Origin of the sequence: Flavobacterium branchiarum, assembly GCF_030409845.1 — a bacterium.
GTDB lineage: Bacteria > Bacteroidota > Bacteroidia > Flavobacteriales > Flavobacteriaceae > Flavobacterium > Flavobacterium branchiarum.
This window is the reverse complement of the sequence record NZ_JAUFQQ010000005.1, coordinates 576714-634384: the sequence shown is the minus strand read 5'-3', so window position 1 is coordinate 634384 and position 57671 is coordinate 576714. Positions and strand designations below refer to the sequence as shown.

The window sequence follows — 57671 nt, the reverse complement described above, 5'->3', positions numbered from 1 at the left end:
GGTCAATTCTCAGATATAATTTTTTGTTAATAGTAATGAGGAAACTTGTATTATGTGATTGAATTGTTATTTTTGTTGGTTATAAGATAATTAAGCAATGTTTGTTAGATTTGTAAAGATTTTATTTTCTGAACATTTAAAATATATATTGAAATAAGCGGTTTACTATATTTGTGACCGGATAATGCTAAAAATAAATAAAGCTACTTTACATTAAATTAAATTTTTAAATAATGCTATTAAAAAAATTACGAATAAAAACAATCAATTGTCAATTTATATTAACAGTGAGTTTTTTGCTTCTTTTCAATTCGCTAACTAGAGCGCAAGAAATTATTAAAGATGTTGTTGCAGTAAAACCAGTTGAAGTTAAAAGTAATCAAAAACCAAAAATTGATGGTATTATCGCTACAGTTGGTGATTATATTATTTTAGATTCAGATATCGACAAAAGTTATTTAGAAATTAGTAGTCAAGGAGGATCAGTAAAAGATATTTCTAGATGTCAAATGCTAGGAAAACTTTTAGAAGATAAGTTATACGCACATCAGGCTATTCAAGATAGTATTATTGTAAGTGATGCTGAGATAAAAGGTATCATGGAAGATAAATTAGGTATCATGTTGCAACAAGTAGGTGATATTAATAAAGTTGTACAGTACTACAAGAAGAATTCGATTGAGGAATTTAAGACTTATTTTTCTGAAATCTTAAAAGAGCAAAAGTTAGCTTCAGAGATGCAGAAAAAAATTATTGATGGAGTAGAGATTACGCCAGAGGAGGTTCGTAATTTCTTTAAAAAGATACCTAAGGATGATTTGCCAACTTTTGGAGCAGAAATGGAAGTAGCACAAATTGTTGTAGAGCCTAAAGTTTCTAAAGAAGATAAGCAAAAAGTAATTGATAGACTAAATAGCATCAAAAAGGATGTAGAAGAAGGAGCTAGTTTTGCAACTAAAGCAGTTTTGTATTCTCAAGACCCAGGTTCTAGTTCAAGTGGTGGTTATTATAAAATGAATAGAAAAACTGCTTTCGTAAAAGAATTTAAGGATGTAGCTTTTAGTCTTCAAGAAGGTGAAGTTTCAGCTCCTTTTGAAACGATTTATGGTTTTCATATCATAAAAGTTGATAAAATAAAAGGGCAAGAAGTGGAGTTGCGACATATCTTAATTGCTCCAGTAGTTTCTGAAGACGCTTTAAAAGAAGCAAAAGAAAGAATTACTGCAATTAGAGAAAAAATAGTAGCTAAGAAAGTTACTTTTGCAGAAGCTGCAAGAGCAGATTCAGATGAAAAAGAAACACGTGCAAATGGTGGTGCCTTAATTAACCCAAATACACAAGATACGCGTTTTGAATTAACAAAAATGGATCCTACTTTATACACTCAGGTTTCTAACCTAAAAGATGATGAAGTTTCGCAACCAATTTTGAATACAGATGATAAAGGTAAAAAAACATACAAGATCATTACTGTAACAAATAGAATTGAAGAGCACGTTGCTGATTATGGTAAGGATTATATCAAGATTAAAGACTTAGCTTTAAAAGAAAAACAGATCAATGCTATTGCGAAATGGTTTGATGAAAAAATTAAAGAAACTTATATTAAAATAATTGGTGAGTACAGAGATTGTTCTTTTACTAATAATTGGTTGAAAAAATAATTTTTATAAAATAAATAAAAAGAGTTAGTTTTATGGATTCATAAAGCTAGCTCTTTTTAATTTTAAATACATTCATAAGATGTCTGATGTAACAGTAATTCATAACTTAGTAAAAAAACGTAATGAATTAAAAACTGAAATCGCAAAAATAATTGTAGGTCAGGATGATGTTGTAGATCAAATTTTGATTTGCATTTTTTCTGGTGGACATGCTCTTTTAATAGGGGTGCCAGGATTGGCAAAAACATTATTGATTAATACACTTTCGCAGGCTTTAGGGCTTGACTTTAAGAGAATTCAATTTACTCCAGATTTGATGCCATCTGATATATTAGGAAGTGAAATTCTTGATGAAAACAGGCGATTCAAGTTTATTAAAGGACCTGTTTTTTCGAATATTATTTTGGCTGATGAGATTAATAGAACGCCACCTAAAACCCAAGCTGCTTTGTTAGAAGCTATGCAAGAACGTTCGGTAACTATTGCAGGAGAGAATCATAAATTAGATTTACCCTATTTCGTATTAGCTACACAAAACCCGATTGAGCAAGAAGGAACGTATCCTTTGCCAGAAGCTCAATTAGATCGTTTTATGTTTGCTATAAAATTAGAGTATCCTAGTTTTGAAGAAGAAGTGCAAGTTGTTAAGCGTACTACTTCAGATAATACAAGCGTGATTAATCCATTATTTACAGCTCAGGAAATTATTGATTTTCAGCACTTAATTCGTAGGATTCCTGTTGCAGATAATGTTATAGAATATGCCGTAACTTTGGTTAGTAAAACTCGTCCAGATAATAGTTTGACAAATGATTTTGTTAGAAATTATTTAGATTGGGGAGCGGGGCCAAGAGCATCACAAAATTTAATTCTGGCAGCCAAAGCACATGCGGCTTTTAATGGTAAATTTTCTCCAGATATAGAAGATGTAAAAGCGGTAGCAACTGGAATTTTGAGACATCGAATTATTAAAAATTATAAGGCCGATGCCGAAGGAATTACAGAAGAAATTATAATTCAAAAACTAATATAACGTTATAAAATAGTTTATTTAGAAAGGTTCTTTGCTTAAAACATAGCATAGAACCTTTTTTTTGTAATAACGAATTTCGACTTTGTCAAAGAAAGGATTTTATATTATTAATAATTTAATATTTTGACGTAAAATTGAAATTTTGCTAAATTTTAGCAAAGTAAATCGTTATTTATAAATAATAATTTTTGAAAAGGCTACTTCTGTTATATTTTTTTTAATTGTCATCTTTAATTTTTAAATTTGCATACAAAAAAATAAAAGACTTATATATATTATGAATACTTATAACGATTACATTAAAGAGATCGAAGAACGCAAAGGTCAAGGTCTTCATCCAAAGCCTATCGATGGTGCTGAATTATTAAGCGAAATCATTGCTCAAATAAAAGATTTAGATAGCCCATTTCGAGAAGATTCTCTTAAGTTTTTTATTTACAACACACTGCCTGGAACTACCAGTGCTGCTGGTGAGAAAGCAAAGTTTTTAAAGGAAATTATTCTTGGCGAATCAGTATTAAAAGAGATTACACCAGCTTTTGCTTTTGAGTTATTGTCACACATGAAAGGTGGTCCTTCGATTGAGGTATTACTTGATTTAGCATTAGGAAATGATGTTGCTATCGCTAAAGAAGCGGCAAAGGTTCTTAAAACTCAGGTTTTCCTTTATGATGCTGATACGGATCGTTTGGTTGAAGCATTTAAAAATGGAAATGAAATAGTTAAAGATATTCTTGAAAGTTACGTTCAGGCAGAGTTTTTTACAAAACTGCCAGAAGTAGCCGATGAAGTTAAGATAGTTACTTATATTGCTGGTGAGGGAGATATTTCAACCGATTTACTTTCTCCAGGTAATCAGGCGCACTCACGTTCAGACCGTGAGCTTCATGGAAAATGTATGATTACTCCTGAAGCACAAGAGGAAATCAGAGCACTTCAAGCGGCTCATCCAGATAAAAGTGTGATGTTGATTGCTGAAAAAGGAACTATGGGAGTTGGGTCTTCAAGAATGTCAGGTGTAAACAACGTGGCTCTTTGGACTGGTAAGCAAGCAAGCCCATATATTCCTTTTGTTAATCTTGCTCCAATTGTAGGAGGAACAAACGGTATTTCTCCAATCTTCTTAACAACAGTTGATGTTACTGGAGGGATTGGTTTAGATCTTAAAAACTGGGTAAAAAAATTAGATGAAAACGGAAATCCAGTTCGTAATGAAAATGGAGATCCAGTTTTAGAAGAAGCGTACTCTGTTGCTACAGGTACTGTTCTTACAATAAACGTTAAGGAGAAGAAACTTTATAAAGAAGATCAAGAGTTAATTGATATTTCTAAGGCATTCACTCCTCAAAAAATGGAATTCATTAAAGCAGGTGGGTCGTATGCTATTGTATTCGGTAAAAAACTTCAAACATTTGCGGCTAAAACTCTAGGTGTTGCTATTCCAGCTGTTTACGCTCCATCAAAAGAAATTTCTAATGATGGTCAAGGACTGACTGCAGTAGAAAAAATATTCAACAGAAATGCTGTTGGAAATACACCGAACAAAGTATTACACGCTGGATCAGATGTTCGTGTAGAAGTTAATATCGTAGGTTCACAGGATACGACTGGTCTTATGACTGCTCAGGAATTAGAATCTATGGCGGCTACAGTAATTTCACCAATAGTTGATGGTGCTTACCAATCAGGTTGTCATACAGCTTCTGTATGGGATAAAAAAGCGCAGGCAAATATTCCAAAATTGATGAAATTCATGAACGATTTTGGTTTGATCACGGCACGTGACCCGAAAGGAGTTTATCATGCAATGACAGATGTAATTCATAAAGTACTTAATGATATTACTATAGACGAGTGGGCAATCATCATTGGTGGTGATTCACATACAAGAATGTCAAAAGGTGTTGCTTTTGGTGCTGACTCAGGAACAGTTGCTCTTGCTCTTGCTACAGGTGAGGCTTCAATGCCAATTCCAGAATCAGTAAAAGTGACATTCAAAGGAGATATGAAAAACTATATGGATTTCCGTGATGTGGTTCATGCTACACAAGCTCAGATGCTTCATAAATTTGGAGGAGAGAATGTGTTCCAAGGTAGAATCATCGAAGTTCATTTAGGGACTCTTAATGCTGATCAAGCTTTCACATTTACTGACTGGACTGCAGAGATGAAAGCGAAAGCTTCTATCTGTATTTCTGAAGATGCTACTTTAATTGAATCATTGGAAATTGCTAAAGGCAGAATCCAAATCATGATTGATAAAGGTATGGATAACGAAAATCAAGTTCTTCAAGGTTTGATTGATAAAGCAAATAAAAGAATAGCAGAAGTTATATCTGGAGAGAAACCAGCTTTAATTCCAGATGCTAATGCTAAGTATTATGCTGAAGTTGTTGTTGATCTTGATCTGATTGCAGAGCCAATGATTGCAGATCCAGATGTAAATAATATTGATGTTTCTAAGCGTTATACTCACGATACAATTAGACCGCTATCTTTTTACGGAGGAGATAAAAAAGTAGATCTTGGATTTATTGGATCTTGTATGGTGCATAAAGGCGACATGAAAATCCTTGCTCAAATGCTTAAGAATATCGAAGTACAATATGGTAAAGTTGAATTTAAAGCTCCTCTTGTAGTAGCTCCTCCAACATATAATATTGTAGATGAACTTAAAGCTGAAGGGGATTGGGAAGTTTTACAGAAATATTCAGGTTTTGAATTTAATGATAGTGCTCCAAAAGGTGCTGCTCGTACTGAATACGAAAAGATGTTATATTTAGAGCGTCCAGGATGTAATCTTTGTATGGGTAACCAAGAAAAAGCTGCAAAAGGAGATACTGTAATGGCAACTTCTACGCGTCTTTTTCAAGGAAGAGTTGTAGAAGATACCGAAGGTAAAAAAGGAGAATCTCTTCTTTCATCAACTCCGGTTGTTGTTCTGTCAACAATTTTAGGTAGAACACCGACAATTGAAGAATATAAAATTGCAGTAGAAGGAATCAATCTAACTAAGTTTGCACCTTCTCATAAGTTATTAGTGAAATAATCATATTATTACCTAATTATAATTTTAGAGCCCGAGTTATAAACTCGGGCTTTTTCTTTTATAGCTATCCAATTTTTTGTAACTTGGGGTGTTCAAAATTGAATAAAAAATAAAACAAGTATATTATGGCATTTGATATTGAAATGATTAAAAAAGTGTATGACAACATGCCAAGTCGTGTTGATAAAGCACGCGAAATTGTTGGTCGTCCACTTACTTTAACTGAGAAAATTTTGTACAATCACCTTTGGGATGGAATGCCGACTAAGGCTTTTGGAAGAGGGATTGATTATGTTGATTTTGCACCAGATCGTGTCGCATGTCAAGATGCAACGGCACAAATGGCATTATTGCAATTTATGCATGCAGGTAAATCAAAAGTAGCAGTTCCTACAACAGTACATTGTGATCACTTAATTCAGGCTAAAGTTGATGCAGTAACCGATTTGGCTAGAGCAAAAACACAAAGCAATGAAGTATTCGATTTTCTTTCATCAGTTTCTAATAAATACGGAATTGGTTTCTGGAAACCAGGAGCAGGAATTATTCACCAAGTAGTACTTGAGAATTATGCTTTTCCAGGCGGAATGATGATTGGAACAGATTCTCATACTGTAAATGCAGGAGGATTAGGGATGGTCGCTATTGGTGTTGGTGGAGCAGATGCAGTAGATGTTATGTCAGGAATGGCATGGGAATTAAAATTTCCTAAATTAATTGGAGTAAAATTGACTGGTAAGTTATCAGGATGGACAGCTCCTAAAGATGTTATCCTTAAAGTTGCTGGAATTCTTACTGTAAAAGGGGGAACAGGTGCAATTGTTGAATATTTTGGAGAAGGTGCTACTTCTATGTCATGTACAGGAAAAGGTACAATTTGTAATATGGGAGCAGAAATTGGAGCAACAACTTCAACTTTTGGATATGACGCTTCAATGAGTCGTTACCTACGTTCTACAAACAGAGCCGATGTTGCTGATGCTGCAGACAAAATAGCTCCATACTTAACAGGAGATCCTGAAGTATACGCAAATCCAGAAAAATATTTTGATCAAGTTATCGAAATTAACTTATCAGAATTAGAGCCACACTTAAACGGACCATTTACACCTGATTTAGCTACACCAATTTCTAAAATGAAAGAAGAGGCTATTAAAAATAACTGGCCGTTACAAATTCAAGTTGGTTTAATAGGTTCATGTACAAACTCTTCATACGAAGATATTGCTCGTGCAGCATCTTTGGCGAAGCAAGTTGCCGATAAAAAGTTAAAAGTTAAATCTGAGTTTACAATCACTCCGGGTTCAGAGGTAGTTCGTTCTACTATCGAAAGAGATGGGTTTATCGATACATTCCATAAAATTGGCGCAACAGTTTTTGCAAATGCATGCGGACCATGTATTGGTATGTGGGACAGAGAAGGAGCAGAGAAAGAAGAAAGAAATACAATCGTTCACTCTTTCAATCGTAACTTTTCAAAACGTGCCGATGGAAACCCGAATACATTAGCATTTGTAGGTTCTCCAGAGTTGGTGACTGCTATGGCAATTGCAGGAGATTTAAGCTTTAATCCATTAACAGATACTTTAATCAATGAAGATGGAGAAGAAGTAATGTTAGATGCTCCTACGGGGGATGAGTTGCCTGCAAAAGGATTTTATGCTGAAGATCCAGGTTTTCAAGCTCCAGCCGAAGATGGTTCAAATGTTCAAGTATCAGTGAGTCCAACTTCAGATCGTTTGCAGTTGCTAGCTCCGTTTGATGCCTGGGATGGTAAAAACATCATAGGAGCAAAATTACTCATCAAAGCATTCGGAAAATGTACAACAGATCATATTTCTATGGCTGGACCATGGTTACGTTTCCGTGGACACTTAGATAATATCTCTAATAATATGTTGATTGGTGCAGTAAACGCATTCAATCAAAAAACAAATTCAGTTAAAAATCAATTAACTGGAGCTTACGATGCAGTTCCTGCAGTTGCGCGTGCATACAAAGCGGCTGGAGTTCCATCTATTGTTGTGGGAGACCATAACTATGGAGAAGGTTCTTCACGTGAGCATGCGGCAATGGAGCCACGTTTCTTAGGAGTTAAAGCGGTATTAGTGAAATCTTTCGCTCGTATTCACGAAACAAACCTTAAGAAACAAGGACTTTTAGGACTGACATTTGCTAACGAAGCAGATTATGATAAAATCCAAGAAGACGATACAATCAATTTTATTGATTTAGTAGATTTTGCTCCAGGGAAACCATTGACGCTAGAATTTGTTCATGCAAATGGAACTAAGGATATAATCTTAGCAAATCACACCTATAATGAAGGACAAATTGGCTGGTTTGTAGCCGGTTCAGCATTAAACTTAATTGCTGCTGGAAAAGCATAATTAAAAGTTTAAATTATATTGTAAAACTCTCAAGGCAACTTGAGAGTTTTTTTATTAGGAGCTATTTCCAGCTATTCATTACAATCTTTATTGTTTTAAAGAAAAACAATAAAGGATTTTCATTGCTATCTGGGCTAGAGAGTTAGGTAATGGGATACTGTTTTTTTTAAACTATAAGAATTTGCTTCTATTGGGTTTAGTGATTTCAAATTCATCTAGATCAATGCTATAAACACTAGCCGATGGAGATCTAGAATAATCATTTTCAGTAAAGCCTCCAAGTAAATATAATTTGTTGTTAGAGTAATGTATTTTAGAAGCTTTTAATGGTAAGGAAATTAAAAATTCCTTTAACTGCTTGGTTAGGATATTGTATGTGAATATTTTTTCGTTTTCAAGGATATAAAGCATGTTATCATTGTAAGCTATTGCGGGTTTGCTTATTCCATAAAATAATACACCTTCAATTTGCCATTTTTCGGTAGTTAAATCAAAAGATTCAATTTCTGATAGAGGCAGTTTGTTAAAACCACCAACCAAATAAATTTTACTTCCTATTAAAAGTCCTTGTGTTTCTTTTGCGATAAGCATATCGGGTAAATCATACCAATAACCAGAACTGATATTATAAGAATGTGATTTTTTAGAATATTCTTTTGTTCCGTTTTCGCTCATTTTTATAGATCCTCCCATAACAATTATATTGTCATTATAGGAAATAGAGGCAAAATCGGCAGCTTGATGAGGATTAGTATTATCTGTCGTTATCGTTTCTTTGTTAAGATCAAAAACTTCAATTGTATTGTCCAAATACTCAAATTTACCATTGACAGAAGAGTTTTTTCCTCCTATAACATAGATTTTATTATCATAATAGTTGAGATTGTGATAGGCTCTTTTTTTGAATTTTATTTTAGATTGTTCCCAGCTATCTGTTTCTATATTGTAGATTAATAAAGTGTTTTTGTATAATTTTAAATTAGTTTGTCTTTTAAGCTCTTGGATATAATCATTTATAGTGAAGTCTGGTTTTGTGTATTTTAATTTTTTAAACGCATCTGATTCAAAGGAAGCGTCACCACCAATTAGGTATATTTTGTTGTCTTTTAAAATCGAACCAAAAGAAGAAATAGGGTATTTTAAAGGAGTTAATTTTGTATAAGCTATTTTTGACTGCCTCTTGCCTTTAGAAATAGTTACTCCATTTAAGATCTCTATTTCAGGGTCAAGTAAAATAGAGAAGTTGTTTTTTACTAATTCGGCAAAAGGAACTTTCTTAGCGATATAGCCTATGTGTGATATGTATAAAGTGTCAGTTTCTTGAGCTTTGCGTGGCATAACGAGTTTGAACTCCCCTTTTTCATTAGTAAGGCCTCTAGTGTTTGATTGCTTTAGGAATATATTTACACCTTCAATTGGTGCGTTATTTACTTTATAGGTTACGATTCCTTTTATATTTTGAGCGAATAGTAGGGCAGGCAATAGGATTAGAACGAAAATTAATTTTCTCAAAGAGTTATTATTTTAATTGATTTTACTCTATAAAAGTAAGAATTTATTCCTTTAAAAAAGAATTAAATTAATATAGAACGATTATTTTTTATGCGGAATTTGTTAATTTGAATATAAAGAGTTGTTAAAAATTAGCAATTTTTAGTTTAAAAAATTAAATTAGCTTTTTAAGTAATTTAGATAGTTGTAATTTGATATTTTGGTAAATCAAATTAGGATCTGTGAACGTAATTTGAGTAGCATGAAAAGTTTTGGACTAGTATTAGCGTTGTTTTTTTTTAGTTTTGGTGTTTTTTCACAAGAAAAATATATCAAGCACAAAATTACTAAAGGAGAGAATGTTAGTGTAATAGCAAAAAAATATAATGTTAAAGTAAAAGAAATTCTTGATTTAAATCCTAAAGCAAGTCAGTTATTGAAACTAAATTCAATCTTGCTAATTCCAAATTCACAGAAAACAATAGCTAATAAAGCAAAAAAGACCAAAGAAGTAATTGCAAGTAACGCAACAAATACTCTTCAAGAAACTACCACACATGAAATTCTAGCAAAAGAAACATTATATGGAATTTCAAAACAATACCAACTTACAGTTGAAGAACTTAAAAAAGCCAATCCTAAATTAGAAAGCGAAGGACTTAAAATTGGACAGCAAATTATAATTCCAGGAAATGCTAAGCCTGTTATTAAAACCAGTTCTCAAGAAGGAATAGCCTCAGTTGAGAATGTTGCAATTACGACAACTCAGCCAGAGATACTTGAAAAAACAATAGGAACTGAAATCGTACGGGAGGTTTTACCTAAAGAAACTAAATATGCAATTGCTAAACAATACGGACTTACAGTTGCTGAATTGGAAAAACAAAATCCATTTATAAAAAAGAGATTACCAGTAGGGTCTGTTTTAAAAATACATCCTTCAGGAACTTACGTTGAGAATAATGTACAAGAAGAAGCTAAAACTTCAATTGATAATACTGCTACTGCAGTAGTAGCAACAGTTGTAAAAGACACTGCTACAACAACAGGTATAAAATTCACTCATGGCTCAGACTTATTAAACCAGTTGGTTTTAAATGCAACCGAAAATGTAGGAGTTCGTTACCGCTCAGGTGGTACAACTAGATCAGGTTTTGATTGTTCAGGTTTAATGGTAACAACATTTGGTAGTTTTGATATTAAGTTACCTAGAAGTTCAATTGAACAATCTCGTATTGGGGTTAAAATAGCTTCAGAAGAAGCAAAAAAAGGAGATCTAATCTTCTTTAAAACAAACGGAAGACGACAGATAAATCATGTTGGTATGGTAATAGAAGCCAACGATGGAGAAATCAAATTCATTCATTCTTCAGTACACCGTGGTGTTATAGTGTCTTCTACAAAAGAGGCATATTACGAAAGAAACTTTACTCAAGTTAATCGCGTTTTAGAATAAAATAGCTTTTAAAGATATTCTCTAAATTACTTCCTTTAAAAAATCTACTTTTTTAATTTTTCTAAATTTTCTTTAACTCGAAAATTTACAATCTTGACTATTAAATCCAAAGGCATTGGTTTGTTTATTGGAAACTGAATTGAACCTTTCCCTGCTTTATAAGCAACTAACTCTTTTTGAAAAGCTTCATTTCCAGAAGGCATTGCATAAAAGCCAATATGATTCTTGAAAGTTGCAAAGTGTACTAAATTTCCATTAAGAGTAAAAGTAGGAATAGCATAACTTATTTTTTCTTCAGCATCAGGAGCTGCCTTTTTTATTGTTTGACGGACTTGCTCTAATATTTCCTGGATTTCAGTTGGGAAACTAGCTATATATTCATCAATGGTTTTAGGTTTAGAGATCATCATAGTTACTGGTTTTTAAATATAAGAAATCAAAAATGCAATCAAATAATTACAGTTGGCTAAGTATGTATTGAAAAGTATCATTTTGGATATTTTCTTTCAATGCTTTTTTATTGCCATCTTTAGGAAAGCTATATGCATTTCATTAGATTTAGTTTTCAAATTGTTATTCACGTAGTATTCATTTTTCTTTAAAGTTACTGAAGAAATCATTTAGGAGAAAGCAATAATTGTAGATGTAGTCGTAACTCTAAGTGATAAGTTATGACTGATCATGTATGCTATTATTTTTATAGATTGAAAAATAGAAGTTTTATTTGTGTTTATGGCCATACTGTGATTACAATAAGGCTCATATTTTTTTTGCTCAGAAATAGAGAATAAGCCAACTGTAGGTGTTTGTACAGCACTAGCTAAATGCATGATACCACAATCAGCTCCAATAAAAACTTCTGTATTTGCTATCAATGCTCCAATTTCCCGAATATCCTTACTGTAAAAATGAGGTGCTTTAAAATTGATTTGAGAGACATTCTCAATAGGTAAGATTTCAATAATATTGTAATCAGGGTATTTTGTTTTTAGTCTTTTATAAAATTTACTCCACCAAGATTTCGAATGACATTTATCGCCAGTAGCATAGGTGTAAATGCAAATTGTCTTTTTGTTATTGTCGATCAAGTTTTCTAATGTTTTTTTGCCCTCAGTAATTTCAGAATTACTTAATTTGAGGTTCAATGCCGAAATAGGAGTATTGCTTGGAGTAATACCGATTTCATTTAAAAAGCTTCTAAAATTATATACAGGGTACTTTGCAATATGTTCGTAATCATTGTATTTCAATTGTATATCTTCCGTAGTAGGGTCTCCAAAGAATTTGAATTTTGAATTTGAAAATTTTACTGATAACCTTCCTGATGAAGAGTTTTTATCAACATTAATTGCAATATCATAATGTTGTTTTCGAAGTGATATACAGACTTTAACATATTGAAGTAAGCTGTTGAAAGGCTTTTTAGGTAGTTGGATTATTTTATCGACATTGTCATAGTTTTCGAATAAAATAGGGGCTAAGCTTCCCTTTACGAATAAATCTATTTTGCATCCAGGAAATGTATTTATGACTTCTTCTAATAGAGGCGTAATTAATAATAAGTTTCCTAATCGAGCATTAGGTCTGGAAATTAAGACTCTTTTAATATCAGACTTAATGATTGAATTACTTTTTTTACTTGGTTTCGAATAACCAATATTTTTGGTTAAACGATGCATTAAATTGCGCCTTACTATGTTTATGCTTTTTAAGAATTTCATAGTGTAAATGGTATTTGTTAGACTTATTTTAATTAAAAACGAACAACTTATAATTCAAAAAGCAACGGGAACAGAAGACTGAATTAGAGAGAATTATTTTTAAATACTATTATAAAAGGACTCAACGAATTGTCTTTAAGGATGACTTTTTGTAAAGTTAATTTATTCATTTACAGTGTTTTTATATAATTTTTGATTTTTTTTATATGATTAAACGAAATTCTTTTTTTTAAAATAATTATCCGTTAAGCCTTGGTTACCTTATGATTAGGTTTTTAGTGCTTTGATTAAAATGGAGGAAGTAGTAATTTATTAAAATTTACAATTTGTGTATAATGCAAAGCAAAACAAACCTTTGTACTGTTTGAGTTTATGAACAAAACTGATATTCAGAGTTGCGATATAATCTAAAAATCAAGAGTCTAAAACTAAAATTTCCAAAAAAAGTATATCTTTAACCAACCAAAAAACCAAAATTGATGCAAGAAAACAAACCAGAAGATTTTAAAAGAGAGCTCGGATTATTAGATGGAACTATGCTTGTAGTGGGATCCATGATAGGTTCAGGAATATTTATTGTGAGTGCAGATATTACTCGGCAAGTGGGTTCTGCTGGTTGGCTAACTTTGATATGGCTAATTTCGGGATTAATTACAGTTATTGCAGCGGTGAGTTATGGAGAGCTTAGCGCTATGTTTCCTAAAGCTGGTGGCCAGTATGTTTACTTAAAAGAAGCTTATAATAAACTAATAGCTTTTCTGTATGGATGGAGTTTTTTTGCTGTTATCCAAACAGGTACAATTGCTGCTGTTGGAGTTGCTTTTGCAAAATTTGCAGCTTATCTCTATGAACCTTTTAGCGATGAGAATATTCTTTTTGAGATAGGCGCTTTTCGTTTAAATGCAGCTCAATTAGTTTCTATTGTCACGATTGTTTTTTTAACTTATATTAATAGCCGTGGTGTTAAGGACGGTAAAATTTTGCAGACTGTTTTAACAATTATCAAAATTTTATCTCTTTTAGGATTGATAGTTTTCGGATTAACATTAGGAGCTAAAGCTTCTGTTTGGGATGCTAATTGGGCAGATGCTTGGTCTGCACGTGCTTTTGATGCTGGTACTACTTCTTGGTTTCCTATTGGTGGTACAGCCTTAATTACTGGTATTTCGGCAGCTATGGTTGGATCTTTGTTCTCTAGTGATGCTTGGAATGGAGTAACTTTTATTGCGGGCGAAATTAAAAACCCAAAACGTAATGTAGGGCTTAGTTTGTTTTTAGGAACCTTTATTGTTGCTATTATCTATGTTCTTACCAATTTAATGTATCTGGCAGTTATTCCTTTGAACGAGATTGCAACAGCAAAGTCTGATAGGGTAGCAGTTGTAGCTTCTCAATATATTTTTGGAAATATAGGAACATTAATCATTGCAATTATGATTATGATCTCAACTTTTGCGTGTAACAATGGTTTAATCATGGCTGGCGCAAGAGTTTATTATACAATGGCTAAAGATGGTTTGTTTTTGAAGAAAGCAGCATTATTAAATGAAGCTAGTGTTCCTGCTTGGGCTTTATGGGTACAATGTGCCTGGGCTTCGGCTTTGTGTTTGACAGGGAAGTATGGGGACTTACTTGATTTTGTAATTATTATAGTTTTAATATTTTATATCCTGACGATATACGGAATCTTTATTTTACGCAAGAAAATGCCAAATGCAGAGAGACCATACAAAGCCTTTGGATATCCGTTTTTGCCTATCCTTTATATAGTAGTAGCTTCGGCTATTTGTATTTGTTTGTTGCTTACTAAATTTTCTACTTGCGGTTGGGGAGTTTTAATTATGTTGACAGGGATTCCTGTATATTATTTAACTAAGCCAAAAGAATAGATAAGTTTGTTTTAAATGAAATAGGCGAACTGGATGGATTATTTCGCAAAGATTCACAAAGAGATTCCGCAAAGGTTTTAAAACTGAAAACTGTGACTAAAAACTGTGACTATTTTTAAGCTGTATTGGTAGTTGTTTCGCAAAGATTCACAAAGAGATTCCGCAAAGGTTTTAAAACTGAAAACTGTGACTAAAAACTGCGACTGTTTTTAAGTTGTATTGGTAGTTGTTTCGCAAAGATTCACAAAGTGAATACGCAAAGTTTTTGAAACTGAAAACTGCGACTGAAAACTGCGACTGAAAGCTGGAGCTTGAAACTTGAAACTTGAAACAAAAAATCACCATCAATAAAAACAGAAAACCCGTCATATGACGGGTTTTCTAGTGTAGTAAGCACTTGTTATAATGTTGGGAAACTATACGTTTTCTAACACTAATTCTTCATTATAAGGAAGGTTCCAAGCTTCAGCAACTCCTTTGTAAAGAATTTTTCCGTTAGCAATATTTAATCCTTTTCTTAATTCTTCATTTTCGTTACATGCTTTTTGCCATCCTTTATTCGCTAATTGTAAAGCGTAAGGAAGAGTAGCATTAGTTAAAGCAAGTGTAGATGTGTAAGGTACAGCACCAGGCATATTAGCCACACAGTAATGTACGATATCATCAATAATAAAAGTTGGGTTTTCGTGAGTTGTAGGAGTACAAGTTTCAATACATCCACCTTGGTCAACAGCAACGTCTACAACAACAGTTCCTGGGCGCATTAATTTAAGCATATCACGAGTAACCAAGTTTGGTGCTTTTGCTCCTGGAATTAAAACAGCTCCAACTACTAAATCAGCATCAGCAATAGCTTTAGTGATGTTATAGTGATTAGACATTTGAGTGTTTACATTAGCAGGCATAATATCGTCTAATTGGCGTAGACGTGGTAAGCTAACATCCATAATAGTAACTTGAGCTCCTAAACCAGCAGCCATTTTTGCAGCTTGAGTACCTACAATTCCACCACCAAGTACTAATACTTTAGCAGGAGGAACTCCAGGAACACCACCTAAAAGGATTCCTCTTCCTTTTAATGGTTTCTCAAGATATTTAGCTCCTTGTTGGATAGACATACGTCCAGCAACTTCAGACATTGGAACTAATAATGGTAAACTACGATCTGTTTTCTCAACAGTTTCATAAGCTAAACATACAGCTCCTTTTTCGATCATAGCGTGTGTTAACGGCTCAGATGAAGCAAAGTGGAAGTATGTAAATAATAATTGATCTTTTTTGATTAAGTCATATTCAGAAGCAATAGGCTCTTTTACTTTAATGATCATTTCAGCTATAGCGTATACCTCTTCGATAGTTGCTAAAACCTGAGCTCCAGCTACAGTGTACTCCTCATCACTAAATCCACTTCCTAAACCTGCAGTTGCTTGAACGTAAACAACATGACCATGTTTTTTCATTTCAGAAACCCCAGCTGGTGTAACAGCTACACGGTTTTCGTTATTTTTGATTTCCTTTGGAACACCTATTATCATTTTCTAAGTTTTTTTTGTTTTTGTTAATTTTGTTTTACAAAGCTACATATAGAGAATATATTATTGATATTATGGTTATAATTAAGAAAATATTGTTTTTATTTAATATTTTTACAAAAAAATATTCTTTTTATGGACCTTTTAACTAGCGTAAAAAGAAAAAATGACTGATTATCAATAATTATTAGAAACACTTTTCACTATGCTTTTAGATGAAACTGACAAAAAAATCTTACGCCTTTTACAAGAAGATGCGCACCATACCCTAAAGGATATAGCGAATAAGATAAATTTATCGCTTACGCCTGTTCATGATCGGGTTAAACGTCTTGAGAGAGAGGGAGTTATTGAGAAATATGTGTCCATTTTGAGTAAGAAAAAATTAGGAAATAATCTCACAGTTTATTGTCAGGTAACCCTAACAAAACAGACATATGATACCTCAGAAGGGTTTAATCAGTCTATTTTGAATTTACCAGAAGTAGTAGAATGTAATTATGTTTCTGGAAATTTTGATTATATGCTTAAGGTTATCATTCCTGACATGGAATCATATCATCATTTTCATCAAAAGAAATTATCGGTTTTACCCGAAGTTTCTCTTATCAACACTGTCTTTGTAATATCAGAAGTAAAAAGTACAACAGTATTACCAATACTCTAAATCAAAAAAAAACCATCAAGGAAACTTGATGGTTTTAATAGTAAATTGGTTTTGGTTGGTTGTATGCTAGTAATAAGTAAAACGTCTCACTTTGGCGATGTATTTGGCTAATCGAATCACTTGATGGCTATAGCCATATTCATTATCATACCATATATATAATACAATGCTTTTTCCATCTTTAGAAACTATTGTAGCGTTACTGTCATAGATAGATGGTGCCGAAGTGCCAATTATATCCGAAGAAACTAACTCCGTATTCAAAGAGTATTTTATTTGCTCAACCAGTTCCCCTTCAAGCGCATATTTTTTCATTATTTTATTAATTCCAGCAATCGAAGTTGCTTTCTTTACATCAAGATTTAATACAACAAGAGAGCCATTAGGAACAGGAACGCGGATTGCATTTGATGTTAATTTACCTTCAAGCGAAGGCAATGCTTTTGCAACAGCACTTCCAGCACCAGTTTCGGTAATAACCATATTTAAAGCAGCAGCTCTACCACGGCGGTGTTTTTTGTGCATATTATCAACCAGATTCTGGTCATTTGTATAGGCATGAATGGTTTCGAGATGTCCTTTGGTAACTCCAAGTGTATCTTCTATTGCTTTTAAAATAGGAGTAATAGCATTTGTAGTACATGATGCCGCCGAGAAAATATCATTTTCATCAGGATTATATTCATTATGGTTTACACCATGTACAATATTTGGTATTCCCTTACCAGGGGCAGTAAGTAAAACTTTGTCAACACCTTTAGAAACTAAATGCCTGCTTAATGCTTCTTGCGTAGTAAAAGCCCCAGTGTTGTCAATTACCAAAGCATTGTTGATACCATATAGTGTATAATCTATTTCTTCAGGAGAATTTGCTGAAATAACGTGTACAGTGGTTCCGTTAATTATTAAAGCATTATTCTTAGGGTCGGCAGTTACAGATCCTTGGAAATCTCCATGAATAGAATCGTATCTCAATAAAGAAGCTCTTTTTTCAAGATTAGCAAGTTCACTTTTGTCGCGAATAACAATAGCTCTTAATCGCAATTGATTCCCTTTTCCAGTTTTCGACATTAATTCTCTAGCCAATAAGCGACCAATTCTACCAAAACCATAAAGAACAACATCTTTAGGCTGAATTTCTTCAGTTGATTTAGCATCTTTAAGTTTTTCAATTACAAAATGACGAGCGTCAGGATATTTTTCATCCTCCAAGCGATATTCATAAGTCAACTTTCCGATATCTATTTTGGCAGGTGGTAATTTTAGAGATAAAACAACTCTTGCAATTTCTACAGAGTCAAAAACAGTAATTGGTTTACCTACAAATTCTCCTGCATATTGATGCAAGTTGATAATGTCGCTTACATTTTTGTCTAGTAATTGATTTTTAAACAAAACCATTTCGATGGATTTGTCATACCATAAATCGCTTATGATTTTAATCAATTCTACTCCGGCTTTTCGTCTGTCGACTTGAAATGATACTTCTTTTTGGTACAAAGATTTTTTGCTCATAGTTGAAAATTTCTAAAAATAAAATAGCTTGTTTTTTTAAATTTGGCGCAAAAGTACCTATTTCAATCGATTTCGTAAGCTATTTTGTGATTTATTTTTGAAATAAAAAAGCCATCTTGATTTTACAAGATGGCTTACGTTTTTGGAAATAATGAGAATTAGATGATAACTCGAATAACCTCTCCATTTTTATTTATCATTTCAATTCGGACACTTTGGCTTTCGTCTTTTTTATTCAAAAGTTTCGAAACCGTTTCAATATCCGTTGCTTTTATGTTATCAATACTTAAAATAATGTTGCCTCTTAATTCATCATTATATTGTTGTAAATTTTCATTTGTAAGGGCTTTAATTTTTACCCCGTAATTGATTCGGAATTTTTTTTTATCATTGGCATCGATATTTTCTAATTCGATTCCTTTGAATTCAGTACTAAAAAATTCGTTTTTACTTAAAACTACTGGAACTACTTTATTTTTTCCGTCACGAATAAAAGTTACTTGAACTTTATCATTTGGTCTTTTTGTATTGATGTATCCAGAAAGATCTGCAAAAGTTGAGATGTCATGATTGTCAAGTTTAACAATGATATCTCCTTTTTGAAGACCAGATTTCTCGGCACCAGAATTCTTATTCACTTTGCTAACGTAGAAACCCTCAGTTTGAGCAATACCTAGTTCTTTTGATGCAGCATTGTTAAGTTCTCCTCCTTCTACACCAAGAATACCTCTTTGAACATTACCAAATTGCATAAAATCTTCGATGATTTTTTTAGTAATATTAGACGGAACTGCAAATGAATATCCTACATAAGAACCTGTTGTAGACGAAATCATAGTGTTGATTCCTACCAATTCTCCTTTTGTATTCACTAACGCACCTCCACTATTACCTGGGTTTACAGCAGCATCAGTCTGAATAAATGATTGAATACCGTTTGTGCCTAAATTTCTAGCTTTTGCCGAAATAATTCCAGCAGTTACTGTCGAATTTAGGTTGTATGGATTACCAACTGCTAATACCCATTCACCAACTTTTACCGTATCAGAATCTGCGAATATAGTATAAGGTAATTTTCCGTCAGGATTGATTTTTAATAAAGCAATATCCATTTTAGAATCGGTTCCTATTAGTTTAGCAGGATACGATTTTTTATTATTTAAAGTAATTTCAATTTCAGTTGCTCCTTTTATAACGTGATTGTTAGTCACGATATAACCATCTTGAGAAATAATTACCCCAGAACCAGTACCTACTTGCTCTTGTAATTGTTGCCCACCATAACCATAAAAATATTCCAACATAGGATTAGTTACTGTTCTACGAGCTACGTTTTTTACGTGTACCACAGTATGAATAGTTTTCTCTGCGGCGGCTGTAAAATCAACTGTTTCGATTGGTAGTCCTAATCCAACTTGTTTAGAGTAAGAATCAGGTGCAACAGTTACAATTGAGTTTTTATCGCCAAAAAGTGAACCATTGTTATCAAATAATAATTTGTAAGCACCAAGTGTTGTAGCTCCACTTAGTAAAGACACTAAAAATAAGTTTGAAAATCGTTTCATAGTTGATTAGTATTTAAGTTATCTATTATAAAATTATGTCAAAAAAAAACTGAAGTAAAGTGGTTTAACTGTCTTTAACAATGATTAACATTTCATTAATAGTTCGTACTTTTGTAGTTAATAATTCAAGAATAATTCAACAATAATGCAAGTAGAATTTTATAAATATCAGGGAACTGGAAATGATTTTGTAATGATTGACAATCGTTCAGCGTTTTTTCCTACTAAAGATACGAAATTAATTGAACAAATGTGCGACCGAAGATTCGGAATTGGTGCAGATGGACTTATTTTGTTAGAAAATGATTCTGAAACCGATTTCAGAATGGTGTATTATAACGCTGATGGGAATCAAAGTTCGATGTGTGGTAACGGTGGAAGATGTTTGGTCGCATTTGCTAAAAAACTGCATGTAATCGAAAATGAGACTACTTTTATAGCTACAGATGGTTTACATCATGCTACAATAGCACCAGATTCTATTGTTTCATTGCAAATGATTGATGTTGATACTGTAAATAAATTCGAGGATCATACGTTCTTAAATACAGGTTCTCCGCATCATGTGCAATTAGTAGACGATTTGGAGCATTATAATGTAAAAGAAAATGGAGCTGCTATTCGTTACGGAGATTTGTATGGTAAAGCAGGGAGTAATATCAATTTTGTAAAAAAAATTGATGATAAAACATTTTCATTACGAACTTACGAAAGAGGGGTAGAAGATGAAACTCTTGCTTGTGGCACTGGAGCTACTGCAGTGGCTATAGCAATGAATGCAATAGGTGAAACGAATGAAACTGACATCAACTTAAATGTTGAAGGAGGTAAACTAGTGGTTTCTTTTGAGAAAATGGGTGAACATTTTACCAACGTTTTTCTTAAAGGACCAGCTGAATTTGTATTTAAAGGAACAATTGAAATATAGACATTGTGATTTAAATTATTAGCCTAGCAATATTTAAGGTTAACTAAAAATATCAAATGATAACATTAAAAGGAAAATCTATTTACATACGCGCATTAGAACCAAATGATTTGGAGTTTATCTATGCTGTTGAAAATGATCTTAGAATTTGGGAAGTAAGCAATACTCAAACCCCTTACAGCCGTTTTTTGATAAAACAATATCTAGAAAATGCACATCAGGATATATATGAAGCCAAGCAGTTGAGGTTGGCAATTTGTCAAGATCAAGATTTTCCTGCTGTAGGTTTGGTTGATTTATTTGATTTTGATCCTAAAAATAATAGGGCAGGTATTGGGATTGTAATTCAAGACAATGAAAAGAGGAATCAAAATATTGGTTCAGAGGCTTTAGAGCTATTAATTAAGTATTCTTTTTACCATCTTAATTTACATCAATTATATGCAAATATTGGTGTTAAAAACGAAGCAAGTAATGCTCTTTTTACTAAATTTGGCTTTGAAAAAATTGGAACAAAAAAAGATTGGCTTTTAGTTAATGGTATTTACCAAGACGAAGCAATGTTTCAGTTAATTAATAAGAAGTTATAATTTTAGAAATACTAGCAAATAATGCAACCCCATATGAATATAAAGAAGGTTATAACGATAAGTGCCGTAATTGTAATTTCGGTTTTGATGGTTTATGGATTCATGTTGATAAACCAGATTTTTAGTGCTAATACTAAATTCTCAGAAAAAGAAGTATATGTTCACGTTCCCACAGGATCTAATTATGAAGATGTCAAAAAGCTATTAGAACCTTATGTAAAGGATTTAAGTAATTTTGAAATGGTAGCCAACAAAAGAAACTATCCTGAAAATGTGAAACCAGGACGTTTTTTATTGACTAAGGATATGAACAACATGGATTTGGTTAGAGCTATGCGTTCTAACGTTCCAGTTAAATTGGCGTTTAATAATCAAGAAAGGTTAGAGGATTTTGCAGGCCGTATTGCTTCTCAAATTGAAGCAGATAGCTTGTCTTTGTTAACTGCTTTTAAAGACCCAGAGTTTTTGAAAGAAAATGGTTTTAATGAAGAAAATGTTTTTGCAATGTTTATCCCGAATACTTATGAAGTGTATTGGAATACTTCGGCACTGAAGTTTCGTGATAAAATGATTAAAGAATATCATAATTTTTGGACAGATGAGCGAATTGCAAAAGCCAAAGCACAGGGATTAACTCCTGTTGAAGCTACTATTCTAGCTTCAATTGTACATAAAGAATCAGTGAAAAAGGACGAGAGACCTAGAATTGCAGGAGTTTATTTAAACAGATTGCGTTTAGAAATGCCATTACAAGCAGATCCAACGGTTATTTATGCAATTAAAAAGAAAGCGGACGATTTTGACCAAGTGATAAAAAGAGTTTTCTATAAAGACTTAACAATGTCTTCTCCATATAATACATATATGAACACAGGACTTCCTCCTGGACCTATTGCAATGCCTGATATTACTGCATTAGAAGCAGTCTTGAATCCAGAGAAAAACGATTATATCTATTTTTGTGCAAGTGTAGACCGTTTTGGCTATCATGAATTTGCTTCTACTTTAGCACAACACAATGTAAATGCAAAAAAATATTCAGAATGGATTAATAGCCAAGGAGTGGTAAGATAGTTTTAAGGTTTAAAATATCAGTTTTATCTAAACAGCGTTTTAGATAAAATTTAAAAATAGTAAAGATGCTGAAGTTCTAAAACTTCAGCTTTTTTTTTGTGAATTATTGAAACGGGAAATTGTTTTTTTTGAGTTGGTTAGATTTAGTTTGAAAAAGGAGTCCGGTTTTGATAACATATGTAATTTTTTTATTTAAAATATTGTAGAAAATGGCATTAATTGGAGTGTTATGTATGCAATTATTGTTTGTTGGTTTAGCCGTCTCTCGACGCTTTTCTTACAAAAAATGAAGAAAAAATACTTTTTACGAAAACGTTTTTAGGGGCTTTTCGGCGTATTAACAATAAAAAATAATTTTTGGAACGTTCTTCTAACTAGGGGGTTAAGGGCGATATTTTGTGATTTTAGAAAAGTTTAACTAGTTGATTTATAGCTTTATAAATTTTGTTGTATCTTTGCAGGCAGAAATTTTTGAATGGGACAGCGTTCAAAAGAAAAACAATCTATGATAAAGAAATGGTATTTTTACACAACGTTAATAGTTATAATTGCATTTTTAAGCACGGGATTTAAGCCCTTTAAGTTAGACGCCAAGCCTTGGTTTCTTACAGAAAATACAGATGGAGCCGAATACTTATTACCATCTAAAGAAAAGAAAGATTATCCTGTTTCAGACAGTATTCCTTTCACCGGAAACCACCTAATCGGTTTCAAAGAAGCAATCGCTTTAAAAGAATCTCAAGGCAAATACAGAAAAGTAAATACACTTGGTTACATGGGGAAATATCAATTTGGAACCCAAGCCTTACGTGCAATTGGAGTTCGAAATAGTGAAGCATTCCTAAAAAATCCTGCTTTACAGGAAAAAGCATTCCTTGCTTTATTGTCAAAAAATAAATGGATTTTAAGAAAAGAGATCGAAAAATATGAAGGAAAGCTAATAAGCGGAATTTATATTACCGAATCTGGGATATTAGCAGCAGCCCATTTAGGAGGTGCTGGTTCTGTTAAAAGCTTTTTTAAGCATAATGGGCAAAAATATTTCAGAGATGCTTACGGAACGTCTATAAGAAGTTATATGAAAGCTTTTGGAGGTTATAATGTGTCTTCGATCGAAGCAGATAATGATGCTACAGTACACTCAATGTAATTTATTAGAATAAATAACGATTAGTCTAAACTAATTTATTAGAAAAATCCCTTGCAAAAATAGTTTTGCAAGGGATTTTTATTTTAAAGTATTCAGGAAAACGTCGTATCGGTTGAATACTAAGCTTTTATAGAGATAATCAAAGAAGTCAGGTAACGATTTGGTAACGGTGCTTATTGCTTTATTTTTCAACGTGTTTCCGTTAGCTCAAAGCAAATATACAAAATTTTAATTTTTCGTTATCAATATATTTATGCAGTTTCTACTCTTCATATATACTTTGAATATTTCTAACAGTTGATTTTAAATCATCAATCAAGCTTTGAGGTTTAAGTACTTCAAGGTTTTCTCCAAAGGATAAAAGTTCCATAAAGAAATCGTGTGTAATGAATAGTTTGAGCTGTATTCTTAATTCATGTTCATTGTCTATCAAAATTTGTTGAGAATCGTGTAACGGTAATGATTTGATATATTTCCCTTGGAATGCATTGAAAGAAAGAATTACATCTTCTGGCTGATGACCGTTCGGACTGATAATACCAAAGCAGTATCTATAATGTTCATTTACATCAAAATCCTTTGGGAAGTTGAATTTCTTATTCAAAATTTCTAAATCTGTTAAACGGTCAAGGGCAAAACTCTTTATCTTATCATCACCTAAAACTTTTGATAAGACATACCATCTGTTTTTGAATTCTTTCAGAGCATATGGTTCTACTATGCGTTCAGTTAACTCATCTTCCCAATATTTTTGATACACAAATTTTATTTGAATCTGATTTTTAATAGCATGAAGTACTCCATACAGATGTTCAGTACCTTGAGGTTTCCGTTTTTCAAAATGAATATGCTTAGAAAGCCTATCTGTTAAATTCAAAGCATTAAAGGTGTCGAAAGCTTCTAATATCCTTTCATTTGCTTCTGGTTGTTCATCAAAATCTATGTAATAGACTTTTTTAGAAAAGTCAAACAAAATATCGATATTGTATAAAGAACGAATATCGTCTCTATCTCGTTGAAATGTACGCTTTGAAATATTGAAATTGTAAGCTTGAATTTCTGATTCCAAGGCAAGATATTCTTCAATTTCAGCAAATGTTGCAGGTCGTTTTCTTAATTTTTTTATGATGAGATTATACCTTGCTATTGATTCTCTTTTTGACATAACTTATGATAAATAGATGCGTTAATATACTGAATGTTTTTGTATTTTGTTTTTCCATAGTTGGAATGATTGTGACCAAATATGCGGTATTTTGGTGCCAACTGAAATATAAAATTACTAATTTCTTCACTGCCAAATCCATTGTCTAAAATACCGTAAGGAGGGTAATGTGACGCAATGATGTCAATTTTATTTTTCGTTTCAATACCATTATAAAAAGGGAAAGCACTGATTACCATTATGTTTATTTCACTTATTACTATCGCTTCGTCATTTAACCAAATAATGTCTTTAGGAATCAATCTTTTACCCCATTCTGGTTCTAACTCGAAAGGCAAATCATGATTTCCCTGAATAAATATTTTATGTGGTATTTCTAATTGAGCGTACCATTTAAAAAAATCCAAAACTTCATCCATATCTCCTGCATTACAAATATCTCCACAATGAATTACAATCTGAATATTTTTAGGAATATCGATTAAACGATGTTTGCCATGCGTATCTGATAACAATAAAATGTTTTGGCTTTTAATTTTAATCGTATGCATAGCCAAATCCAATTTTAGTTGTTTTTGTTATTATGGATTCCTCGCTACAAAATGACTGTATTTCTTCAAAGTTGGTCATTGTGCCATGAACGATTTCCTGTATTTCACTTTTACGAATAATATTATCTATCTGTCCACCTGAAAAGTCAAATTTATCTGCGAGTATTTGACAACTCTTTTCATCTAAATGTGATAATTTTGATTTCCATATTTTAGCTCTTACCTTTTTTGTGGGTTTCTTGAACGGTACTTTAAATAAAAATCTTCGTTCAAAAGCAGTGTCCAAATTATTAGCTAAGTTGGTAGTTGCCATTAAAATACCTTCAAAGTTTTCAAGCTCTTCCAGTATAATATTTTGAATAGCATTTTCAGTTTGAGCCACATTGGAATTACTGTTTTCTTTCCTTTTAGAAATAATGGCATCAGCTTCATTGAAAAGTAAAATAGGTGTTAGTTTAGATTCTTTTGCATAAGCTCTGTAATCTGTGAAAATACGTTTAATGATTTTTTCACTTTCGCCAAACCACATGGATTTTGACTGACTGATTTCCACTTTCATTATTTCTCTGTCTGTAGCTTTTGCCAATTGTTTTACAATTTCGGTTTTTCCTGTTCCAGGTGCGCCATGTAACAAAACTGCAATTCCTTTGGGTAAACCTTTATTTGTTAGTCTTGTCTGTGTTTCATTAAACTTGTCTTCTTGAAGTAAATTTTGTAGCGTTTCTAATTGATTCATCTCGTCCCTATCAAAAACCAATTCACGATAAACAATTTCCGAGGGAATAATGATATTATCTTTTCTCTTTTTGTTTAAAAAAAGTTTAATGTCACAATCATTCAGAAGTTGAAGAGAAGTGTCCGTCAATCTCATTTCTGTATCATTGAAAAATTGAGCTTCTATAATTTCAACCAAATTATTGTTAATAAGGATATGATTGCCAGATAACAATTTTTGAACTTCATTTACTCTCTCTGATGGACTATCATAAATACCCTCCAAAGCTCTTCCTATATCTGTAGATTCGTTTCCTGACACTGTTTTCCATATCAAGTACAAAAAAAGATAAGTGTCTTCTGTGCTTAAACTGAATTGTTTTACTTTTTCTATCAACGGAAAATGCGTATTATCTAAGATCAATTTATCAACTTCCCGAAATAGTTCAAAGGTTGAAATTTTATCATCGTCTCGTTGGTCGCCTAATTTGTATAACTGTTCTAACAAATCTATTATACCCTTTATTTTCTTTTCGTTGATTTTAGGCAAAGGTTTGTTTTGCAAAATGGCTTCCGTGATTTTTTCGTGGATGGTAAATTGGTCATTAGCTCCTGCTAACTTCACACGGTGTCTCGATTTCTTTTTTTCAAAAATCCCAACTTTATGTAAATACTCGAAATCATCGCTGTATTCCAAAATTTTCATTGGATTACAATCAAAATATTCTATCAAATCGTTCAAATCGACAGTATCTCCTTTGTAGTTTAAAGCAAAAACCATTGCAATAAAAAAGGTTTGATTATCCGATGTTTTAAAATATTGGGAAAGTGTATCTAGTTCGGATTTGATGCTTTCAAAAAATGAATTTTCAAGCTTACATTTTTTTGATTGTTCGTACACTTTCCCAATGCTTTCCAGAATTTGTTTCTTTGTGATACTTTCCATAAACCTATCTTTTTTGACAAAGGTATATCCAGAGTAAGACAAAGTGTGTCGTGGTTTATATTAGCCTTTTATATTCTTTTTAAAATTCTGTAGTAATGATAATATATTTTCTTTACCAACAGGATTCTGACTATGTACATCAAATTTGGGCAATCGAAAATTATTATCTAAACAATAATTTACTAACCATTTAGCACAATCATACCCACTCTCTTCGAGTCCTAAATCGTGGTCAAAAGAAATGAAATCAGGCAGTCCACTATCAGTAATGTAAGTTACAAACTCCGTATAAGAACTAACTCCTATGTGTCCTTCTGGGATTGGTCTCAAATCATCAAGATAAAGTTTTTTCATTGAGTTTGTCTTCCGTGTTTAGCTCTATAATATAGTCAAATACAGAGTTTCTATTTTCAAATTCTTGTTTATTATACCAATCGTTGTTTTGTGTACAAATATATTTACTGGTGTTACAATCAAATGCAATTTGATTGTAGTTCAATTCAAAAAACTTCCAATCATTAACCGAACGTTGCGGATAATATGAAATATCAGTTAATCTATTTTGAGTTTTTAATTCGATAAATAAAGAATAAGAATAATATTCATTGTGATAGCCACTTGTAGTTGTTGAACCTAGCAGAAGTATGTCAAATTCACTATCCCATCTTATTAGCTTTTGATTTCCACAAGCGGAAATCATTTCAAATTGTTTTATGAAATAATATCTCCAGTCATTTTTATCAGAAAATTCATCAACTATTTTTTGTAAATCGATAGTAAGATTTAAAACAGATACTTTATCAACAAGCTGTTTTAAATATGCTCGTTTTTCGTTATTATCTCTTAGGAGCCTCTTCCAACTAATATCACGTTCATTATCGATTAGAAAGCTGTGATTTTTTCCTTTACTCAACAAATAATCCCCTATGGCTAACAAGGCTCTTTCAAAAAGAAAGTTTTCAAAATTATTCAATCCTGTTGTTCCAAATATTGCTTTTGATTTTTCTGCATATTCCTTAAAACTATTCAGGTTAGGCTCATCATTTATCTGACACCAATGCAATAAAAATCCGATTTGTCCATTGAAATATTTATGATTTTCAATTTCAATAATTGTATTTTTCCAATCCTCATTTTGTGTAATAAGTTTCGCTTTTAGTTTTTCTTCTATAACTTGCTCACTAATGAAACCCGAAAGCGAATTAATTTGTATTTCTGCGAAGTGATCAACGATTGAATTTCTATATTGCAACAATTCGTTTATAGAACGTAGAGCATTTGCAAACTCATTAGCATTATTGAATAAATAGGGTCTGCTACCTTCTACCAGATTACGAACAACACGCAACCAACTTTCCAATTTTTCAATTTCAATATTTTTTTCCGATGCCAAATATTGATAATAAGCAAAAGCAATAACCAAATCAGGATATGATAAGTCATTTTTAATTGTACCATTAAAAATTTCTTGTTCATTCACGTAAGTGGTTTCTGAAATAAATGTATTCAATCCATCTTTATCAGACAATTTATTTAAAGTAGCTTTCAATGTTGTAAAATACTCCTCATCAAAACAACCTAACTCCAAATATTGATTGAATGGAATTGTATCGCTTCCTCTCAATAAATCAACGTTGGCTCTGAAATTATTACTTTTGATATCTGCTTTAAGCGTATAATTAATTACTGCCTTTGTTCTGAAAAAATTCAGAAGCTGTTCGTCAAAAATGTTTTCGGTTTTATCACGATAATTCCAAAACAAATCTGTCCAAAGAGTATCAATTTGATGTGAAAATGTCTCTGTTGGCTCAACGTAATTTTCCCAATCATCTTGTTTGATGTATTGTTCAAACTTTGCTTTGAAGTTTTCAAAATCAGTAAGAGGTTTACCTCTTGCGTTCATTTTGATATACAAATCATCGGAAAGTCCGAAGTTTTGTAATTCTATGTAATGAAAACTAATATTGTTGAGCTTGTCCCAAACTTCCGTTTTGTCTTGAAACGTTTGCTGAACAGCATCTAACATTCTAAGCATTGATTTTATTGTCGGGTCTCTTTTCCAAGAAAGGAAAAACCAAGAGCTGTCAATAATTGTCTTGGATAGTTCATTATTCTTTGGTTTTATTTTTTCTTTATCGTGATAATCTGTTTCTAACAAATTATCAAAATCAATTCCTTTATTGATTAAATCGTTGCAAAATTCACGTGAGCTGGTACGTGTTTCGTAAGTGAATTTTGTTAAGAGTTTTTTCAATTCATCGTCTAACTTATTTTCTTTGGTAGCAACGAACCAATGCAACAAAAACAAAGTTGTTAATCGCTGTTGCCCGTCAAGAGGTTGCAAAGTTGTATTACCCTCTTTATCCTTTTTAACACTTCCGTAAACAAAATCTAACTCTAATTTTTTACCATCAACTACTTCAAGCAAAGCATTCAAAAAATTAGTTCTTATATCTGCTTTTCCCTCTCTGCCTTGAGCGTAATCACGCTGTATAATAGGAATTTCAATTTTATGCTTACTAATTAACTCACTAAAAGTTAATTTTTCTGATGTTGGATTATTGTTCATTTTCAGTTAATTCGGTTTGAGGTAAATATTCAGTAATTACTTCTTGTATCTTTTTAAAATATGATGTTCTGTCGTTTTCATTCCATACTTCAATATCTTTTACGTTGGTGGAATAATATTTCATAAAAACATTCTTTGTACAAATTGGAATAAAAGTTCCTTCAATTTCTCTTTCGATTATCTTTTTCCTCTTTTCTTTAAATGAATCGTTTTTATAAGAACGATTTGTTCCCCTGTCCAACAGACAAAGATTTTGCAAGCTATTATCTTCTTCGCCTAAAACATAATCGATAATGTATTCAAACTCATTTTCGTCAATGGTTTTGCCTGATTGTATGATTTGTTCAATTTGATTATTTCTGTCTTTATCTTGATGATTTTCTGTTTTAACAAAGTTGTTTCTCAGCCAATCAGCTTGATTTTCCTTTTTCACTTTCACTTCTGTTGCAATAGCGTGAATATGTTCAACGTCCCAAAACTCTTTTTTATACCGGTCAAAAGGAAAACGATTAGTTTCGTTTTCATTATTGAGCATTGTTTGAATGTTGTGCAGTAATAAAATTTCACGTACATATCCTCCGTTATATTCTACTTCTTCAAAATTCACTTTTCTAAATTTGGATTGTATTTCTTGGTTTATCCAATTTGCAAATTCTGTTTTTGACCTTTCTTTTTTTTCGTTAAGAATATTTTTAATGTTTGTTCTAGTTGCAATCAGACAGCCGATTTTATGATACAATTCTCTGTCATTGAACCATTCTTCAAGTATTTGAAAATATTTTTTAATATCCTGCCAATTATCGTTTATTTCGTTTTCTGATTTGATCCTAAATTTTTGAGCAAAAAAACGGAAATTGGAATACTCATCATTACCAAATATTTCAACAATTGTTTGATGAGTTTTTCTTCTCTCATCAATTTGTTCTTTTGTCTTTATTCCCAAGCGTTTTCTTTCTTCCATCTCTTTATCCTCTGCTTGTGCTACTTCATACATTAAATTGAAAATAAACTCAATTCTTGTTGCTAAGTTGTTTTCATTTTTGTTGATGAAATACCAAAATGAATCGCCCTGTAGAGCATATTCAATTCTGTCCCATTCTGATGCAATTTCTAATTGTTTCAAACGCAGTTTCTCTGTGTCTGCATTTGTAAAATTGGAACTGTTCAAAAACAAAGCCTTTATCAATTCCGCATTTGTTAGTAGAATTTTTCCGCTGTTTATTCTTGTGAAAATATCAATTGAATCTTCGGTTTTTGAAGTTTCGTACCAAATAACCTTTGTAAAATCATTAAATTTCAATTCAAATGATTTTTCTACTTTTTTTTCTTTGAACCAACCCTTAATAGTTTGATAAGCAATTGATATGTGGAAATAGTCAATATTTGAATTGTCCTTTTCTATCTTTCCCAACTCATTTTTTAAGTAGTTTGCAGAACCTTCTCGTGTTTCATATTCTAACTCAAACAGTTTAACTTTTCCTTCTTCTGTATATCTTTGGTTCAAATAATACAAGATTAGATAAATTGTAGTTAATCTTTGTTGTCCGTCAATTACATCCCATTCATTTTCATCTTTTTGTTTTACTACTATTGGCTGTAAACAATACCAAGTTTTTTCATCAGAATTAGCAATTTCTTTTGGTGAAAATTCATTAATGTCATTCAATAAATCTGTTACTTGTTGTTCTGTCCAACGATAACCTCTCTGATAAGACGGGATATGGAAATTACATTTCAGCAATTCGCTGATTGTTTTTATTGATATGTTGTTGTTCATTTTTCAATATTGTTTATACTTTGCAAATGTATCAAAAACAATTCAGCACAAGCTTTAGCATCGCTTAAAGCGTCATGATGATTTAATGAAATTTTGTGGTGCATACACAATGAAGCTAAATTTTGTCTAAAAATTCGATACGTACAATGTTTTTCATATTTGGGATTTTCCATGCCATAATATTCCAATGTTTTTTCTAAAACTGGAAAATCAAAGGACAAGCCATTGTGGGCTACAACGGCTTGTCCTTTGATATAAGGTTCTAATCTGTACCAGACTTTGTCGAAAGTGAGAGCTTCTTTTGTCATGTCTGGAGTAATGCCATGAATGTCAATAAATCTCCCCCAATAATAGTTATCAGGCGGTTGTACTAATAAGTTAATTTCATCAGTGATAATACCATTACTGACACGAACAAGTCCAACCTGACAAATACTCCAACGATAACCTTGTGCAGTTTCAAAGTCTATTGCGGTAAAACATTCCATTTACAAAGCAGGTGCATGTTTTCCTTTGTGTGAGCCATTTGGGTGTCTCATACACGAACCACTTGTTAAGCTTGAAAGAGATGAATACTTTGTCCCGCAATGTTTACAGACATACTGCGATTTTTCGCTTCCCTCATATAGTTTGTGTTTTCCTTTATGAGAGCCATTAGGATGTCGCATACACGAACCACTTGTTAGACCTGATACGCTGGAATACTTTGTTCCGCAATACTCACAATAATAATTTGCCATAATCTGTAATGTTTTATATTATGCCTACTCTCAAAGTTTTCAGCTTTCCTTATTTTACATAGCAAAAATACTTAAAGAGTAAGCCAATCCGTGTCACACTCTAAATTATAAAAAAAATAGCACTAAGAATCTGTATATTATCTTCTATGTTTTTTCTTCTTCATCCTACTAGCAAACTGTTCTTCCTCGTAATCCACACCCTGTGCATCGGGTAACAGGCTGAACATTCCCAAATCGGTATTAGGCGAATGTTCCTGTGAGAGAAACTCAAAAAGGTCTTTTGTCAGTAGGTTGTCTATTTCATTTGCTTTAGAAACAGGGTTATCTTGTATCTTCAATTTGGGTTTATTTCCATTGTTCCACCAATCGTTAAACATATTTGCCGATAAGTTTCTGTCTAATTGTGAGCCGTTCCAAACGGTTCGACTTTCGTGGTCAATAAAGGTCATGCCGTAAATTCGTCCTTCACTATTACGTCTTACAACTGTATTAATACCCTGCTCGGTCAACTGCTTTTTAAAATCTGTTTCGTTGCTTGTGGTATGTATGGCAAGCTCCACCGTATTTTTCAGAACAGACCTTACAGGCGTGGTTTTCATTTTCTCTTTGGACTGCTCAAAGTGTTTTTGCAGTTGTACAACGCCTGCATCTTTCCCGAAAAGCGATGCCTTGAACGGATTACTTGCCTTATTTCCGTTCTCGTCCATTGCCACATACACCAACCCGTTTACAGGTTGTCCGTTCCGCTCGCCCTTGACTTCCTCCACAGTGATATTGAAAAGTGATAGTAAAGCATTGTAACTACCCATAGTAGAAAAGCTATAATACTTAGGCAAATACCTTACTACCGAAGCAATCTGACTTTTAATATCACCATTTTTATGATTTACAGGCTTGAAAACTTTATTGGCTTGTTTATGCTCCTGCTCAGTGGCTTTGTTCAGATTGTATTTCTGTTCCAAATCCCGACAGATTGCCATTGAGCGTGGATGGTCGTAATCATCGGGGATTTTCTTTCCGTCAATAGCTACACAAGTTGAAACAATGTGTATATGCGTTCGGTCAATATCCGTATGTTTGAAAACAATATAGGGCTGATTGCCATACCGCATACGCTCCATATACTCCTGAGCCATTTCGGTAAACTGCTCATCGTTGACCTTATCCGCAGGATCTGGGTTCAGCGATATATGCCGTACTGTCTTTTCCGTTTTGATGTTTGCCGATAAATATGGCTCAAAGCATTTATTAAAATAGGCTACAGAATAACTGCCGTCCACCGTGTCGGGTATCTTGTTCAGTAATAAAACTGTCCCATTTTCTTCGTCCACTTTCTGCTGATTGTACAAAATCGCTCCGTACATATTGCTTCCCTTCCCAATTTTTGCAACCATAACTTTACTCTTTTTTCAGATACTTCTCTTTAAATTCCTGTGTCAAACGGATGACTTCTTTCGTGACTTTTACCAATTCTATGGTTTCCTTTTCCAATTTAAAAAGGTATGTTCCTGCTTTTTTCTCTGAAAAATTGCGGTACAATATCTTCACAATCTGATTGTAATTTGTTCCGATTGCTCGGAACTGACTAAAAAATCGGGTCAACTTTTCGTGATATTCTATTGCATCCATATCAATTTTCACGGTCTTTACCGTCTTTTGAAAGATGCAAGCCGTAATAAAATGAGCTATTACTTTCATTCCCGATTGGTCAAACAGAGCAAGGAACTTGGCATTGTCTTCTGCATTCAGGTTAATTGAATACCGATTGACCGCAGGGTCGTTCTTCGGTTTTCTTCCTGTTTTACTAATCTTTTTTCTGTCTTTCTCTTCCATAATAAATCCATTTTAATTTTAAACAAACGGGCGACTTCGGAGCCGTTTCCAGCCCCCTGCAAGGGCAAGTGCTTTTGAGGTGCCGAAATTCATTTCGAGTACCTCAAAAGATAACTTGCTCTGAACAAGGGTTCAGAAAAATCCGTTTTGCAAACGGATTGTAGTTAGCAGGGAAAACCCATCGCTTCCATTACAAATTTCGGTAAGACTATTTGAATAACAGTTATTTACAACAATGACAATGAACGCCAAATTGTACCACTGACTGCCACCCCTGATTAAGATTGGGACTGCTTTTGCTTCCTTTGTATATGGTTAGCCAGCTAGTTACCTGTATCGTTAACGATGTAACCAATCAGCATAAATCCTGATTGCAAATGAGGGTGACTGATAACAAAGCAACGTACGTGATTGTTGGCTAATTGCATATTTTTCAGTTAGCGAAACAGCTAATTAACGGGATGCAAGTGCAATAGGTAGAAATGTTGTTACATAGGTGCAACAGTACATACAACTGACTACTTAACCAACCAGCCAAACAGCTAATTGGATATAACATTAAAATTGAGAGATATGATACACGAAGAAAACAAAAATCAGCAACCCGAAACAGAGAATTTTTCTATTGAAAATTTCCTAACTGATGAAAAGAAAGAACCTGAACAAGAGCAGAACACTTTACCGCATAGGGATGACCTTACTGCCATCGAAACAGGCGAAAAATCTGTAGAAACAGAAAATGCAAAACCGATTGCAGGCAACACCAAAAGAACCGTTTCAAAACCAAAGAAGCTGACGAAAGAGGATTATTGCGTAGAGTTCTTTAAAATCCCTAAAAGGAATGCAAGCAAAGGCAAATCGGTCTATGTACGGCAGGAACACCACGAAACATTTAACAGACTAACCAATATTATGGGAATTGACAAGCTTACGATTTATGCGTATTTAGATAACATTATCGAATACCATTTTCAGGAGTTTGGGGAATTGATTAGCGAAATCTACAACGAGAAACACAAACCGCTGTTTTGATTATGGTGTTTTGTCAGGTGCGATGCGTTGCTCCCTCTTAAAATTATTTTCCAAAAGAAAAAAACAGAAAAAAAAGAAAGCCATTTTAACAAGGCGGACAGGCGGAAAAACCAAAAGGAAACGGAATAAGTCCCGAAGGGTGGCAGGGCACACAACAAACTCGGCGAAGCCACCATATTTGCCCTGCCATTATGCCGTAGTCTTTTGGTTGGGTGGTGCGGTGGCTGTCCGCCTTATCTTTGCTCCCTTTTTATTCTTTTTTTAATCAATTCCAATCAAAGAAAGGGTACAAAAAACACGTAAGGGCTAAGGATAGGGTGTTTTTGGTATGCTTTCCTTTATCCTTACAAAACTCTTTAAATGTGTGAGAGCTTTGCGAGGAAAATTTAAAGTGTTTTGAGGATTACTTTCTATTCATATTGTGCCAACATAAGCCAAATACTGCCACATAATGCCAAATGAAAACAATACATTCCCTTGTGTTCTATATTGGGTGCAAATTTTGAACCTATGGCACAAAAAGTAATACCTGACAAAGAGCAGAAAGAGAAAGAACAAATCAGAAAAAAAGAACATAGTCCTTTGATACAGGTTGATAAGCAGAGCGACCCGATTTCCAATTTCATCGCTAATTTAAAACGTCAGTTCAGAGAAGCAAAAGGCTTAATAGATTGGAACAGGCTATTCGGGGGAAAACGTACTGAACAACAAAAGCAGACTTCCGAATCTGAAAGCATAATAGGTGCGACAAAAACGCTTATCCGTTCAGACTTCAAAAATGAAGAAAAAAATCAGGCTATACAGACCAATAAAAAGCCTGCTTTAAAAATGGACAATACAATCATAACGCAACAGTTTCATCCTAAAAGTAAGAAACCAAAGTTAGGATTATAGCCTAGTATTTGGCAACTGTACGCCAAATACCGCCATCGGATGCAACATTAAAATGACCTATGTGAATAGCTTTTATTTTAGAGGTTTAAATGATGCAGATATGGAAATAACAGTTTTAGACATTCAGATTTTGAAAGCATTGCATAGGGAAATTAAGGAAGTTTCCAATTTGATAGCGGAAATGACTACACCCTACAAAGCATTGCAACAGGCAACGAAATGGCTCGACCAACAGGAAGCCTGCCAATTGCTCAACATTAGCAAAAGAACGTTGCAGACGTATAGGGCAAAAGGCATTCTTGGAGCAACGCAGATCAATCGGAAAACTTATTTCAGATTATCCGAAGTGGAGTTACTTATGCAGGAAGACCGACCATTAAAAAAGCAAAAGAAATGAAACAGATTGGAAATTCAAACGAAGATATGCTTGCCTTGCTCGAAGCTGTGGTAGGTATCAAAAATGAACTGTTGTATATCAGAGAATATTTCCACCCATTACTAAAAGGGGAAATCTACCTGTCAGGCGAACAGGTTTGCGAGATGTTACACATCAGCAAACGGACATTGCAACAGTACAGGGATGACGGACTGATACCTTTTATCAAGCTCGAACGGAAAATCTTGTTTCGTGAAAGCGATATTGTAAAAGTATTGGAAGATAACTATCAGCGTTAGCCGATTAATGAATGCTTTGAAACTGTAACCCGTATCGGTCAATTAAAGAAACAGCCCACTGCTTAAAGCGGTGGGCTGTGTTATTTTTAGAAGTAACGATAAATATGATTTATTAACTCTGCTGTTTTTCCAGTTAGATATTAAAGTTTTTATTATTCATTTAGGTTAGGAATAAATCGTTTAATTACGTTCCATTCATTTTCATAGTAACTATTATGTACTGATTTTCCTTCTGCTGAAAAACTTGTAAAAACTAGCCGTTTAATATCTCCATAAATATTTTTAGGTAAAATTTTGTATTCAATATTTTCAGTAGTTTGATAAACAACTTTATATCCTTGCAAATGTAAAAGTTCTCTATTTGAAATATTTTCAGTTTTATGAGCTTTAAAAACAGTTTCTAAACCTCGTTTTATTTTTAAAGCAATAATCTCATCTTCTTCAATCAACTTGAGATAAAGAATATTTGCGTTTGGATTTTTGCCATTTGAATAATGATAGTTCATTCTCTTTTCTAGTATAGAATTTACATAAACTTTGTTTATATGTCCGTTGTCGTAACATTGAAGGAGAAATCCGTTTTTAAACTTTACGTCAATAGGTAATGAAAACAAACAATTTTTTTCTGAATTTTCTTGTATTTTGTATGTGTTGTCATTGAAAAGATTGAAGTAGCAAAGAATTTTGCTATCATTTGAAAATAGATTCCTCTGATTTGATTCTTCCAAATCTTCCTCAATCATATCAATGAATGACTTGTGTTTATGATTTGTAGTCGTACCATTCAATTGAACTAAAGGATTAGAAGTTTCACTCTTTTCTTCTAAAATGTCAATGTATGATTTATGTTTCGGCAAAACATATTCAGGTATTTCTTCATCATTCTCAAATTCTATTTCATCTTCAAATTCTTCTTTTAATTCAATTGTTTTTTCAATAATTATTTTATGATCTTTCTTCGTGTTTCTTTCAATGAAATCTATAATTTTTTGTATTTCATCTTGTGGACTTCTTTTATACGCCGAATAAAGAACACGATATACTTTCCAACCAACACGTTCTAAAAATTCTTGCCTTTCAATATCGTAAGCCACATCTTCAGGAAGTGAATGAAAAGGGTCGCCATCACATTCTATCGCAATCATTTTTCCATTATTATGGATTACTAAATCAATTTTAAAGTTGATGTAAACTTGTTTTCCAAGTTTATGATTATAAAAAAGTTCTGCTTCTTTTACACTGTATTGCGGTTGAATATAACTATATCCATTTTCAATGAGTGCTTTAGCAATATCGCATTCAAACCAGCTGTCAAATGGTTCAGGAACATTGTGTCTAAATCTTTCAATATTGTTGTTATCAATTTGTAATTGAGAAATTGGTTTTGCTTCATCTTTGAAGAAACTCAAGATTTTATTTCTAAAGTCATTTGTTTGTAAATCGTTATGCTCAACAGAATGAAATAAAATCATTTGTTCTTTTGCACGACTTAATGCGACATTAATTTTTTTAAATTCGTCTTGGTCACTAATAATTGCTCGTGGTTTGGCATTTTGATTTTCTTTCAATTTCTGAAAATCTAATGCAACTCCAAGAGAAACAATCATAACATCTCTTTCATCTCCTTGAAATTTTGGAGAATCTTCTATAATAAGTTTATGCTTATCTATTTTTTCCTTTCCAAATTCATTGGCTAAATCTTCCTTTATGTCCTTTAGTTTTTCAGTATGCTTTGTTAATCCTAAACTTACTACGCCTATAGATTTATTTGCATATTGCTCGTCTTTTAGAATTTTTTGAAGAAATTTTTTAATTTCTTCAATTTCTTTGTAAACAATTTTGTCTTCTGTAAATGCATCGTTTACAAAAACAGTTTCTTTTGGATTAAGTCTGTTTGAGTTAATCTGTTTCAGAGGTCGTAACGAATTGTCGTAAAAATGAAATTTTGAGAATTCAATAATTTCAGGAACACATCTGAAATGTTCTCTCAAAGTTAGATTTGCAGTTCCTGCAACCATCTTTGAAAGCATAAACAAACTATTATCACTTTTAATATGAAGTGCGTTTGCTCCTAAAAATTTGAGATGTTTATTTTTAATAGATTCAAAATCGTTTCCGTCAGCTCCTGTCAGACTACTTGGAGATGTTTGTTTGTCGTCTCCAACGATTATCATATTTTCTGCATAATAACTTAAAATAAGGCTATTAAAGTCTAATTGACTTGCTTCATCAACAATAACGCAATCAAAAATTTCAGGCTCACTTCCAACCGAATTTAAAACATCATTAAATTTCATTACCCAACAAGACAACCTCTTGCTAATATCAATACTGTTCTTGCGTGTAAGAATCTGATATTGAGTTTGGTTTCGAATCTTTCTAACACTTTGAGATAGGTTATATTTGTATTCTTCCAGCAAATTTATAAAAGCATCAATTTCATTATTATCAAACTTGTTTTTAAAGTTTGACTTTGCTAGGTCAAACAAAATATCACATTTAACTTGGAATATTTTTTTGTTGATAAATGATAATTCTTCTTTACATTTTTGTAAATCAATAAATTCGTTTTCTTTAATGAACCTATTGGCAGAAGCGTATTCGAAATTTTCCTTTGAAATATAATGATTAGGAATATTTTCAAGAGAATCAAAAGTATTTGGAAGCAAATCTCTCAAATACTTTTTTAAGTTGAGAAATGTTTGTTCTACCTCGAGCTGTTTTCCGATTTCTAAAAATTTGCTCTTTAAAAGTTCAAAATCTTGTGCTTCTCCAATTTTTTCAACAGGTAAAAAGTTTAAAAAGTCATTTTTTAATGAAGATTGTTCAATTATTGAATCAATGTTTTTTAATACTTCAAGTTTCTCAATTAATTGATAATTTATTCTTCCTAATTTATCGATGTCATCTTTAAATGATATTGCTTTTTTTGATAAATTGTCTATGTCAAACAAATTGATTTGAGTGTGTTCTGAAAAATTTATAAAGTCCGCATTGAATTGAATTTTAGAAACAACTTCCTTGTTTGTTTCTATCTTTTTCAAAACCTCCTTTAAAACGATGCTTTTTTCATAGAGATTGGAGTTATCGTCATAAGAGAACGAAAAACCATTTTGTTTCAACAACGTGAAATTTTTGTTGATAATAATGAGGTTTTCAATTGCCGATTTTAATTGTAATATTTCAGTTTTGTTATTACACTTTTTACCATTTACAGTAAATTGTTCTAAATATGAAACTTGTTTAAAATTAGAATTGGCGAGTTTTGTAAAAAATCCTGCTTTCCCATTTTCAGCAAACGATAGGTAAGTTTCTATGTCTAAAAGATACTTTGTTCCATTTTCAGTAAGGTTACTAAAGGATTTATTTATCGTAACACTTTCTTGAAAAACCTTATTGTTTAATTGTTTCTGTAGATTCTCTAATTCCTTAATGTTTTTGAGAACGATATCCGAGTTAGAAAATTCATTTGCAACTTTTGCGATATTTTCTAACTGAATGTTTAACAACTTATCTTTGGAATACTCATTTAATCCCAAATAATTTAATTGCTTGATGTATTGCTCTTGAATAGATAGGAAGTTTTTAAAATCAAAACTTTCTAAGTTTTTCAATATTGATGAAATATCAATATTGATAGCATTATTGTATCGGATTTCTGTTCCAATTAATTGTTTGTATTTTAAAATCCCATTTTTAATAACTTCAAAATTTAATATAGCTTCATTTGATAATTCATCTTGAATCCAATTCCATTCTTCTGATTCTTTCGATTCAAATTTTTCAACAATTTGATAGGCCCTTAAATTTTCAAAAGAGTCATTAATCCTGATTTGAGTGTATTCTTTTTCAAGAGCTCGAATAATTTCGGATTTTAATTTTACATATTCAGCTTTTAAATTGTCTAACTCTTCAATTTTAGTTTCAACATTTATATAAAAGTTGTCCGTAAGAATTTTTGAAATATTGCCAATACTTTTTTCTAATGAAAACCGATTTTGATTAGTTTCTAATTGTATTTTTGTGAATATCAAATCATCAAAAGTTTCTGGAATTTTATCAAGTAAAGATTCCAAAGCCTTATCTGTTTGGGCAGTGACAAGCACTCTTTTTCCTTGCGCTAACAAAGAACAAAGTATGTTTACAATTGTATGAGATTTTCCAGTTCCTGGAGGTCCTGTTACAACAGTTAATCTGTTTTTTAAATAATTTTCATAAATCTGTTTTTGTTCCTTGTTAAATGGAAGAGGGAAAAACACAGAAAAGTCGTCATCTCCAGTTAGGTTTTTAGCTTTAGCTTTATGAGTTTCAAAAAGTTCGTCTTTAAAATAGTTAGGTTTTGTGTAAGAATTGTTTCCTGATGATTCAGGATTTCTAACTAATAGATTAAATAGTTTTGCTTCTATTTCATTTTCATCATTGTGTTTAATGATTGAATCCGTTAATTTTTCGAAGAAACGTGGCTTTCGTTGTTTAATATTTATTGCAGGAGAAAATAGCACCTTAAAATAATCTTCTCTGAAATGGTCGCTTTCTGGTCTGTAAATTAAATTTTCAAATTCAGAATTGCTGGAAATTTTTTGAATAGATTTTGCAATTAAATCTTTAAATTCGTTTTCAAAAATGTACTCATAACCAAATTCAGTAACTCTTTCTTCAAATCTATCAATGACATTTGATAATATTTCTTTCTCAATAGGAGTATTATTTAGAAAGAAAAAATCTGGATAAGGGTTTTCTAAATCTGACAATGAAATTTTTACAACATTATTTGAATCAATATCTAACGATAAAGGAAAATGAAATAAATGTTGATTGGTTTTTGACAAATTTCCATTGTTATTTAATTTGGAATATTGTATGAATCCAACACTCAAAACGATTTCCAAGTTTGAATCATTTTTAATATCGTTATAAGCTCTGTAAAGCTTTGAATAAGTTTCTTTGTTTTTTTTAAACTTTTTTAATTTTTCTATTTCAACTTTTCCTTCTGTCGAATTTTGAAAACTTATAAGTTCTTCTTCATCTCCAATAATACTTTCAAACTTGTTTTTAGCTTCGTCAAAAGCAATAATTTCTAAGAATCTATTTTGGATTTGTATATTTGGTTTATACGGTTTTTGTAAAGAGAATATTAGAGGCTGTTTCTTGAATTTTGAAGAAAAAATATCAATTAAAGTGGATTCACATATACCCGAATCAATGAAATTTTCTATTTCATCAACCCAAATAAAATTACTGGAAACAGTTGAATTCAGAACGTCTTTTACTCCTCTTTCGAGCAGTTTTTTATATTCTTTCAGAAAGGTTATGTATTGGTTGAGTACGTTCATTTATTTCAATAGTAAAGTTTTTAGTCAAATTTACATTTTTTTCCAAAGTGTTAAGTTAATATTATGCATATCTTGCACATTGTAAAGTTTTTCTATTTGATCTTTTTAGTAACAGCTAAATTACTAAGAAAGTCAATATTATTAACATTGACTTTCTTTAAATACTATACTCTTAAAGTTGAGATACAAAAGACTGTTCCAATCCTTTAAATTTATTAGAGACCTTTTGCATATCCTTTCCGACTTTCTCGTTGAGAATTTTTGCATAAATCTGAGTAGTAGCAATGTTTTTATGCCCTAGCATTTTGCTCAAACTTTCTAATGGAACACCCTCGCTTAAAAATAGCGTAGCAAACGTATGACGTGCTAAATGAAAGGTTACTTTCTTTTCTACAAGGCAGTCAATCAGTTGAGATATTCTCTTTAAGCTGTCATTACAAATCGTATTTGATGGTACAGGAAATACCTTTCCGTCCTTTGACAATCCTGCATATTTTTCAATAATCATTTTAGGAATATCCAACAGCATTACATTGGATGATGTTGCCGTTTTCTTTCTTCGTACAATAATCCACCTCTTACCGTCAAAAAAATCTTGAAGATTGCTGTTTTTCAGTCCTTTCATATCTGAATAGGAAAGACCTGTAAAGCAACTGAAAATAAACAAGTCTTTAACTAATTCGTCTTTCTTTTTATCGCAGTTGAACGTTACGAGCTGTTCCAATTCATTACGCAATAGATAACCACGGTCTTTATCCTTTTTAGTATTCTTATACTCGCTGAACGGATTAAAAGCAAGATGCTTTCTGCTCATTGCCAATCGGCAAAGTGTAGTAAATCCAATCATATACAGCCAAATGGTGTTGTGTGTTAAACTTTGGTCGTCACGCAGGTAGTAATCAAAGTCCTGCACAAAATCAGGTGTAAGGTCGTTAAAGGGCACATCTGAATAGCCGTATTTTGTAAGTGCAAAATTTCGAAGATGTTTCAAAAGTATTTTGTATTTACTGCGTGTGCCATTCACACGAAGTCCGCTATTAACCTTTTTCTCATAGTCGGACAGGAACTGTTCATAGAATTTGAAAAAGGTCACTTCTCCACTTTCCATCCCAAGAACGGCATTTTTAAGTTTAGCACTGTTTACAGCCCCCTCGTTCTTCAGGATTTTGGAATAGCATTCCTCAATACCCGAACGAATTTTGTCAAGTTTGCTGTTTGTGTCTTGGGCTTCTCGGCTTTTACCTAAAACCCTGCCGTACTTCAAATCCCAATTTGTTGCGGAAATATCCAGCTTTGTACTGAATGCAGACTGTTTGCCGTTTACGGTAATTCTGCACATAACCGTAACTTTTCCGTTTTTCTTTGGGGCGTTCTTTTTAAGGTAGAACAATACCTTAAACGTTGATTTTTTTGTCGTTTCCATACTCACAATTCTTAATGATAAAATTAAACCTATGTGAGCTAAGGAACAATATGAAAAACTATGCAGAAAGCTGAAATACAGTATTTTAAAACGATTGTTTCTAATATTTAAAAGTAACGTTTTAGTAACCTTACTTTTGCCAAACCTCGCTTTTTACTGCTTTTTACCTCATTACCAAAAAATCACAAAACGGCTGTAAAGCCTTTATTTACAACCGTTTTGCCTGTTATTAATCTTTAATGTATTTTTACTGAAACTTTATTTTATAAAAACTGAATTTAATTTTTATTACACATTTGTATATCTACTTGATAAAACGCGATGTTGGTGAGTATATTATCTATAAGTATGTTTGTAACAAGTAAATGAATTAAATGCTGTTATTATTTTATTTTTCATTTTTTTTGTTCCAAATATCCATATTTGGAAAATTATATTTACTGTTATCAAAGACAGGGTCAACTCCAGCTTTAATTTGCTCGTTGTAATCTTTGAATAGTACGACCACTTTTTTGTGTAATAATAGAATAGCAACAATATTAAGCCAAGCCATTAACCCTACACCGATATCACCAAGTACCCAAGCAGTTTCTGCTGTAGTAATGCATCCGATATAGGTAGAGTATAAAATTAAAATTCTTAAAGACCATATCAATAATTGACTTTTATTTTTTCGCATCACAAAGCTAACGTTGCTTTCTGCAATATAATAATATGCCATAATAGTTGTAAAGGCAAAGAAAGTAAGTGCTATAGCTACAAAACCGCTACCTATGAGTGGGAAGTGTTGCGATACGGCAAATTGTGTATACTCAGGGCCCATTTCTACATTGGGGATATTTTCTACAAGAAATCCTCCTTTAGGATTGACTACATTGTATTGTCCTGTAAAAATAATCATTAGGGCAGTAGCTGTGCAGACAAATAAAGTGTCTACATATACCGAAAATCCTTGAACAAGACCTTGTTTTACAGGATGAGAAACTTCTGCTGCAGCAGCAGCATGTGGAGCAGTTCCTTGTCCTGCTTCGTTACTGTATATTCCTCTTTTTACACCCCAAGAAATTGCTAAACCTACAATTCCTCCAAATGTTGCGTCTAGGCTAAAAGCAGAATTGAAGATTAATGAAAACACTTCTGGTATTTTAGTTACGTTTAGTGCGATTACAATTAAAGACATGATAATATAGGATCCTGCCATAAAGGGAACTACATATTCGGCTACTTTACTAATTCGTTTAACTCCACCGATTATGATGACACCCAGTAGTAAAACTAGTACTATTCCTGTTTGGTACATAGGAATGTCAAATGCTGATTTTACTGCAACTGAAATACTGTTACTTTGAACACTAGGTAATAGTAAACCTGTACTTATTATGGTTACAATAGCAAAAGTCCAAGCAAATACTTTATTGTTTAGCCCTTTTAATATGTAAAAAGCAGGACCACCTCTGTATTGTCCGTTTTTTTCTTCTTTATACATTTGCCCAAGAGTAGCTTCAATAATTGCAGAAGCACTTCCTAAAAATGCAATGGTCCACATCCAAAAAATTGCCCCAGGACCTCCCATTGCTATTGCTGTGGCAACACCTGCGATATTACCAGTACCTACTCGGCCAGAAATTGCAAGAGAAAATGCTTGAAATGAAGAAATACCTTTGTCAGAGGAACTATTGTTAAATAGGAGTTTAATCATTCGCTTGAGATATAAGACCTGAGGAAATTTAAAGCGTATACTAAAATAGATTCCTGTTGTCAGACAAAGAAATATTAAGGCATCATTCCAAATAAGATTATAAATTTTTTCAATAAATACTTCCATTTTTGATAAATTAGAGATTAGGGTAATTGCTAAAATAGAGAAAATAAATGGATGGTTTCTGCCGTTAATTGGTTATTTAGGGAGTGTATGTTTTTTGGAAAACACGTGGATGAGGTGCTTTGTTGGTATCGGTATTAATTGATATATAGTGTTTTATGGTTGGGGTTTACACTTGAAATAGAGCGCCTATTTTTATTTTCTTTAGATTGTCCTTTTACTTGTAATTGGTTTATAGGACTTTTTTTTCTGTTTCAGAAGTGAAAAAAGTTAAAAAAAAACAGGCTAATTGGATTAGAAACTAATGTAAAAAACAAAACCTGCAAGGATTTGCAGGTTTTGTTTTTTAATCAATTAAGATTTCGAGGATTGTTATTGCGGCTTCGCTGATTTTTGTTCCAGGTCCAAAAACGGCAACTGCTCCAGCGTCAAATAAATATTGATAATCTTGTGCGGGAATTACACCACCTACAATTACCATAATATCTTCACGGCCATGTTTTTTTAGTTCTTCGATGACTTGAGGTACAAGAGTTTTGTGTCCTGCAGCAAGTGAAGAAACGCCCAGAATGTGAACGTCATTTTCTACAGCTTGCTTAGCAGCTTCTGCAGGAGTCTGAAAAAGCGGGCCTATATCTACATCAAAACCCACATCTGCATAACCAGTTGCAACTACTTTTGCACCTCTGTCATGTCCGTCTTGCCCCATTTTGGCAATCATAATTCTTGGGCGACGACCTTCTTTTTTTGCAAAGGTATTTGCCAATTGTTTTGCTTTTTCAAAGCTTTTATCATCTTTTATTGCTGCACTGTACACGCCACTAAAGGATTTAATTTGTGCTTTGTATCTTCCAAAAACAGTTTCTAATGCATCACTAATTTCGCCCAGTGTAGCACGACTTCTAGCTGCATCAATAGCTATTTCCAGTAAATTTCCGTCTCCAGTTTTTGCACAAAGAATTAATTTTTCGAGTATTGCTTTTACTTTTTCAGGATCTCTTGTTGCTTTTATATGTTCGAGTTGGGCAACTTGTTGCTTTCGAACCATTTGGTTATCGACATCAAGAATCTGTAAAGGGTCTTCTTTTTCAAGTCGGTATTTGTTAACACCAACAATTATATCTTGTCCGCTGTCTATTCGGGCTTGTTTTCGTGCAGCAGCTTCTTCTATTCGTAATTTTGGAATTCCAGCTTCGATGGCTTTAGTCATTCCGCCTAGCTCTTCTACTTCTTCAATTAGTTTCCATGCATTGGCAACAATCTCATTTGTTAGGCTTTCCACATAATAACTTCCTGCCCAAGGATCGACTGTTTTTGTTATTTTGGTTTCTTCCTGCAAGAATATTTGTGTATTACGTGCAATTCTAGCAGAGAAATCAGTTGGTAAGGCAATGGCCTCGTCAAGTGCATTTGTGTGTAAAGATTGCGTTCCACCAAAAGCAGCTGCTGTAGCTTCAATACAAGTACGTGCCACATTATTAAATGGATCTTGTTCAGTTAAGCTCCATCCGCTGGTTTGGCAATGCGTTCTTAATGCTAGAGATTTTTCGCTTTTGGGATTAAATTGCTGAACTAACTTAGCCCAAATCATTCTTCCAGCACGCATTTTGGCAATTTCCATAAAGTGATTCATTCCTATTGCCCAGAAAAATGACAATCGTGGTGCAAACTCATCTATAAGCATTCCAGTTGCTAAACCAGTTCGAATGTATTCTAATCCGTCGGCAAGTGTGTATGCCAATTCGATATCGGCTGTTGCGCCTGCTTCTTGCATATGATAGCCCGAAATAGAAATCGAATTGAATTTGGGCATTTTCTTGCTTGTAAATTCAAAGATGTCAGCAATGATTTTCATTGAAGGCGTTGGTGGGTAAATATAAGTATTACGCACCATAAATTCCTTCAAGATGTCATTTTGTATGGTTCCAGAAAGTTTAGCAGGTAGAACACCTTGCTCCTCGGCAGCTACAATATAAAAAGCCATAATAGGTAAAACCGCTCCGTTCATTGTCATGGAAACAGACATTTCTTCAAGTGGAATCTGATCGAATAAGACTTTCATGTCTTCGACAGTATCAATCGCAACTCCAGCTTTTCCAACATCACCAACAACTCGTTCGTGATCTGAGTCGTAGCCACGATGTGTAGGTAGGTCAAAAGCAATCGATAATCCTTTTTGACCAGCAGCTAGATTACGTCTGTAAAAAGCATTGCTTTCTTCGGCAGTCGAGAAACCTGCATATTGCCTAATTGTCCAAGGACGTCTAACATACATAGTCGCATAAGGACCTCTTAAATTTGGCGCAAATCCAGCTCCAAAACCAATATGTTCTATATTCTCAAGATCTTGTTCGGTATAAGTTGCTTTTAAATCTATGCCCTCGGCAGTTTCAAAGTTTTTAGCTGGTTGTTGGTCTTTAGAAACAACATCTAACTTTTCACTTTTGACATCTAGCTTGATATGGTTGAGGTCTTTTCGTATCATTGAAACACTTTTTGTATGGGTTGTTACTTTAAAATTGAATTATTCAAGAGCTAAACGTTCTTGTTCTAATTTCTCAGACAACCGTTTTTCTATTATTGGTGTAATTAATGTTTTTCTAGGTTTTATTTTTACAAAAGGAAAAAGTTCTAAATCATGTTTCATTTTGTCGTCTTTGTTCGGGTACTTATTTGTTCCTAGCAATATTTCTTTCTTTGTGTCAAATAATTCTTGTTCCTTATCGGCGCTTTCCTGAATCCTTCTTTTGACGGTTCCTTCATTTAGAAGTTTTAAGAAACCGCCATTGGCTTCGATTTCTTTAAATAGAGTTAGTGCTTTTTCAGCAAGTTGCTTGGTAAGACTTTCAATATAGTAACTTCCATCGGCAGGATTATTGACTTTATCAAAATAACTTTCGTTTTTAAGGATCAATAATTGATTGCGAGCAATTCGATCTCCAAATTCGTTGTCTTTGTGATACAAAGTATCGTATGGTAAATTCGCAATAGCATCTGCACCACCAATTATTGCCGTCATGCATTCGGTTGTAGTACGAAGCATATTTACATTGTAATCGTACAAGGTTTTATTTCGTTTTGTTGGAGAAACCAGCAAATGACATTCTATATTCGGATTGTATTCGGTTGCAACTAAATTAAAAAGCAATCGTAGAGCGCGAAGTTTTGCTATTTCAAAAAAGTAATTTGTACCTACGGATACTTCTAGTACAATAGGTCCGTTTACTGAAGGGATTCTATTAAAATATTCGTTGGCATGGGCAACAGTATAAGCAATTTGTTGCACCATATTGGCACCAGCATTTTGATATAAACCTGAGTTTATACCTATTAATGATGCATTTGAAATTTCTCTTGAAAGAATTTCAAGTGTTTCAAAATTGTTTTTTTCTTTGGTTGTAAAAGAAAACCAATTTCCATCTTTTGCTAATTGTCCAATTGGGTCAATGGTGTAATGAAAAGTAGCTTTTTTTTGTTTCGAGATTATATCTAATCTTTTAACGAAATCGATTGAGATAAAATTCAAATTGAAGTAAACGTTTTTGTTTTCTAACGTTAAATTTTGGAATAATTTCTCAACATCGATGGTGTTGTCTTCGATTGTAAAGCGCAAGCTTTCGGCTCCTCTTTTTAGAGAATCTAAAGCCCTTTCAACTGATTTTAAAAGGTCATGAACAAAAATGTTCTGACATATTTTAAAATCAGTTGCTTTGGTTGTTACTTCAACAGGCTGTATATCTTCATCATTATGATAAAATGGTTTTACCTGAATGTCTTCTGGCGAATTCCATATCAGGGTTTCGTTATAATCGGCACCGTCCAATTCAAATTGGATTTGTTGTTTCCATTGTTTGGATGATACAGGACTAAAATTATCGAAAAGGGGAGTAGCCATTTTTATCTTTTTATAATTCTGATTTTATTTTTTTTTGATAGTGTCACCTTCAAATTCGATGATGTAAATGTCTTCACTATCTTTTTTCATAAAGTACTTTTCTCGAGCATATTTCTCAATCTGCTCGGGGTTTTTAAGTTCTTTTATTTGTTCCTGATCTTTTTTTATTTCTTCCTGATAATAGGTTTTATTGTCTTGTAACTCATTTATTTGACCGTCGAGAAAGCGATGGTCAAAATAGGAGTAATTGTCTAGAAAAACCATCCAGATTATAAAAAACAACAAGACCCAAACATATTTGTTGCTCAGGAATTTAAACCAGGATTTGTTTTTATAAGGATTTGTCATTTTTTATTTTTTAGCCCCGGTAGAGCCGATATCCTTTGTGAGGAACGAACAAAGATAAAGGCGAAAACGGGATTAGCTCCTAATTATTAATGCAATAAATTTACAATAAAATTATAGAATACGTTGCGTAATTACTGCACGAACTACATCTATTGCTACAGTGTTGTATTTGTCGTTTGGAATTATGATGTCTGCAAAAGCTTTAGTAGGTTCTATAAATTGCTCATGCATAGGTTTTAACGTATTTTGGTAACGTGTTAAAACTTCGTCTAGATCACGGCCACGTTCTGCAATATCACGCTTTAAACGTCTGATAAGTCTTTCGTCAGAATCGGCGTGTACATACACTTTAATGTCAAAAAGATCTCTAAGTTCTGGATTGGTAAGGATTAAAATTCCTTCTACAATCATTACTTTTCTAGGGTGTGTGCTAATTGTATCTTCGGTTCTGTTATGAGTTATAAAAGAATAAACAGGCTGATCGATAGTTTTTCCTTCTTTAAGGTCTTTTAAATGGCTTACTAATAAATCGAAATCTATCGCACGTGGATGATCAAAATTAATTAGGGCTCTTTCATCAAAAGATAGATTTTTATTTTCTTTGTAATACGAATCTTGAGAGATTACGCCCACTTCAGCATGAGGTAATTCATTCATGATTTGATGTACTACGGTTGTTTTCCCGCTTCCTGTTCCGCCTGCAATTCCAATAATGAGCATAAAAATGTTGTTATAATTTGAAGCTGCAAAAATAAGAATTAATACGGATTTGTCATTAGATAAAATCTTTAAAATTACATATAGCTTTTATCTTCTTTTTTGATCCGTTTTTTAAAAAGAAAAGGCTTCAATTACAGGGTAATAGAAGCCTTTTGTGCAATCAGTGATTTGTTTAAATACCTGACTTTAGTAAGCACTTATTATTTGTTTTTCTTTGCTTTTATCATCATTTCTAGCTGATCCCAAAGCTCTTCTGGAATTGCTTCTAATAAATTAAATTGTCCAGCCCCTTTTAACCATTCGCCACCATCGATAACTATTACTTCACCATTTACATAGGCAGAGAAATCGGAAACTAAATAGGCCGCTAAATTGGCTAATTCTTGGTGGTCTCCCACACGCTTTAATGGCACTTTCTTTGACATGTCGAATTTTTCTGCAAGATCTCCCGGAAGTAATCTGTCCCAAGCTCCTTTTGTAGGGAATGGTCCTGGAGCAATTGCATTAGTACGGATTCCGTATTTTGCCCACTCCACGGCAAGACTTCTTGTCATAGCTAGAACACCTGCTTTTGCAGTTGCGCTAGGTACTACATAAGCTGATCCTGTCCAAGCATAAGTAGTTACAATATTTAAGACTGTCGCAGCTGTTTGTTTGGTGTCAATCCAGTGCTTTCCAAATGCAAGGGTACAGTTTTTAGAACCTTTTAATACAATATCAATAACAGTGTCAAAAGCATTAGCCGATAATCTTTCGGTTGGTGAAATGAAATTTCCAGCAGCGTTGTTAAGTAAAACATCTACTTTACCAAAAGCTTTTAAAACTTCTTGTAGCATGTTTTCTACCTCTTCGTAATGACGTACATCACATTGTAATGGTAAGCAAGTTCCGCCAGTTTGAGCTTCAAGTTCTGTCGCTGTATTTTTTAGTTTTTCTAAATCTCTCGACGTGATAGCAACTTTTGCACCTAATTCTAAAAAGTATTTGGTCATTGCTTTTCCTAGGCCACTTCCTCCACCGGTTACCACTATTACTTTGCCTTGTAAGGCATCGTCTCTTAGCATTTTATCAGTATAACTCATGTTTTTTTAAGTTTAAAAGGTAAATATATGAATTTAATAGTATGCACGCATAATATATATGTTAATTTTACTTTGTGTCAAATACTGCATAATCGTTTAGCAGCGGCTTCTAGTGTAGCGTTGTCTTTGGCAAAACAAAAGCGGATGAGTTTTAAATCTTTGGCATTAGCGTAGAAAGTTGAAATAGGTATTGCGGCTACTCCGTATTCGGTAATTAGTTTTTTGCAAAATGTAACATCGTCTTCATTGGAAATTGATTTGTATGATGCAACCTGAAAATAGGTTCCTTGGCATGGTTTTAACTCGAATCGGCTTTTTTCTAGGAGTTTTTTAAAGTAATCTCTTTTTTCTTGATAGAAGTTGCCGAGTTTGGTTACATCAACAATATCTAAATATTCGCTTATGGCAACTTGACAAATACTGTTTACACTAAAAACCAAAAATTGATGTACTTTTTTAATCTCTATCATTAAGTGTTCTGGTGCTACGACATATCCAATTTTCCATCCTGTAATATGAAATGATTTTCCAAAAGAAGAAATCATGATACAGCGATTAAGAAGCTCTTGACGGGTATGTGCCGAGATGTGTTTTTCTTCAAAAGTAATGTATTCGTATACTTCGTCTGATAATACTAATAGCTCAGGATATTTTTCGAGGATTTTTTCTAATCTTATGAAGTCCGCTTCCGCTAAAATTTTCCCTGTTGGATTATGCGGATTATTGATGATTATCATTCGGGTTTTTGCAGAGCAAGCCTTTTCTATAATTTCCCAATTTGGGGTATAATCATCATTTAAAGGAACTCGGACAGAATGTGCGTTGCATAATAAGACAGGAGCTTCGTAACAATCATAACTCGGATCGAGAATTATTACTTCGTCGTTTGCTTTAATTAATGCCTGTATGGTGGTAAATATACCTTGAGTTGCTCCAGCAGTTACTAGGATTTCGGTTTCTGGTTGAACGACACGTTTGTAAGATTGAAGGATAAGTTTGGCTATTTTGGTTAATAGCGGTGGATAGCCAGACATTGGTGTGTATTGATGTACATTTTCGGTTGCGAGTCGTGCTACAATACTTGTTAGTCGTTCGTCAACTGGAAAGTTCGGAAAACCTTGTGATAAGTTAATAGCGCCATATTCGTTTGCCATCTTGGACATAACGGTAAAGATACTTGTGCTAATTTGGGGGAGTTTGCTCATAAAAAACTATAATTACTTTTATAAAGATAGCTTTTTTATGAGAACTAGAATTTGTTTTTAGAGAAGATTTTTTTAGCTTTAATTACATTTTATGAATGATAAAAATTGTAGGACGATTGTGTAAGTCTACTTTGATTTTTTTCCAGTCTGAAACGCGCATTGTTTTAATGAATTCGGTTGGTAATGTAATATCAGTAGCAATACAAAGATGTGTTGCAGGGTTTAGAATCTGCAAAATATCTTCAACTAATTTGTTGTTTCTGTATGGAGTTTCAATAAAAAGTTGTGATTGATTTTTATCCTGAGATAATTTTTCAAAATACTTTAATGCTGATTTTTTTTCGTCTTTATCGATAGGTAAGTAGCCATTGAAAGTAAAGCTTTGTCCGTTCATTCCAGATGCCATCATGGCAAGTAGAATAGAAGAAGGGCCAACTAAAGGCACAACCTGAATTCCTTTTTCATGTGCTAATTTTACAATTACAGCGCCAGGATCAGCAACACCAGGGCAACCAGCTTCGCTCATTAATCCTACGTTTTTACCTTCTAGTAATGGTTTAATGAAATCTAAATGTTCGCTTGCTTCTGTGCGTTTGTTTAGAGAAAATAATATTAGTTCGGATTGTTTTTTCTCAGGAGAAACTGCTTTTATTGACTTTCGTGCTGTTTTTTCGTTTTCAACAATATAATGATCTATGAAATCAATACTTCTCTTTATTGTTTGTGGTAAGACATCCATAGGGTCACTTTCGCCTAATGTTGTTGGAATCAAATAAAGTTTACCTAATAAAGAAGTGGATTTCATGTGTTTTAATTTTTAATTTATACAGCCGAGTTTGAATTTTGATGTTTGGCTATTAGTTTTTCTGCAATTACGTCAGAAACTTGGTCTAGCATTTCGTAAACGGAGTCAAATCCGTTTGGTTTTCCATAATAAGGATCTGGAACATCTACGTTTTCAGAAGGGAATAACTCGTCTAGTATAAGTTGTACTTTGTCTTTTTGTTCTTGGTTTTTTGTCAATGCAATTACGTCGTCATAATTGGAATTATCCATGACGTAGATATAATCGAAAGTATCAAAATCAGAAGTTTTGAATTGTCTTCCTTTTTGATTTGAGATATTTACCCCGTTTTTTTTAGCTACAGTAATAGAGCGTTCATCTGGGGTCTTGCCAACGTACCAAGAACCCGTTCCTGCCGAATCAACTAAAAAAGAATCTTTAGGTAATTTTGAGGCTAATATGCCTTCGGCTAATGGTGATCTGCATATATTACCCAAGCAGACCATTAAGATTTTTATGGGCATGTAGCGTCTATAGCGTTAATTTTTTATTGATATCTTCGACAAATTTTTTGAATTGTTTGTCTGTAGAGACTAAATTGTCAACAGTTTTACAAGCATGTAATACAGTTGCGTGATCACGATCACCAATTTGCGAGCCAATATTTGCTAAAGATGCTTTGGTGAATTTCTTTGCAAAAAACATAGCTAATTGTCTTGCTTGAACAACGTGCCTCTTTCTAGTTTTAGATTGAAGTGTTTCGATGTCTAGCTGGAAATAATCAGATACAATTTTTTGAATGTAATCAATAGAAATTTCTCTTTTTACATTTTTAACGAATTTTTCGACTACACTTTTAGCCAATTCAATTGTTACTTCTTTTTTGTTGAAAGAAGATTGTGCAATCAACGAAATGATTGCCCCTTCTAGTTCACGTACATTAGATTTAATGTTACGTGCTACATATTCGATAATGTCTTCTGGAATTTCAACTCCATCACGATACAAGATGTTTTTCAAGATAGAAATTCTTGTTTCGTAATCTGGCTGATGTAACTCTGCAGATAGACCCCATTTAAAACGTGATAATAAACGTTGTTCAATGTCTTGCATGTCTACAGGAGCTTTGTCAGAAGTCAAAATTACCTGTTTTCCGTTTTGATGTAAGTAATTAAAAATATGGAAGAAAACGTCCTGAGTACCTGATTTTCCAGATAAGAACTGAACGTCGTCAATAATTAAAACATCGATTAACTGGTAAAAGTGAATGAAATCATTACGATTGTTCTTCTTTACCGAGTCAATATATTGTTGTGTGAAAATTTCGGCAGAAATATATAAAACCGTTTTTTCTGGGTATTTGTCTTTTACTTCAACACCAATTGCGTGAGCTAAGTGTGTTTTACCTAAACCAACTCCACCAAAAATCAATAAAGGATTAAATGATGTTCCTCCAGGTTTGTTGGCAACAGCCATACCTGCAGAACGAGCTAATCGGTTAGAATCTCCTTCAAGGAAATTGTCAAAGCTATAATTTGGGTTTAATTGAGACTCAATTTTTAAATTACGTATTCCAGGAATTACAAAAGGATTTTTTAATTCTGGATTTAAGTTTTTAAACGGAGCGTCAACTTCTTGAGGTTTCATTGGGCCTCTATTAGCACTTGGTAACTGTTCCGTAAACGGTTGTTTGTTACCATAAGTGTTTTCCATTTTAATTTTATAGAGTAACTTTGCATTTTTCCCGAGTTCTTTGGTAAGAGCAACTTTAAGTAATTTTACATAGTGCTCTTCTAACCATTCGTAGAAAAATTTACTTGGGACTTGAATATATAATGCGTTATCGGTTAGTTCAACTGATTTGATTGGCTCAAACCAAGTTTTGTACGCCTGATCTTGAATGTTGTCTTTTATGAAAGACAAACAGTTTTCCCATACCGATTGTGCAGTTTTAGTCATAGATTCAATTAAATTTATGTGTATTGATAATATTAGTCTTATAAAAACGAGGTTGATTATTTGTCATTTTTCAAGATAACAAATATGTGAACAAATTTCGTTAAAAAAAAATATTTTGGGAGGTAATTTTATAAAATATTATTGTAAGGCTGGTCGAAAAATGTAAAAAAAATTTTAATAAATATATAATGAAAAATCATCAAACTCAGGTTCGTGTTCGTTACTCAGAAACGGACCAAATGGGAGTCGTTTATCATGGGAATTATATTCCTTATTTTGAAATAGGTCGTGTGGAATGGCTTAGAAATAAGGGGGTTTCGTATAAAAGCATGGAGGAAAGTGGTATTGCTTTACCGATTGTTTCTATGAATATTAATTATAAAAAATCCGCACGATATGATGAATTGTTAACAGTGCATACAACATTTAAAAGTCAGACTTCTGTTAAGATAGAATTTGATTGCGCGATCTATAATGAATCAAATGAGTTATTAACAACTGCTGTGTTTATTTTGGTATTTGTGTCTCTAAAAACAGGTCGACCAATGGCTCCTCCAAGTTATATTTTAGACCTTCTTAAAAACATTGATAATTGCTAGAGTTTGCCTTAAATGAGGACGGTTTCAACAAGGTTTTATATCTATTTCAAACATTGAATCAAAAATGTCGAACACCATTTCGGCATTTTTTTTGCGTATTTGTACCGTTATCATGCCAATTGGGAGCCCGGAAATCTCATTTATTTCCATTTCTTGGGATATAATTTCTAGCTTTTTTTCCTTAATTACTCGCATTACTTTGTTCATGTTTTTGTAATCAAACGAGATTAAAAACTGAACATCAATTGTTTTTTCGACAATTTCACAAACTTCTAGCGCCATTTGTGCTGTTGTTCGATACGCTGCAATTAAACCACCAACACCTAATTTGATTCCTCCATATATTCGTACAACGACTATAAGAACGTTTGTTAAGCCAAAAGATTGTATTTGCCCGTAAATAGGCATTCCTGCTGTGTTGCTTGGTTCTCCATCATCGTTGGCTCTGTAGCTTACAGTTGGTTCGATTCCTAGTTGATAAGCATAGCAATAGTGAACGGCACTCGGATGTTGTTTTTTTAAAGCTTCGATAATAGGTTTAACTTCTTCCTCAGATGATATTGGGTAAGCATATCCAAAAAATTTACTGCTTTTTTCTTTGTACAAGACTTCTTCCGATGGGTAAGCTATCGTTTGGTAAGTATCTTTTATTTCCAAGATTGTTTTTTAAATTATTTTTTTTTCAAATAAATCTACGACATCTTCTTTTCCTACTTGTAGGTTCCATACCTGAAGACCGAGTTCGGCGGCAGCATTGGTGTTTTCGATTTTGTCGTCAACAAACAACGTTCGTTTTGGAGATAAGTCGTGTTTGTTTATAATGTAGTTGTAAGCTTCATGGTTTGGTTTTCTCATTCCTATTTCGAACGAAAAATAAACTTTTTCAAAACATTGGTAGAAATCGCTGTAAAAGGAAACTCCTGTTTTATGCTCGAATGTTTTAATGTGAATAGAATCGGTATTGCTTAGTAAAAATAGTCTATATTTTTCAGAAAGCATCTGAAGGAATTCTAGTCGGTATAAAGGGAAATCTAGTAGTACGGCATTCCATGCGTTTAGAATTTCTTTTACAGAAGCGTTTGGAATTTCTTTCTGAAATCCTGCTATGAATTCTTCGGGTGTAATACTGCCTGTTTCGAATTTTATATTTAGAAGATCTAGATTTTCATTCCATTCTGATAGACCTAATTTTTTTAGTCCATCAATTGTAGCTTGTTTGTCTAGGTTGATAAATACATCCCCAAAATCAAAAATGATAGTGTCAATCATGGTTTCTAACTTGTATTAATTCGTCTTTCCCAATGTGTGTGTGTGTTGATTTTTTACCAGCAACTTTAGGAGCTTTGGTACCTTGTGTAAAGTAAGTATCTCCAACAAAAAAGCGTCCTTCATCCCAAAGATTGGCGTCGATAAAGGTTTGTAGTGTTTGTAGTCCACCTTCGATAATAATCGATTGAATTTGGTGTTGGTACAAAACAGCTAGTGTTTGTTGCGCTATATTTTCTTTAAAATCAATTACTTCAAAGGTAAGGTTTTCTTTTTCACTGGCAATTTTGAATTTTGTAAATACAATAGTTTTAATATCACCGTCAAAAATATGGCTATCTTTTGGGATGCGATTATTTTGATCTAAAACTACCCGGATAGGATTATTTCCAGCCCAATCGCGAGTGTTTAATTTAGGGTTATCATCAATAACAGTTTGTGTTCCCACTAATATTGCTTGTTCTTCACTTCGCCATTTATGCACCAATTGTCTGGAGTATTTATTGGTAATCCAAATAGGTCCTCTTTTTAAAGTGGTTTCATTTTCTTTTTTGGGAGTTAGAAAGCCATCTTTAGATGCAGCCCATTTTAAGATTATATACGGTCTTTTTTGTTTGTGAAAAGT

General features: G+C 32.9%; 46 protein-coding genes (1 of these 46 only partly in view). 16 read left to right on the top strand and 30 right to left on the bottom strand.

Translation table 11 applies throughout. The annotated features are described in order from the left end of the window. The first annotated feature begins 233 nt into the window (after positions 1-233). The 4 genes from QWY99_RS14725 to QWY99_RS14710 all read left to right on the top strand — a co-directional run bounded on the left by QWY99_RS14725 (position 234) and on the right by QWY99_RS14710 (position 8136). A complete protein-coding gene (locus QWY99_RS14725; RefSeq protein WP_290266358.1) occupies positions 234-1664 on the top strand; it encodes a peptidylprolyl isomerase in 1431 nt (476 codons plus the stop codon). Between the two features lie 79 nt (positions 1665-1743). After that, positions 1744-2697 carry an AAA family ATPase gene (locus QWY99_RS14720; RefSeq protein ID WP_290266357.1) on the top strand — a complete coding sequence of 318 codons (954 nt, stop codon included), beginning with the start codon at positions 1744-1746 and terminating at the stop codon, positions 2695-2697. 277 nt (positions 2698-2974) lie between these two features. Then, positions 2975-5746 carry a bifunctional aconitate hydratase 2/2-methylisocitrate dehydratase gene (locus QWY99_RS14715; RefSeq protein WP_290266356.1) on the top strand — a complete coding sequence of 924 codons (2772 nt, stop codon included), beginning with the start codon at positions 2975-2977 and terminating at the stop codon, positions 5744-5746. 125 nt (positions 5747-5871) lie between these two features. Beyond that, entirely contained in the window at positions 5872-8136 is a 2265-nt protein-coding gene (locus QWY99_RS14710; RefSeq protein ID WP_290266355.1) for an aconitate hydratase, read from the top strand. Positions 8137-8307: 171 nt separating this feature from the next. On the opposite strand, the gene QWY99_RS14705 is transcribed toward QWY99_RS14710, so the two are convergent. After that, complete coding sequence (locus tag QWY99_RS14705; RefSeq protein WP_290266354.1) at positions 8308-9648, bottom strand: Kelch repeat-containing protein; 1341 nt, start codon at positions 9646-9648, stop codon at positions 8308-8310. A gap of 241 nt (positions 9649-9889) precedes the next feature. On the opposite strand from QWY99_RS14705, the gene QWY99_RS14700 reads away from it, so the two are divergent. Next, positions 9890-11083, top strand: a complete 1194-nt coding sequence (locus tag QWY99_RS14700; RefSeq protein WP_290266353.1) for a C40 family peptidase — start codon at positions 9890-9892, stop codon at positions 11081-11083. Positions 11084-11127: 44 nt separating this feature from the next. Here QWY99_RS14700 and QWY99_RS14695 read toward each other — a convergent pair whose 3' ends face one another. Together QWY99_RS14695 and QWY99_RS14690 are read right to left on the bottom strand one after the other, a co-directional pair. Then, on the bottom strand, positions 11128-11493 hold the full coding sequence (locus QWY99_RS14695) for an iron chaperone (RefSeq protein ID WP_290266352.1): 366 nt from the start codon (positions 11491-11493) through the stop codon (positions 11128-11130). Between the two features lie 210 nt (positions 11494-11703). Beyond that, a complete protein-coding gene (locus tag QWY99_RS14690) occupies positions 11704-12804 on the bottom strand; it encodes a glycosyltransferase family 9 protein (RefSeq protein ID WP_290266350.1) in 1101 nt (366 codons plus the stop codon). A gap of 479 nt (positions 12805-13283) precedes the next feature. Between QWY99_RS14690 and QWY99_RS14685 the strand changes: the two genes are divergently transcribed. Beyond that, positions 13284-14693, top strand: coding sequence for an APC family permease (locus QWY99_RS14685; protein ID WP_290266348.1), 1410 nt, complete (start codon positions 13284-13286; stop codon positions 14691-14693). A gap of 416 nt (positions 14694-15109) precedes the next feature. Here QWY99_RS14685 and ald read toward each other — a convergent pair whose 3' ends face one another. Continuing rightward, entirely contained in the window at positions 15110-16228 is a 1119-nt protein-coding gene (ald, locus tag QWY99_RS14680) for an alanine dehydrogenase (protein WP_290266347.1), read from the bottom strand. 202 nt (positions 16229-16430) lie between these two features. Here ald and QWY99_RS14675 point away from each other — a divergent pair, with 202 nt between their 5' ends. Continuing rightward, entirely contained in the window at positions 16431-16892 is a 462-nt protein-coding gene (locus QWY99_RS14675; RefSeq protein ID WP_290266346.1) for an Lrp/AsnC family transcriptional regulator, read from the top strand. Between the two features lie 66 nt (positions 16893-16958). Here the strand turns inward: QWY99_RS14675 and QWY99_RS14670 are convergent, their stop codons facing one another. Both QWY99_RS14670 and QWY99_RS14665 read right to left on the bottom strand, forming a co-directional pair. Next, positions 16959-18407 (bottom strand): glyceraldehyde-3-phosphate dehydrogenase, encoded by a 1449-nt coding sequence (locus QWY99_RS14670; RefSeq protein ID WP_290266344.1) that lies wholly within the window; start codon positions 18405-18407, stop codon positions 16959-16961. A 158-nt stretch (positions 18408-18565) separates the two neighbouring features. Further along, positions 18566-19972, bottom strand: a complete 1407-nt coding sequence (locus tag QWY99_RS14665) for a trypsin-like peptidase domain-containing protein (protein WP_290266343.1) — start codon at positions 19970-19972, stop codon at positions 18566-18568. 145 nt (positions 19973-20117) lie between these two features. Between QWY99_RS14665 and dapF the strand changes: the two genes are divergently transcribed. From dapF to QWY99_RS14645, 4 genes are all read left to right on the top strand, one after another. Continuing rightward, complete coding sequence (gene dapF, locus QWY99_RS14660) at positions 20118-20900, top strand: diaminopimelate epimerase (RefSeq protein WP_290266342.1); 783 nt, start codon at positions 20118-20120, stop codon at positions 20898-20900. A 56-nt stretch (positions 20901-20956) separates the two neighbouring features. Beyond that, positions 20957-21490: a GNAT family N-acetyltransferase gene (locus QWY99_RS14655; RefSeq protein ID WP_290266341.1), complete on the top strand. Its 534-nt coding sequence runs from the start codon at positions 20957-20959 to the stop codon at positions 21488-21490. A 33-nt stretch (positions 21491-21523) separates the two neighbouring features. Continuing rightward, complete coding sequence (mltG, locus tag QWY99_RS14650) at positions 21524-22564, top strand: endolytic transglycosylase MltG (protein ID WP_290266340.1); 1041 nt, start codon at positions 21524-21526, stop codon at positions 22562-22564. A gap of 505 nt (positions 22565-23069) precedes the next feature. After that, positions 23070-23714, top strand: a complete 645-nt coding sequence (locus tag QWY99_RS14645; RefSeq protein WP_290268231.1) for a peptidoglycan-binding protein LysM — start codon at positions 23070-23072, stop codon at positions 23712-23714. 262 nt (positions 23715-23976) lie between these two features. Here the strand turns inward: QWY99_RS14645 and QWY99_RS14640 are convergent, their stop codons facing one another. The 9 genes from QWY99_RS14640 to mobA form a co-directional block, all read right to left on the bottom strand. Continuing rightward, complete coding sequence (locus tag QWY99_RS14640; protein WP_290266339.1) at positions 23977-24879, bottom strand: helix-turn-helix transcriptional regulator; 903 nt, start codon at positions 24877-24879, stop codon at positions 23977-23979. Continuing rightward, positions 24858-25430 carry a metallophosphoesterase family protein gene (locus QWY99_RS14635; protein ID WP_290266338.1) on the bottom strand — a complete coding sequence of 191 codons (573 nt, stop codon included), beginning with the start codon at positions 25428-25430 and terminating at the stop codon, positions 24858-24860. Before QWY99_RS14635 ends, QWY99_RS14640 begins: the two co-directional genes overlap by 22 nt. Continuing rightward, on the bottom strand, positions 25417-27090 hold the full coding sequence (locus tag QWY99_RS14630) for an ATP-binding protein (RefSeq protein WP_290266337.1): 1674 nt from the start codon (positions 27088-27090) through the stop codon (positions 25417-25419). The genes QWY99_RS14635 and QWY99_RS14630 overlap by 14 nt, the downstream gene beginning before the upstream one ends. A gap of 60 nt (positions 27091-27150) precedes the next feature. Next, positions 27151-27444, bottom strand: a complete 294-nt coding sequence (locus QWY99_RS14625; protein ID WP_290266336.1) for a cyclic-phosphate processing receiver domain-containing protein — start codon at positions 27442-27444, stop codon at positions 27151-27153. Next, positions 27425-29659 carry a DUF262 domain-containing protein gene (locus QWY99_RS14620; protein ID WP_290266335.1) on the bottom strand — a complete coding sequence of 745 codons (2235 nt, stop codon included), beginning with the start codon at positions 29657-29659 and terminating at the stop codon, positions 27425-27427. Before QWY99_RS14620 ends, QWY99_RS14625 begins: the two co-directional genes overlap by 20 nt. Beyond that, a complete protein-coding gene (locus QWY99_RS14615; protein ID WP_290266334.1) occupies positions 29649-31436 on the bottom strand; it encodes a DUF262 domain-containing protein in 1788 nt (595 codons plus the stop codon). The genes QWY99_RS14620 and QWY99_RS14615 overlap by 11 nt, the downstream gene beginning before the upstream one ends. Next, entirely contained in the window at positions 31433-31924 is a 492-nt protein-coding gene (locus QWY99_RS14610) for a 3'-5' exonuclease (protein ID WP_290266333.1), read from the bottom strand. Before QWY99_RS14610 ends, QWY99_RS14615 begins: the two co-directional genes overlap by 4 nt. 389 nt (positions 31925-32313) lie before the next feature. Further along, entirely contained in the window at positions 32314-33570 is a 1257-nt protein-coding gene (gene mobB / locus QWY99_RS14605) for a conjugal transfer protein MobB (RefSeq protein WP_290266332.1), read from the bottom strand. Positions 33571-33574: 4 nt separating this feature from the next. Next, positions 33575-34009, bottom strand: coding sequence for a conjugal transfer protein MobA (mobA, locus tag QWY99_RS14600; RefSeq protein ID WP_290266331.1), 435 nt, complete (start codon positions 34007-34009; stop codon positions 33575-33577). 573 nt (positions 34010-34582) lie between these two features. Between mobA and QWY99_RS14595 the strand changes: the two genes are divergently transcribed. The 4 genes from QWY99_RS14595 to QWY99_RS14580 all read left to right on the top strand — a co-directional run bounded on the left by QWY99_RS14595 (position 34583) and on the right by QWY99_RS14580 (position 36610). Continuing rightward, positions 34583-35041, top strand: a complete 459-nt coding sequence (locus QWY99_RS14595) for a DUF3408 domain-containing protein (RefSeq protein WP_290266330.1) — start codon at positions 34583-34585, stop codon at positions 35039-35041. Positions 35042-35551: 510 nt separating this feature from the next. Further along, entirely contained in the window at positions 35552-35935 is a 384-nt protein-coding gene (locus QWY99_RS14590) for a hypothetical protein (protein WP_290266329.1), read from the top strand. Between the two features lie 52 nt (positions 35936-35987). Next, the gene (locus tag QWY99_RS14585) at positions 35988-36332 is read left to right on the top strand and encodes a helix-turn-helix domain-containing protein (RefSeq protein WP_290266327.1); all 345 of its coding nucleotides are present in this window, start codon (positions 35988-35990) and stop codon (positions 36330-36332) included. Beyond that, positions 36329-36610, top strand: coding sequence for a helix-turn-helix domain-containing protein (locus QWY99_RS14580; RefSeq protein ID WP_021191501.1), 282 nt, complete (start codon positions 36329-36331; stop codon positions 36608-36610). The genes QWY99_RS14585 and QWY99_RS14580 overlap by 4 nt, the downstream gene beginning before the upstream one ends. 152 nt (positions 36611-36762) lie before the next feature. Here QWY99_RS14580 and QWY99_RS14575 read toward each other — a convergent pair whose 3' ends face one another. The 12 genes from QWY99_RS14575 to dnaA all read right to left on the bottom strand — a co-directional run bounded on the left by QWY99_RS14575 (position 36763) and on the right by dnaA (position 55181). Continuing rightward, positions 36763-41943: a PDDEXK-like endonuclease domain-containing protein gene (locus QWY99_RS14575; protein WP_290266319.1), complete on the bottom strand. Its 5181-nt coding sequence runs from the start codon at positions 41941-41943 to the stop codon at positions 36763-36765. A 172-nt stretch (positions 41944-42115) separates the two neighbouring features. Next, positions 42116-43366, bottom strand: coding sequence for a site-specific integrase (locus QWY99_RS14570; RefSeq protein WP_290266318.1), 1251 nt, complete (start codon positions 43364-43366; stop codon positions 42116-42118). A gap of 388 nt (positions 43367-43754) precedes the next feature. Next, positions 43755-45191: an alanine/glycine:cation symporter family protein gene (locus QWY99_RS14565; protein ID WP_290266317.1), complete on the bottom strand. Its 1437-nt coding sequence runs from the start codon at positions 45189-45191 to the stop codon at positions 43755-43757. A gap of 343 nt (positions 45192-45534) precedes the next feature. After that, the gene (scpA, locus tag QWY99_RS14560; protein ID WP_290266316.1) at positions 45535-47673 is read right to left on the bottom strand and encodes a methylmalonyl-CoA mutase; all 2139 of its coding nucleotides are present in this window, start codon (positions 47671-47673) and stop codon (positions 45535-45537) included. Positions 47674-47712: 39 nt separating this feature from the next. After that, positions 47713-49083, bottom strand: a complete 1371-nt coding sequence (locus tag QWY99_RS14555; protein WP_290266315.1) for a methylmalonyl-CoA mutase subunit beta — start codon at positions 49081-49083, stop codon at positions 47713-47715. A 24-nt stretch (positions 49084-49107) separates the two neighbouring features. Next, a complete protein-coding gene (locus tag QWY99_RS14550) occupies positions 49108-49431 on the bottom strand; it encodes an FtsB family cell division protein (RefSeq protein ID WP_290266314.1) in 324 nt (107 codons plus the stop codon). 111 nt (positions 49432-49542) lie between these two features. Then, positions 49543-50151, bottom strand: coding sequence for a uridine kinase (gene udk, locus QWY99_RS14545; RefSeq protein WP_230604644.1), 609 nt, complete (start codon positions 50149-50151; stop codon positions 49543-49545). Between the two features lie 200 nt (positions 50152-50351). Then, the gene (locus QWY99_RS14540; protein ID WP_164998639.1) at positions 50352-51233 is read right to left on the bottom strand and encodes an SDR family oxidoreductase; all 882 of its coding nucleotides are present in this window, start codon (positions 51231-51233) and stop codon (positions 50352-50354) included. Positions 51234-51310: 77 nt separating this feature from the next. Next, complete coding sequence (locus QWY99_RS14535) at positions 51311-52438, bottom strand: methionine aminotransferase (protein WP_290266311.1); 1128 nt, start codon at positions 52436-52438, stop codon at positions 51311-51313. Between the two features lie 82 nt (positions 52439-52520). Continuing rightward, positions 52521-53243 carry an SAM-dependent methyltransferase gene (locus tag QWY99_RS14530; RefSeq protein ID WP_290266310.1) on the bottom strand — a complete coding sequence of 241 codons (723 nt, stop codon included), beginning with the start codon at positions 53241-53243 and terminating at the stop codon, positions 52521-52523. 17 nt (positions 53244-53260) lie between these two features. Further along, a complete protein-coding gene (locus QWY99_RS14525) occupies positions 53261-53746 on the bottom strand; it encodes a low molecular weight protein-tyrosine-phosphatase (RefSeq protein WP_290266309.1) in 486 nt (161 codons plus the stop codon). A gap of 7 nt (positions 53747-53753) precedes the next feature. Next, a complete protein-coding gene (dnaA, locus tag QWY99_RS14520; RefSeq protein WP_290266308.1) occupies positions 53754-55181 on the bottom strand; it encodes a chromosomal replication initiator protein DnaA in 1428 nt (475 codons plus the stop codon). A gap of 188 nt (positions 55182-55369) precedes the next feature. Between dnaA and QWY99_RS14515 the strand changes: the two genes are divergently transcribed. Further along, positions 55370-55780, top strand: a complete 411-nt coding sequence (locus tag QWY99_RS14515) for an acyl-CoA thioesterase (RefSeq protein WP_290266307.1) — start codon at positions 55370-55372, stop codon at positions 55778-55780. Between the two features lie 24 nt (positions 55781-55804). On the opposite strand, the gene QWY99_RS14510 is transcribed toward QWY99_RS14515, so the two are convergent. The 3 genes in view from QWY99_RS14510 to ribD are tightly spaced (at most 9 nt apart) and all read right to left on the bottom strand, a layout consistent with a single transcriptional unit that may run on beyond the window. Next, positions 55805-56437 (bottom strand): IMPACT family protein, encoded by a 633-nt coding sequence (locus tag QWY99_RS14510; RefSeq protein ID WP_290266306.1) that lies wholly within the window; start codon positions 56435-56437, stop codon positions 55805-55807. A gap of 9 nt (positions 56438-56446) precedes the next feature. Further along, positions 56447-57049 (bottom strand): HAD family hydrolase, encoded by a 603-nt coding sequence (locus tag QWY99_RS14505; protein ID WP_290266305.1) that lies wholly within the window; start codon positions 57047-57049, stop codon positions 56447-56449. Then, a protein-coding gene (ribD, locus tag QWY99_RS14500) for a bifunctional diaminohydroxyphosphoribosylaminopyrimidine deaminase/5-amino-6-(5-phosphoribosylamino)uracil reductase RibD (protein ID WP_290266303.1) crosses the window boundary here: on the bottom strand, positions 57042-57671 show its 3' portion. 426 nt of this gene lie beyond the right edge of the window; only the last 630 of its 1056 coding nucleotides appear in the window; the start codon falls outside the window, past its right edge — the gene reads right to left on this strand; its stop codon occupies positions 57042-57044. The genes QWY99_RS14505 and ribD overlap by 8 nt, the downstream gene beginning before the upstream one ends.

Excerpts from the sequence above, each read along its gene's own strand:
- QWY99_RS14725 (WP_290266358.1), top strand. The coding sequence starts at position 234 with ATGCTATTAAAAAAATTACGAATAAAAACAATCAATTGTCAATTTATA.
- QWY99_RS14720 (WP_290266357.1), top strand. The coding sequence starts at position 1,744 with ATGTCTGATGTAACAGTAATTCATAACTTAGTAAAAAAACGTAATGAA.
- QWY99_RS14715 (WP_290266356.1), top strand. The coding sequence starts at position 2,975 with ATGAATACTTATAACGATTACATTAAAGAGATCGAAGAACGCAAAGGT.
- QWY99_RS14710 (WP_290266355.1), top strand. The coding sequence starts at position 5,872 with ATGGCATTTGATATTGAAATGATTAAAAAAGTGTATGACAACATGCCA.
- QWY99_RS14700 (WP_290266353.1), top strand. The coding sequence starts at position 9,890 with ATGAAAAGTTTTGGACTAGTATTAGCGTTGTTTTTTTTTAGTTTTGGT.
- QWY99_RS14695 (WP_290266352.1), bottom strand. The coding sequence starts at position 11,493 with ATGATGATCTCTAAACCTAAAACCATTGATGAATATATAGCTAGTTTC.
- QWY99_RS14690 (WP_290266350.1), bottom strand. The coding sequence starts at position 12,804 with ATGAAATTCTTAAAAAGCATAAACATAGTAAGGCGCAATTTAATGCAT.
- QWY99_RS14685 (WP_290266348.1), top strand. The coding sequence starts at position 13,284 with ATGCAAGAAAACAAACCAGAAGATTTTAAAAGAGAGCTCGGATTATTA.
- ald (WP_290266347.1), bottom strand. The coding sequence starts at position 16,228 with ATGATAATAGGTGTTCCAAAGGAAATCAAAAATAACGAAAACCGTGTA.
- QWY99_RS14675 (WP_290266346.1), top strand. The coding sequence starts at position 16,431 with ATGCTTTTAGATGAAACTGACAAAAAAATCTTACGCCTTTTACAAGAA.
- QWY99_RS14670 (WP_290266344.1), bottom strand. The coding sequence starts at position 18,407 with ATGAGCAAAAAATCTTTGTACCAAAAAGAAGTATCATTTCAAGTCGAC.
- QWY99_RS14665 (WP_290266343.1), bottom strand. The coding sequence starts at position 19,972 with ATGAAACGATTTTCAAACTTATTTTTAGTGTCTTTACTAAGTGGAGCT.
- dapF (WP_290266342.1), top strand. The coding sequence starts at position 20,118 with ATGCAAGTAGAATTTTATAAATATCAGGGAACTGGAAATGATTTTGTA.
- QWY99_RS14655 (WP_290266341.1), top strand. The coding sequence starts at position 20,957 with ATGATAACATTAAAAGGAAAATCTATTTACATACGCGCATTAGAACCA.
- mltG (WP_290266340.1), top strand. The coding sequence starts at position 21,524 with ATGAATATAAAGAAGGTTATAACGATAAGTGCCGTAATTGTAATTTCG.
- QWY99_RS14645 (WP_290268231.1), top strand. The coding sequence starts at position 23,070 with ATGATAAAGAAATGGTATTTTTACACAACGTTAATAGTTATAATTGCA.
- QWY99_RS14640 (WP_290266339.1), bottom strand. The coding sequence starts at position 24,879 with ATGTCAAAAAGAGAATCAATAGCAAGGTATAATCTCATCATAAAAAAA.
- QWY99_RS14635 (WP_290266338.1), bottom strand. The coding sequence starts at position 25,430 with ATGCATACGATTAAAATTAAAAGCCAAAACATTTTATTGTTATCAGAT.
- QWY99_RS14630 (WP_290266337.1), bottom strand. The coding sequence starts at position 27,090 with ATGGAAAGTATCACAAAGAAACAAATTCTGGAAAGCATTGGGAAAGTG.
- QWY99_RS14625 (WP_290266336.1), bottom strand. The coding sequence starts at position 27,444 with ATGAAAAAACTTTATCTTGATGATTTGAGACCAATCCCAGAAGGACAC.
- QWY99_RS14620 (WP_290266335.1), bottom strand. The coding sequence starts at position 29,659 with ATGAACAATAATCCAACATCAGAAAAATTAACTTTTAGTGAGTTAATT.
- QWY99_RS14615 (WP_290266334.1), bottom strand. The coding sequence starts at position 31,436 with ATGAACAACAACATATCAATAAAAACAATCAGCGAATTGCTGAAATGT.
- QWY99_RS14610 (WP_290266333.1), bottom strand. The coding sequence starts at position 31,924 with ATGGAATGTTTTACCGCAATAGACTTTGAAACTGCACAAGGTTATCGT.
- mobB (WP_290266332.1), bottom strand. The coding sequence starts at position 33,570 with ATGGTTGCAAAAATTGGGAAGGGAAGCAATATGTACGGAGCGATTTTG.
- mobA (WP_290266331.1), bottom strand. The coding sequence starts at position 34,009 with ATGGAAGAGAAAGACAGAAAAAAGATTAGTAAAACAGGAAGAAAACCG.
- QWY99_RS14595 (WP_290266330.1), top strand. The coding sequence starts at position 34,583 with ATGATACACGAAGAAAACAAAAATCAGCAACCCGAAACAGAGAATTTT.
- QWY99_RS14590 (WP_290266329.1), top strand. The coding sequence starts at position 35,552 with ATGGCACAAAAAGTAATACCTGACAAAGAGCAGAAAGAGAAAGAACAA.
- QWY99_RS14585 (WP_290266327.1), top strand. The coding sequence starts at position 35,988 with ATGACCTATGTGAATAGCTTTTATTTTAGAGGTTTAAATGATGCAGAT.
- QWY99_RS14580 (WP_021191501.1), top strand. The coding sequence starts at position 36,329 with ATGAAACAGATTGGAAATTCAAACGAAGATATGCTTGCCTTGCTCGAA.
- QWY99_RS14575 (WP_290266319.1), bottom strand. The coding sequence starts at position 41,943 with ATGAACGTACTCAACCAATACATAACCTTTCTGAAAGAATATAAAAAA.
- QWY99_RS14570 (WP_290266318.1), bottom strand. The coding sequence starts at position 43,366 with ATGGAAACGACAAAAAAATCAACGTTTAAGGTATTGTTCTACCTTAAA.
- QWY99_RS14565 (WP_290266317.1), bottom strand. The coding sequence starts at position 45,191 with ATGGAAGTATTTATTGAAAAAATTTATAATCTTATTTGGAATGATGCC.
- scpA (WP_290266316.1), bottom strand. The coding sequence starts at position 47,673 with ATGATACGAAAAGACCTCAACCATATCAAGCTAGATGTCAAAAGTGAA.
- QWY99_RS14555 (WP_290266315.1), bottom strand. The coding sequence starts at position 49,083 with ATGGCTACTCCCCTTTTCGATAATTTTAGTCCTGTATCATCCAAACAA.
- QWY99_RS14550 (WP_290266314.1), bottom strand. The coding sequence starts at position 49,431 with ATGACAAATCCTTATAAAAACAAATCCTGGTTTAAATTCCTGAGCAAC.
- udk (WP_230604644.1), bottom strand. The coding sequence starts at position 50,151 with ATGCTCATTATTGGAATTGCAGGCGGAACAGGAAGCGGGAAAACAACC.
- QWY99_RS14540 (WP_164998639.1), bottom strand. The coding sequence starts at position 51,233 with ATGAGTTATACTGATAAAATGCTAAGAGACGATGCCTTACAAGGCAAA.
- QWY99_RS14535 (WP_290266311.1), bottom strand. The coding sequence starts at position 52,438 with ATGAGCAAACTCCCCCAAATTAGCACAAGTATCTTTACCGTTATGTCC.
- QWY99_RS14530 (WP_290266310.1), bottom strand. The coding sequence starts at position 53,243 with ATGAAATCCACTTCTTTATTAGGTAAACTTTATTTGATTCCAACAACA.
- QWY99_RS14525 (WP_290266309.1), bottom strand. The coding sequence starts at position 53,746 with ATGCCCATAAAAATCTTAATGGTCTGCTTGGGTAATATATGCAGATCA.
- dnaA (WP_290266308.1), bottom strand. The coding sequence starts at position 55,181 with ATGACTAAAACTGCACAATCGGTATGGGAAAACTGTTTGTCTTTCATA.
- QWY99_RS14515 (WP_290266307.1), top strand. The coding sequence starts at position 55,370 with ATGAAAAATCATCAAACTCAGGTTCGTGTTCGTTACTCAGAAACGGAC.
- QWY99_RS14505 (WP_290266305.1), bottom strand. The coding sequence starts at position 57,049 with ATGATTGACACTATCATTTTTGATTTTGGGGATGTATTTATCAACCTA.